A 57,671-nucleotide genomic window follows, 5' to 3' on the forward strand; every position below is an offset into this window, starting at 1 on the left:
CGCTTCTTTCTGATCGTAAAGCGATTCCTCCCGAGCTTCGCGGACAGACCGTAAATCGGATTCATCCTCGAGTCGGTCCATCAGAGATTCAAAGTCTTTTACCGGTAGAACTACAAATTTAACTTTACCTTTTTCTTTAATGGTTTGGTATTCCATAAATTCACCTTTTATAGACATCCCCCCTGGGATTGATAGATACATCGCTAAATTATGTCTTTTAAGGCGATATCGTCAATGCCTAAAAAATGGTAGGTAGCTTCGGCTATGCTAAACTTTTGTTTTTGGATTAGAGGGTGATCGGAGGTCAGGGGGCAGAAGTCAGAAGTCGGAGAGTGGGAGAGCGGTTCGTTGTAAATAAAGGTAAATTAAGGATGACTCCTTTTTTTCGCCTACCGCCTTCCGCGCTTACGACTCACGGGTTACGAAATAAAAAGGCTGTTGAACAAGGGAGAATGATCGGTCATCTGCCCTTCAACCTTCAACCTTCAACCTTCAACCTTCAACCTTCAACCTTCAACCATTTCCCGCATTTCCCGCGCGTCTCGCTCTACCCATAACCCATAACCCATCACCTACTACTGAGCCCCCATGGAAATAAGAAAACACACGCGACTTGCGGTTAGCAGTGACTGCGTTGCCATGCTGAAAGGTGAAGCGGTTCGTATCGGAAAAATTTCTGATATCAGTCCTTGCGGATTGTCCATTGCCTATCTGGCGGACAAAAAGGAAGAAAATGATTTCAAGCATGTGGATATCCAGCTGAAGCAGGCTGAATTTCAAATGGAAGGCCTGCCCTGCAAAGTGGTCCACAACGGCATTGATTTATCCATGTGTACCAAGGGGCAGATCTGCCATCGCTGCGGCCTGCAGTTTGGTGAGATGAACGATGCGCACAAGGACCAGCTCAACTTCTTTTTGAGTAATTTTACCACGGGCGTTAAAAAAGGGCGTCAGATTCCGTCCATTGTGATGGACAAGCTTAAAATTGCCCGCATCTTCCTTATTCCATTGTTTGTCGACTTCCTGCTGCTGACCACTGCGATTCTGGGCATGCAATTTTTAAAGCGGCAGGTTTTCATGGTTCCGCCGCGCTACCTGGTGCTGTTCGGGGTGTTTTATCTGGCTTGGCTTTGCATCAGCGTGGCAACGGAAAAATACCGTCATATCCTGACCCGTTCCTGGCGGCATGGCCTCGCCATGATCGTCAAGGCCAATGTGTTGCTGCTGTATGCGGTGTCTTTCAGTGTGCTGGTTTCCGAAACATTGTCTGCGGTATCGCGGCTGCAGGTGTTCGGCACCTGCGCCGTGTATTTCATGCTCGAAATACTTGCCCTGGGCATCGTCCAAAAGGTCAGAAAAAGGCCGTCCGCGCGGCCGGCGGGCGCAAGCCTGTCAACGGCCGAGGTCAGCGGGAAGTATTCCACCGGGATGGTGATTGTTGACGCGCTGTTGTTATTCATCGCTTTCCTGCTTTTAAACTATCTGAAGCGGGGCAGCCTGATATTTCAACCGCGTTATGATCTGGCCCTGATGATGATGGTTGCCATGTGGGCCTTCAGCATGCTCTACAGCCGCAAGTTTAATTTCGCCACATACAATGCTTCATTTACAACGGTGTTCAACCACTGCGTGCGCGCGGTGTTGATCATGGGTGCGGGCATGGCGGTCATCATCTTTTTCGGCCGCTGGCATTACTACTCGCGTTTGCAGATTTTCGGCACGCCCGCGGCCCTGCTGGCAATGGAGACAGTCACCTTTTACCTGTTCTGGCTGTACCGCAGACGAGGTCGCATCGGAAACGACATTGAAACCGCCGATGAAGTCACGCAGACCCTGACTGCCAAGGAAAACGGATTCGACCTTCCCGCCGACCGGCAGGACGCACTGTTGTCCGATCCGGTGGAAACCAAACTGAAATACGCTCTGGAGTTTTTCGATCCCCGGCTTTACGCGTTTATCGAAGGTGCCATCGACCTGTCGAAAATCGATCGCAGTGCAACGGCCCTGATGAAAACCGATGCGATCGACGCGCTCCATCCCTTGGCCAACAACAGTTACAACCTGCTGGTCAACCTGCATAAAACCAATGATGTGCGCTGGTTCAACCGCTATTTTCTAGAGGTTCACCGCAAGCTTAAAAATCAGGGCGTGTTTATCGGCAAGGTCCATACGGTGGCCACCCACCGCAAACACTACGTTGAAAAATACCCGGCTTTGCTGGCCAACCTTTTTTACGGGATCAATTTTATCTGGTGCCGCGTCTTTCCCAAGCTGCCGGTGCTCAAAAAACTGTACTTTACCATCACCCAGGGCCGCAACCGCATGGTCTCCAAGGCTGAAATTTTCGGTCGGCTCTATTTTTGCGGGTTCAAGGTGCTGGACAGCATGGAAATCGACAACCGGCTTTATTTCATCGCCCGGAAGGTGCGCATCCCCGCTTACCAGACCAATCCCACATATGGCCCCCTGGTGCAGCTCAAACGCATCGGTTTTAACGGCGAGATGATCAACGTGTATAAATTCCGGACCATGTTTCCCTATTCGGAATTTTTGCAGGAGTACATTTACGCCACCAACAGCCTTCAGGAGGGGGGAAAATTCAAGGACGATTTCAGGATCACCGGGTGGGGCAAATTCATGCGCGCACTTTGGCTGGATGAACTGCCCATGCTTTACAACTGGCTGAAAGGCGATCTCAAGGTTTTCGGCGTCCGGCCCCTGAGCCGCCACTATCTGAGCCTTTACACCGATGAGGTCCGCCAAATGAGAATCCAGGTGCTTCCGGGTCTGATCCCGCCGTTTTATGCCGACATGCCCAAGACCCTGGACGAGATCATCGAGTCTGAATACCGTTATCTTCAGGCTTACCTGCACTCGCCGATGCGCACGCAGCTCAGCTACATGTGGCGGTCCTCGGTTAATATTCTGGTTCATGGGGCTCGGAGTGGGTGAATAGAATGGAGAATGGAAAATTGATAATTGAGAATTGAGGTGGGAGCAGGGGGCGTTAGGGCGTGAGAGCGTGAGATGGGGAGATGGCTAACAGCCGGTAGTCGAGAGAGCGTTAGGGCGAGAGTCGGAGGTCGGAGGTCGGAGGTCGGAGGTCGAGGTCGGAGGTCGGAGGTCAGAGGTCAGAGGGCAGAGGGCAGAGGGCAGAGAGCAGAGGGCGGAGGGCGGAGAGCGGAGGTCAGATTTCAGCGGGGAGAGCCACGGACGAAAAAAAATATTCGCTACCGGCGATTCATTTTGTCCGTGTGCGTCTGTGTATTCTGTGGCAAATAATCTACCCATATTCCAGAGTCAAACTTATAAAAAAGCGGATTCCTTTATTCCAAATACCTCTGCCAGTTTATGTCTTGTGCTTTTTCGATACACAGCGCCGTCCTTTTCCCATTTTGCCACAGTCGATTGTTTAACACCTAAACGTTCTGCCAGATCCTGTTGAGTCCAGCCGCGATCGAGGCGTTCACGTTTAACGGGATTCATGAAGATGTATTCTTCCGCTTCTTTCTGATCGTAAAGCGATTCCTCCCGAGCTTCGCGGACAGACCGTAAATCGGATTCATCCTCGAGTCGGTCCATCAGAGATTCAAAGTCTTTTACCGGTAGAACTACAAATTTAACTTTACCTTTTTCTTTAATGGTTTGGTATTCCATAAATTCACCTTTTATAGACATCCCCCCTGGGATTGATAGATACATCGCTAAATTATGTCTTTTAAGGCGATATCGTCAATGCCTAAAAAATGGTAGGTAGCTTCGGCTATGCTAAACTTTTGTTTTTGGATTAGAGGGTGATCGGAGGTCGGAGAGTGGGAGAGGTTTCAGAAGTCAGAAGTCAGAGGTCGGAGGTCAGAGGTCAGAGGGCGAATAGTGATGGGTTATGAGTGATCTGTTATGGGTGAAGGAATAAAAACACATAAAGATTTGCAGGTTTGGCAGGGTAATAAAAATAAGCCACAGACCCACACGGGAAAGACACGGACGTAAAATAATATTCGCTACCGGCGCTTCATTTTGTCCGTGTGAGCCTGTGTGTGTCTGTGGCAAAAAATAAGAATTAGCCGCGGACCCACACGGGAAAGACACAGACGTAAAAAAAGCCTGTTGAATAAGGGCGAATGACCGGTTATCCGCCCGTCAACCGTCAACCGTCAACCGTCAACCGTCAACCGTCAGCGATTTCTCGCGTTTCCCGCATTTCCCGCGCGTCTCGCTCTATCATCATCTATATCCAACCAACAATGACCAAAAAATTCCCAAACGCCATTAAAAAAGAAATGCAGCTTTTGCTGCTGGCAGCGAGACGTCCGCTGGATCGGCAAACGTGCGAGGCGATTCGCGCAATCGCAAGCGAGCCGATCAACTGGACACGCCTGGTCAATATGGCCATTGCCCACAAAACGCCCTATTTGTTGTTTCAAAGCCTAAAAAAGGCTTTCCCGGACGCTATGCCGGCGCATCCGGCACTGAAAGACCTGGAAAAACGCTATTTTCTGCACTTGCGCTACAGCCTGCGCACGACAACCTATCTGCTAACGATTCTCAACCAGTTGGCTGAAAAGGGTATTCTCGCTGTACCTTTTAAGGGGCCAACACTGTCGGCTTTGGCATACGGCGAACCCACCCTCAGACCGATCGGTGACCTGGACGTTCTTGTTGCCAGATCTGATGCCGTTGAAACCGTAGATTTTTTAAAAGCCGGTGGATACCAACCCGAAGTTGAGCTGAATGCTGTGCAGTTCAACGCTTATGTTTCCAAGAAGAACGGACTGGCCCTTTATAATCCAATTCAGCAACTGAGCATTGATTTGCATTGGGAAATGAGCGCCAATTATTCCTTTGTCCCCCTGACCGTGGAACAGTTCAAAGATGAATTGATTGGTTTAGATTTGGGTGGGCAAACGGTTTCCCAACCCCGGATGGAAACCATCCTGGTATATCAATGCCTGCATGGGATGCGTGAGGGGTGGCCGTATGTCGAATCTTTGGCCACGATTGCCGGGCTGATTAGCAGGCATCAACTTTCGATGGATTGGGCTGAGGTGACTCGAATCGCTCAACAATGGCGTTGTCAGCGGATTATGCATTTAGCGTTTTCGTTGGCCGGTGATCTCTTTGATGTCCCCTTGCCGATAAACGTTTCAAAGATGCTATATGATGATCCTGTTGCCAGGCAACTGGCCGATGAAATCAAAAAAGATCTGCTCGGTAGTGTCCATCCTGGAAAAATCAATTCGATGCCCTTTAAATTTTCTTCCCTGCATTTCAGGGTTCGGGAGCGATGGTCGGAAAAAATACGCTACGTGCGTAATGTTCTATTTGGAACAACTGCTGAGGATTGGCGAAAATTTACGCTGGCCGGCAAATTGAGCTTCTTGCATGTTATCCTCAGACCTTTGCGGTTGGGAATGAAGTATTTTTGGGGAATGGGGAGATAATTGAGGTCAGAGGTCAGAGGTCGGAGATCAGGGATCAGAGATCAGAGATCTAACGTCCGTGAAGTCGGAAGACGGGAGTGGGCTAACAGCCGGCAGTTGAGAGGGCGGGAGGGCGAGAGGGCCGGAGAGCGGTTCGTTGCAAATTAAGGATTTTCCGTCTTTTTTCGCCTTCCGCCTACCGCGCTCACGAATTACGGATTCCGCCTAACGCACTCATAGTGTGACCACATGCGCAGGACATGCACCACATGTCGTTCAACGTCGACAGAATAGACGAGCCGATGCTGAATATTAATCCTACGGGAGTAAAATCCCTGGAGATTACCGACCAACTTTTCGTAGCGTGGCGGTGTGGCGAATGGATTCTCGGCCAGCAGCTCAAGCAATTGCCTGGCCGAGTCGGAAAGCCCGGCGCGTTTCAGCCTCTTGATATCCTTGACAGCGTGCTTGGATAAAATGACGGACCAATTCACCAGTCGATCTCACCCAGCGGTGTGCCCTCATCCAGCGGTTCTTTGTCGGCTTTGTGGATGCTTTCTGCCAGACCCGGGATGCGGTTCAGATACAGCGTCTCTTCTATGGCTCGCCAATCGCTTTCAGCAAGAACGACAAAATCACCACCATTTTTGCGTTTGACTTTCAGAACTTCATGATTGCTAATGCAGGCATCCACTTTTTGCTTCAGTGTTTTCCTGAATTCATTGGCTGTTGTCTCGATCATGGTCCCCTCCTCAAGGGTTTGTAGAAACAGTACTGTTTTGCGGTACCGTTTGTCAAGGGGGCCGTGAGCGGTGAAGGGATATTTTTTTAAATCAGCCACGGACCCACACGCACAGACACAGGCGTGAAAAAGATTAGCCACTGATATTGCGTTTTGTCCGTGGCAAAGAAGATTGCATATACTGAGAGACCGTCAGATCGTCAGATCGTAAGGCGGGAGGTCGGAGGTCGGAAAATTGTAAGGCGAGAGGGCGTTAGGGCGTGAGAGCGTGAGAGCAGTTCGTTATAAATGAGGGCAAATTAAGGATGACTCCTTTTTTTCGCCTTCCGACTTTCGCTCTTACGACTCACGGATTACAAAAAAAGGCTGTTGAACAAGGGAGAAGGATCGGTTATCTGCCCTAACGCCTAACGCCTAACGCCTAACGCCTAACGCCTAACGCCATTCAAAAAAATGAATCGAAAGATATTTCAAATCGGGGGCATGACCATCCAGGTGACTGCGGATCTGCCCATGCATGAGCAAACCTTTCATCCCAAGTTCCGCGCGTTTGCAGTAGATGAAGCCGACGAGGCGATGGTTTGTCTGCATCACTGCTTCGGGTCGCCGGATGATTGTGCATGGCTTCCTGGCCGAACGATATACGAACGCTCTCCCTGGCGCATCGATGCCACGGCCGATGGGTTCCACTACACATGGACCTCGGCGTTGCAGGATGATGGCGTATTTCAGCGTCAGGCCCGTTTCAGTCATGATCATAACCGGGGCGTGATCTACAACGATGCCTTGCGCCGGCAGATGTTCCTGGCTGGTGATCTGGGCTCCCTGACCCTTTTTCCCACGGACCAGATCCTGCTGGCCCGGCTAATGGCTGACCGGGATGGGTGCATGGTGCACTCATCAGCCGTGATCCTGAACGGTAAAGGCTATTTATTCGTCGGTCACAGTGATGCCGGAAAATCCACCATAGCCGCATTGCTCGGCAACAGCGGCGAGATTCTGTGTGACGACCGGAACATCATCCGGTGCCTGAATGGGCATTTCCGGCTTTACGGAACCTGGAGCCATGGCGATCTGCCCGATGTCTCCGGTGCATCGGCACCGCTGGCGGGGATCTTTTTTCTCAACCAGGATGATCACAATCACCTGGTCAGAATTCAGGATCTGAAAACCGCTTTCCCGCGGCTGCTGGCTTGTCTGGTCAAACCCCTGGTGACCAATGATTGGTGGGAGAAGAGTCTGGATTTTGTTGCCCGTCTGGTCAAAGCGGTGGCTTTTTACGATCTTTATTTTGATCGTCAAGGTGATGGGTTGCTTGAGTTGTTGGAGTAAGAAGGTTGAAGCTGGGAGCAGAGGGCGTGAGGTCGGAGGACGGACCAGATAGATGGACGATGGACGACCGCTTCGCTGGGATGAGGGACGATATTGGTGAACAGTGAAGGGTGATCCGTGATGGGTGAACAGGGGCGGAAAGATGGTGATCGGTGATCTGTCATCGGTGAGCAGAGAAAGAGTCGGTGGTCGGAGAGCGGGAGAGTGGGAGAGCGGGAGAGTGGGAGAGCGGGAGAGCGGGAGAGCGGGAGTCGGAGGTCAGAGGTCAGCGGGGAGAGCCACGGACGTAAAAAAGACTATTGAATAAGGGAGAAAGATCGGTCATTTGTCCGTCAACCGTCAACCGTCAACCGTCAACCGTCAACCGTCAACCGTCAACCGTCAACCGTCAACCGTCAACCGTCAACCGTCAACCGTCAACCGTCAACCGTCAACCGTCAACCGTCAACCGTCAACCGTCAACCGTCAACTGTCAACCGTCAACCATTTCTCGCGTTTCCCGCATTTCCCGCGCGTCTCGCTCCACCTTACAATCTCACGAACCACGATACCGTAAAGGAAAAAACAAGGACGTAACTTATGAAAACCATACCCGATGAAGGGACCGTTTATGCCATCAGCGACCAGGTCGTCGCCCGAGAAATAGAAGGCGAAATGATTATCGTCCCGATCACCGGCGGTGTTGGCGACATGGAAGATGCCCTTTACACCCTCAATGAAACCGGGCGGGAGATATGGCGCCGAATCGACGGACGGGTTGCATTTGGAGAACTGGTAGCATCCCTGTCAGAACAATATGATGCGCCGATTCAACGCATCCGTGAAGATGTTGCTGCACTGGTTGACACGTTGGTCGCCCAGGGCATGCTGGTGGCGGTTACGGTTGGCTGATACCCGGGCATCGGTCAATGCCCGGCTGGAACTGAGCATGACCAGCAGTATGCTCGCCGGTGTTCTGCAGATGTTGACCCGTCAGGGAAAATCCATTCGTTTCCGTGTTCGTGGGCCCAGCATGCACCCCTTTATCATGGATGGCGATAGGGTAACCGTCTCACCCGCAGATAGCCATGATCTGGCTGCCGGAGATGTTGTTGCCTTGATCCATCCGGGTTCAAAAAAACTGATCCTTCACCGGATTGTCAGGAAAATAGGATCCGACAGATTGATGATCAAGGCGGATATGCAGGCCGCTGCCGATGGCGTGTTCTCAGTCGAGCATGTCGCCGGAAAAGTAATTGCTGTTGAACGGGATGGATGCCGTTTGCGACTTGGCCTCGGCCCCGAGCGCCGCTGTATTGCCTGGCTCAGCCGGATAGGGTTGCTTTCGCCCGTCGCCTGCCGAATCCACCGACTGCTCATACGATAAAAAGCGCCCTAAAGGACCTTGCGCCTCGCAAGAAAAAAGATTACGGCCTTCAACCGTCAGCGATTTCTCGCGTTTCCCGCATCTCCCGCGCGTCTCGCTCTTTCATAAACCGTCTACCGATCACCGATCACCGCCATGCCCCCCCAAGCCCAACCACTCAAACAAATTTCATTTCCCCATTTCAGGTTATGGAGCCGGCCCGAACGGCTGGTCCGGAAACTGTTGACGTTGAATATAGAACTTACCGCTCGGTGCAACAACAACTGCCGGCATTGCTACATCAACCGGCCAGCCAATGACAAAGCGGCTCAGGATGCCGAGCTGAGTGCACGAGAGATATTGGATATCGCCGATCAGGCCGTGCGCATGGGGTGCCTGTGGTGTTTGCTGACCGGTGGTGAACCCCTGCTTCGGGATGATTTCGAACGGATTTATCGCGGATTGAAACAACGCGGATTGTTGGTGTCGGTGTTTACCAATGCCACTTTGATTTCCGATGCCCATGTCGATCTATGGCGGCAGTACCCGCCGCGCAACCTTGAGATATCGGTTTATGGCGTAACACAGGCCGGGTATGAACGGGTGACTCGGCAACCAGGATCGTTTGCAAGATTTCAAGCCGGCCTCAAACGGCTTTGGGATGCTGGATTGAAGCCGAATTTAAAAAGCGTGGTCATGAAATCCAACCTGGTCGAATTTCCTCAGATCGAAAAGTTTTGCCAAAAATACAGCTATGCTCCATTTCGGTTTGATATGCAGCTCCATTTACGCTATGATGGGAACTCCTTAAGAAATTCACAAATAAAAGCTGAGCGACTGGAGCCTCGGACCATTGCGTTGCTGAGTAGTAATCATGCCTTTCCACCCGATAACGGACAGCGAACGTGCTGGCCTATACCGGGTGAACCGCGAAACGGATTGTTTCAATGCGGATGCGGGCTAAATGAGTGCACGATTGGGAGCGACGGACAGGCTCGCTTGTGTTCTTCTCTGGTTGCGCCGGTTGCCACAACAGATCTTAGACGGCATACGCTCGAGTATTTTTGGGAAAATTTAGTTCCACTAGTGCGTCGCATTGATTCCGATAATGGCGCTGTCTGCAGCCATTGCAAGTTTTTACCGTTATGTCAGCAATGTCCCGCACTGACTTATCTTGAGACTGGTCGATTCACCGGCCCCGTCGATCGTTTTTGCCAGGAGGCAAAAGCGCGAGCGGGAAAAGTGGACAATCTTTAATTAATTGAATGGAGGTGATACCCAATGAAAAAACCGTGGAAGAGACCAGAACTGATCGTTTTGGTTCGAGGTAAACTGGAAGAAAATGTGCTGGCCGTGTGTAAAACCGCCAATACAAATGCGTGTCCGTTTATTTCCTGTAATTCATTGAATGGACGGTGTGACGGGCTGGGCAGCAGTTGAACCGATGGTAAGAACAGGCAGAGATGATTGGAAACAGACACTGAGAAAGAAGGAGGAGGAAAAGCGATGAGGCGCTTTTTTTTGATGGTTGCCAGCGCAGCCGTGCTGTTATGGGCAGCTGGCGGCGCAGTAAATGCTGCAACCTATACGTTTGATGACGTTTACACAGAATGGCCTGGATACGAGACGGATCTCAATGGTGAGGATATATACGGTAACCCGGATATCTTGAGTTTGACCGTGGTCACAGACGACTCCGGTTACCTGGAAACAATCACCGTTAATTTTGATGCTGACTACGGATTTGGGCTGTCCAACCAGGGGGATTACAATTCCCTTTTTATCAACTGCCAATGGCAATCCACGGAACAGTATGATAACTGGGACTACTATTTTGATATTGGCAATAGTGGAAGTCTCTTCCCTGCTGTCAGCGGATATGACCTGACCTGGCAAAGCTGGTCGTATACCTATGCTGAAGAAGATGGACAGCGTATCGGACATCCCAACGGCATCGACACCGACTCAATCCTTGTCGATAATGATCTGTGGGAAACGATTATGTGGGGCATCAACAGCGATGGTAGCGAACTTCTGCTTTCATTGAGCTTTACTGAAGAGGCGATTCGATTGGGGGATGAATTTGTCGTTGGGTATAACGAATACTGCGCCAATGACAATTTCTTGGTCACCGCGCAAGTTCCGCTGCCGACCACGATCCTGCTGCTGGGATCGGGACTGGTTTGCATGGCCGGCGTGAGAAAACGCCGTCACGTCTAAATTATAACCCGCGACGTTCTTTATCAATAGACTAAACAATGAAAGCCTTGCGTGCATGCCTGCGCCTGGACCGGGCCGGTCGCTTTGTCTGGCAGGCCGGTCCAGGTTGGTGCCTGGCCAATGCGGTGCTGGTGATTGTCCAGGGACTGCTGCCCCTGGCGGCACTTTATTTGTTAAAGCGAATTGTGGATACCACCGCGGCCATGGTCGCAGGGTCGGGCCAGTTACAATGGGGCAATCTTGGCACCCTGCTCGTTCTGGCCGCTTGCGTTGCCTTGGCGGTCGATATCGGCCGCCAGGTTGGCGATCACGTGAGCAAGGCTCAGGCTGCTGTCGTGGCTGACCACGTGTTTGACCGGATTCACCAGCAATCCATTCTGCTTGATCTCGCCTATTACGAAAATCCGGCTTACTTCGATACCTTGCATCGTGCGCAGGCAGAGGGTCCCTATCGGCCCACCCAGATCGTTAACGGGCTGGTCGGAGTGATCCAAGGGGCCATTTCCCTGTTGGCCATTAGCGGGCTGCTGGTCACCTTTCATCCCATCCTGCCGGTGATGCTTTGCGGCGCGGCCCTGCCTGCCGTGGCCGTCCGCTACCATTTTGCCGGCCAGCACTACGCTTGGCAGCAGCGCCGAAACCGCGAGGAAAGACAGGCCCGCTACTATAACTGGATGCTCACCGGCGAAACCCATGCCGAAGAGATTCGCCTGTTCAATCTGGGGCCCCGGTTTGCCGATCGCTTCAGACAATTGCGGCATCTGTTGCGTAGCGAGTCCCTGATACTGTCCCAAAAACGCAGCTTGGCCGAGGCTGGCGCTCGGGCCATATCAACGGCTGTTCTTTTCAGTCTGATGGCCTGGGTTTGTGTCCGTACCGTCAGCGGGGCCATCACCATCGGCGCCATGGTGATGTTTGTCCAGGCATTTCAGAAAGGCGCCGGTTTCCTGGGGCAGCTATTGGGCGGGCTGTCTGATTTGTATGAGAATCAGCTTTTTCTAACTCAGTTTTTCCGATTCATGACGCTGGCACCAGCCATTGATACGCCTCTTAACCCCTTGCCGGTTCCCACGCCTGTTCAGGCGGGCCTGACTGTCGAGCATTTGAATTTTCGATACCCGGCAGGCGAACAGGTGGTTCTAAAAGATATCAGCTTCACGCTGGCGCCAGGAGAAGTGGTGGCCCTGGTGGGAGATAATGGTACCGGCAAGACAACCCTTGTGAAACTGCTCTGCCGTCTTTATGATCCCAACTCGGGCAGCATTACGCTTGATGGCCAGGACATTCGCGGATTTGATCCTGTCGACTACCGTCGGCGATTCAGTGTGATCTTTCAAGACTTTATCCAATACCAACTCACTGCCCGGGACAATATTCAATTTGGAAATACAGCGCTAGCGGCGGGCACAGAAGCGATCAAAAAGGCGGCAACCAAGGCCGGTGTGGCCAAAACCATCGACGCCTTGCCTTTGGGCTACGACACGGTACTGGGAAAACTGTTCGACAATGGCCGGGAATTGAGTGTCGGGCAGTGGCAGAAACTGGCCCTGGCGCGGGCATTTTACCGCGATGCCGACATCGTTGTCCTGGATGAGCCAACATCCGCATTGGACGTGAAAAGTGAGTACGCCCTGTTTCAGGCGTTTCGCGAGTTGCTCGACGGCCGATCGGCACTGATCATCAGCCATCGTTTTTCCACCGTGCGTCTGGCCGACAGGATCCTGGTTTTGGAAAACGGCTGCATCGTCGAAAGCGGATCCCATGAACAGCTGATGGCGCTTGAAGGACGGTATGCGGAGATGGTTTGTACACAGGCGGACAGGGATTGAGAATTGATAATGGAGAATGGAGAATGGAGAATGTAGCTGGAGTCAGAGGTTAGAGGTTAGAGGTCGGAGGTCAGAGGTCAGAGAGTCAGAGAGTCAGAGAGTGGGAGAGTGGGAGAGTGGGAGAGTGGGAGAGTGGGAGAGTGAGAGAGTGAGAGAGTGAGAGAGTGAGAGAGTGAGAGAGTGAGAGAGTGAGAGAGTGAGAGAGTGAGAGAGTGAGAGAGTGAGAGAGTGAGAGAGTGAGAGAGTGAGAGAGTGAGAGAGTGAGAGAGCGGAAAGATGGTGATCGGTGATCAGTACTCGGTTAACAGAGAGAGGGAGAGGTCTGACAGCCGGCAGTCGAGAGGGCGTTAGGGCGGGAGAGGGAAAAGATGGTGATCGGTGATCAGTGATCCGTGATCGGAGAACAGAGAAAAGAGTGGGTGTGGGTTTCGGAGGTCGGAGGTCGGAGAGCGGGAGGACGACAAAAAAAAAGGCTGTTGAACAAGGTAGCAGGATCGGCTATCTGCCCTCACGCCTCACGCCTCACGCCTCACGCCTTACGCCTTACGCCTTACGCCTTACGCCAACCGTCAACTATTTCTCGCGTTTCCCGCATTTCCCGCGCGTCTCGCTCTATCACCAACTGTCAACTTGCTGAAAGCTAATCGCGAATTCCGGAAAAGAAAAAGAAATCAATGCTTTTAAAATCGTTTTGCACCATTTGGGTTGTCTTTTTTTTGATTATTGCTCCTGTGTGGCCGGTTGCCGCAATGGATGAAACCGATGATGGGGCGCCGCCTTCCATTGGTGGTGAGATATTCGGGAAACGAGGCGGGTATATTCACGGTTATCTGTCCGTGGCGGAGCGGTGGACCGATAATCTTTTTTATACCTCTGATGATACGGACAGTGACTTTGTAACCCATGTCACCCCTGGTATTCGCCTTTCCCTGCCGGGCACCAAGGAGGATCTGTTGGCGATCTCGACCGCCACCACGTCTCCCGGCGGCTTGACCTTTGATCGCCTGGCCGACCCTGAGAACCGGCAATTCCAGGCCTACCTGTCCTATTCTCCGGAGATGGAGTTCTACCATGACCATTCAGACGAGAACACCACCACCCATTCGGCAAATGGTTTGGTCCGCTATCGCGTGCGCAGCAAGTTGACCCTGGAGGCCTATGACCGTTATATTAACGGTTACGAGGACTACAACAGCGGGCGGCGGAGTGTCCGGGACGACTACCAGTACAACCTTCTGGGAATGGCCGCTGATTACGATTTGTCCTCAAAACTGTCACTGCGCGGCAATTACAGGCACTTCATGGTCGATTATGATTCCGCCGAGAGCGACAATCGGAACCGGACGGACAACAGCCTGGCAACGTCTGTGTACTTCCGCTTGCTGTCCAAGACTGCCTTGCTTGCCCAGGTTGTGTACACGGATCTGGGATACGACACACAGTATTCCTACCAGAAAGATTCCACTGATTGGCGTTACTACGGAGGCCTGTGGTGGAACATCACGGCCAAATCCCGGGGACAGATCAAGATCGGTATGGGCCGGCGGGATTACGATGACGGCAGCCTGTCGGCAGAGGATCGGCTGATTTACGAAGTCCTGATCGACCATCATTTTACGCCCAAGACTTCCATTCGGGTCAATGCTTACAGGCGCCAGAATGAAAGTTCGATCTACAGCTACGACAGTGTCCTGACGCATTTTATTCATCTGGGTTACCTGCAGAAGATGACCGCGCGTATCCAGGCATCCCTTGATCTTGAATATGAAAATGAGGCTTATGAAGGGAGAGCAGATGCAGCCAGTGCCGGCTATTATGATGACCTGGACTACGATACCTATGCAGTGATTCCGGCAGTCAAGTACGCTCTTAATGGCTGGCTATCCATTGGGCTCGAGTATTGTTATGAAAAGCGTGAGGCCAACATTGACTACTGGAATTACACCAAGAATCAGATTGTGGTTCGGTTGACCGGCGCAATTTGAGGGATGGGTGATGGGTGAACGGTCAATGATGATCAGACAGGGTGTGCGCATTACCTATCAACGGATAACGATAGAAAAAAGGTTATGAGCCAAATGAAAAAGGTAAGCTGGATAACAACGGTCGTTACCCTGATCTTTCTGGCAGGCATCGCGAGTGCACAGGATTATGTCATCGGTCAGGGTGATGTGTTGACGATTACGGTCTATGACAACGACGATCTGGCCACCACGGCGCGGGTAAGTACCCAAGGGAGTATTCGGATGCCCCTGATCGGGCAGGTCGAGGTGGCCGGACTACAGGTCTATGAGGCCACCAAAAAAATCAGCGATCTTTATGCAGACGGCTATCTGATTGAACCTCAGGTAGCCGTTTTTATCAAGGAATTCAGGAGTCGCAAGGCAACCATTTTGGGGGCGGTGAAAAATCCGGGCCTGCATGAGCTGCGGGGGCACATCACCTTTTTAGAAGTGGTTTCCACCGCCGGCGGATTCACTGAGAGTGCCGGAGACGTGGCGATTGTCAAACGCCAGAAGAACGGTGATGGTTTTGATCAGGATGTGATCGTGATCGACCTTAAAAAGCTTGTGGAACAAGGCGATTTATCCAAGGATATTCCCATTCAAAACGGTGACCGGATCTACGTCAAAAAAGCGCCGGTGTTCTATGTAAGCGGTGAAGTCAAAAAGCCTGATGCGTACAAGTACGAGCAGGGCACCACGATTATCAAAGCCGTTACCCTTGCCGGTGGGTTCAGCGACAAGGCCTCGCCCGGCAAAGTTCGCATCGTGCGTAAGGAGGCGGGGCAGGAAAAAGTGTTTAATGCCGTTAAGATGGATGCGCCGGTACTCCCGGATGATGTGATTGTTGTGCCGGAGAGTTTCTTCTAAATATCGTGAACGGTGAAAGGGGGATGATGAATAAGCATAGGCCGATTATCCATCGCCCATCACCCATGACTCATCACTCATAAAAGAGACAGCCATGATCAATGAATACGAACCGATTGAGGAAAAAGAGATCAATCTGCGGGATTATATTCAGGTGGTTCGCAAACGAAAAAAAGTGGCCATTGCATTTTTTATTATCACCAATGTTATCGTTGCCTTGTATGTCTTCACAGCCACGCCCCTTTACCAGGCTTCAGCCAAATTGCTCATTGAAAAGAATGAACCCAACCCCTTGAGCAATTACGGCTATGTGGCCTACGACCCTGATTTTCTGGAAACCCAGACGCAGATCATCACCAGCTCTGCGGTGGGACGCAAAGTGGTTCGTCTGCTGAATCTGGAACAAAGCTATGATGCTTTTTTTACCACCACCAAAGATCGCTTTTCACCGGTAAGCGCCATTTACAGCCTAATCCGCGGTGTGGGTAAAATGGTGGCCGGCCTGTTTTCTTCGGAGACCGGCACGGCTACTGCGATGATGGCCGGTGACAATGGGTCGAGATTGACACGCGAGGACGAGCTCGCCATGGTGGTCAGCGGTGGCATCAGTGTTTCACCGGTGCCCGAGAGCCGTGTCGTCAATGTCAACTACACCTCGCCCAACCCGGTCCTGTCCCGCATGATTGCCAATGCCGTATCCAAGGCCTACATCGAGAAGATTCTTGACATGCGCATGCAGTCGGCGAGTTATGAAATCGAATGGATGACCGGCAAGGCCGAGGAGGAACGCATCAAGCTCGAGCAGGCCGAGGCCGAGTTGCAGCAGTATATCAAAGACAAGGATATCGTTACCATTGAGAACCGGCTGGCCGTTACCCCTCAAAAACTCTCTGCTCTGACCAGCCAGTTCACCCAGGCGGAGACCCAGCGCAAACAACTGGAGGCGGTTTATCAGAAAGTCATTCAAATGAATGATCGGCCGGAAGCAGCCCTGACCATCCCGGTGGTAGCCGACAACCCGACGGTTCAGTCGATTCGTACCCAGATGCTTGCCACCGAACAGAAAATCAGCGAATTAACGAAAAAATACGGCCCCAAACACCCGGTGATGAAACGAACCCAGGCCGAGCTGGAGTCGCTTCAGGCAAAACAGGAACGCGAGATCCGGCATGTGATCGATACGGTCAAAATCCAGTATGAACTGGCCCAAAAAAATGAAGCGGACATGGCCCAATTGCTGGCCAGCACAAAAAGCTCGACCATGAACATCAACGAGCACTTCACTCAGTACGAGCACTTGAAGCGCAAAGTGGAAAACGGCCGTCAGCTCTACGATGCGCTGGTAAAAAAAATCAGTGAGCAGCGGGTGACGGATCGCGCTCAAACCACCGACGTTTGGGTGGTGGAGGAAGCGCCCACACCCGAGGTGCCGGTGTCCCCGAACAAAAAACGCAGTCTCCTGCTCGGCCTGTTACTGGGGACCATGGGGGGGATCGGCCTGGCCTTTTTTATCGAATACCTGGACAACACGGTGAAATCACCGGACGATGCCCAGGAACGTTTCGGTCTGCCGGTTTTGGGCACGGTGCCCCGACTGGAGCCGAAAGAGGGAGATATCGAGAAGATCCTGCTTTCAGCGGAACGGTCAAATTACGCCGAGAGCTTTAAAACGTTGCGCACGGCGATTATGCTTTCCTCGGCCGATGCGCCACCCAAAGGGATTCTCGTAACCAGCATGCTGCCGGAGGAAGGCAAGACCACCTCGGCCGTTAATCTGGCCATTTCTTTTGCCATGACCGGCAAGCATGTTTTGCTTGTCGATGGTGATCTGCGCAAGCCGCGCATCCACAACGTTTTTTCCCTGGATAATTCGCGCGGGTTGAGTACTTATCTGGCCGGCGCCTCGGAATCGTCGATCTTTCAAAAAGGACCGCTTGAAACGCTGACCATTCTCACGGCCGGTCCCTTTCCTCCCAATCCATCCGAATTGCTTACTTCGGAGAAACTGCCGCGTTTGATTAAGGCCGCCCAGGAGAAATTCGAATTTGTGATTTTTGATTCGGCGCCTATCATGACCGTTACCGATGCATTGATTCTCAGCCGTCTGCTGACATCCACCCTGGTTGTCATCCGCTCTTCGGCAACCCCTTACGAAGTTGTCAACAAGGGGCTGGAACGGCTGAAGGATGTAAATGCGCCGTTGCCCGGGTTGGTGATCAATGATTTCAATTTTAGCAATGCTGCATCACATTACTACCATTACTATCGTTATGATTACTATACCCAGGACCCGGATTAGCCCAAGACGCCTTCGGCCGGCGATGTGATGATTGATCTGCACTGTCATTTACTCCCCCGATTGGATGATGGGCCCACGACGTTGGCCGAGACGTTGGCCATGGCCCGGTGCGCTGTGGCTGATGGTCTGCATACCATTGTGTGTACGCCCCATGTGCCTTGTGCCTTGGCGGGGCAGGCAACGGTGTGCGCCTTTAGTACCCGCATCAAAAAAGGGCTGGCGGCGTTGCACCACCGACTGGAGCAGCTCGGTATCCAGCTTCGGGTGGTGGCCGGTGGAGAGGTCCCTTTGGGAATGCCACCGGCACTCTGCCAGCGCTTCACCATCAATGGCGGGCGGTATGTGCTGATCGAACCGCCCCCCATGGATTTGCCGGCCGATGCCCACCAAACCGTTTTCGGTCTGGTCATGGCCGGCCTGATTCCCATCATTGCCCATCCGGAAAGAAATCCCGCCGTTATTGAAAAACCCAGCCGGCTTACCGACCTGATTCGGTCCGGTGCCTTGGTCCAGATCACTGGTGGTAGCCTGCTGGGCGCATTTGGCGGGTATGCCCAGGCATGCGCCAAATATCTGCTGAAAACCGGTTGGGTCAGTTTCCTGGCTTCGGATGCGCACGCCTCTGATCATCGGCGGCCAATGCTGTCCAAGGCCCTTGACGCTGCCGCGCGTATTGTCGGCGAGTCGGCCGCCGGCCGTTTGGTCCGCCACAACCCCCAGGCCGTGCTGGATGAGAAACCCTTGGCACCACCGATTTGATATTCAACCATGACTTCAACCGTCTTTTATCTATATCTTTTTTTGCTGGTTTTCTCGCCGCCAGCCTTGGGCAGGGTTCAGTTCTGGTCTCTGTCCATGTTTGAAATCGTTTCTTTTACAGCCCTGTGCCTGCTGATGCTCAACCGTCATCGGCACGGTGCTCCGTTGGTTCGTGTGCCCGGTTTGTTGCCGCTACTTTTATTCGCCGCCTATGGATTGTTTCAACTGATTCCATTGCCCACCGCCATGGTGGCGCTGATTTCGCCTATGAACTATCAGTTCCACCAGCAGACCTTGGGACTCGTTCAGCCAATGGCGTGGATCCCACTGAGTTTAAGTACCCGGGCCAGCCAGTCCGAACTGCTTCGACAATGCGCATATATCGCATTTTACGTGGTTTCCGTTCAGCTGTTGGCCAACAAACGATACTTGAAAATCGTGCTGGTCACATCAACTGTTTTCATCGCGCTGCTGGCTTTATTTACCATTGTCGGCCGATTCAACGATAACGGGTTGCTGCCATGGATAGAAAGTGCAGGCGCCACCGGTCTTTTTGGGCCTTGGGTCCACCATAGCCATATGACCGGCCTGCTGATTATGATGCTGCCGGTGATTTGCGCCCTGTATTTTATTGGCCGACCGCCCATCCGATACCAGACATGGCTAAGGTCGTTCACCGAAATGATAAAAGCCCCCTGGCGCCGTACCGATGCCCTTTTGGGCCTGGCCGCCGGGCTGACCTGGACGGCCATTTTACTGACTCGTTCGTGGCCGGGAATGATTGCCGGATGCCTTTCCATGGGCCTGCTGGGCAAGCTGTTGTGCATGAGAAACGGCATGCGTCAGCGGATCATGCCGCTGGCGTTGGCGGTCGGCACAGGGCTGTTTTTCATGCTCGCGGGATGGTATGGGGGGGAACCGATTGTCGATGAACAAGGCTGTTTGCAAGATCGGCAATCGCTTATCTGGCGCGACAGCTTGAAGATCGTTGGTGATTTCCCGGTTACCGGAACCGGGATCGGTACATTTGGCGATATTTATCCCGCCTATCAAACATTTTCCGGGACGCTGAACAACAAATTTGCGTACAACGATTACCTTGCCTTGGTAGCCACCGGCGGGCCGATTGCCGTGATGCTTATGGTGTGGTTCATGGTCAGCGTGATACGTTCAACCTACGCGGCCTTCCGGCAGCGCCGGGACAAGACCTGTCGTTTTCTATACCTGGGCGCCACCGCCGGCGTGGTGGGCATCGGCACCTTCAGTCTGTTGGACATGGGGCCGCCGATTGGCGTGAATGGGCTTTACTTTTTCTTTTTGTTCAGTTTGCTGGTTTCGGCGGCACACACACGGCTTCAGGTACCGCACCAGGCGAGCACAAGCACGTTGGAAAAAATATCCGTTACCGATTTCAGGCCGTTTTTGCTGCTCGCAGTCGGTGTCTTCGCCCTTTGCCTGTTGAATGTCGTCAGTATCATTGCCGCCGATAGACACTTTCGAGCCGTGGCGCCCCGGGTCCTATCCGAGCACCCAATTCTCCAAGAGCGAAAGATGGCTATCAAGGCGCATCTTGACGCTGCCGCCGGTTGGGATCCCTTGGAAAGCCGCTATCCATTAATGCTTGCCCGCATGGCCGAACATGACAAAGATGATAGCTTGGCCGAGCATTACTACTTCAAGGCGTTGCGGTTTTTCCCCATATCCAGCGATGTTCTAACGGCGTATGGTTCCTTTTTGGGACAGACCGGTCAATTGGAAATGGCCGAGCAGATGATGCTATCCGCTATCCGTTTTGCCCGGCAACGCCCAAGGGGGTATCAGGCTTATGCGAAGTGGCTGGTGAAGAATAACCGCACGGATGAAGCCATGCAAAAGATGCGTGAAGCCATTACCCGTTCACCGACAGACGTCAGCTGGCTCATCCATGACATGGCAGCCTGGGGCCTTTCCGATAATGTCATGCGAGCGGGTATTCCGGATCTGGCCGGTCCCTGCCTGGCTTTTGCTGAACATCTGGTGGCACGCGGTAACACCGATCTGGCAATATTTTATTATCGAAAAGCGGTGGCAGCCGAAGCAGGGGCCAAACGGCCCACTGCCGACCCATTTGTTCAGGCGCATCGTTTTTATGTGAGCCAGAACCGCTGGCTTGAAGCGCTGCAGGTATTACAGCAGGGCGTCGACATCCTGCCCCAAAACGTTACGCTGCGCCTGGCCCTGGCCAACGCCTATGAACACCAGGGGATCACCTACCGGGCCGAAGAAGAATATCGCCAAGCCTTGATCATCAACCCCAAAAGCTTTCAGATCAAGGCCGCCATCGATCGATTGGCGGGCAGTTGAGGCGTTGGTGAGTTGGTAAGCTGTTAGGCGGTCATTTTTTATTACCTCACCAACTCAATAGCTCACCAGCTTAAGGCTCTGTTCACCCCCATCACCCATCACCCATCACCCATCACCCATCACCCATCACCCATCACCCATCACCCATCACCCATTACCCATTACCCATCACCCATCACCGATCCTCCCCCCAACCTTCCGATTCTCTCCACTCCATCCACCGTCAGTGTCACCACCGTCCAGTTTTCATCCACGATGCCGGAGAGCAGGTAGGGCCGATGGCGGTCCAGTATATGGCAGAAACGTCGGTAGGCGTCGGGAAAAAACGTGGTTTCCACGATACCGGTGTCATCCTCGAAAGTGAGAAATTGCATGGGATCTTTGTTGCGGGTGTGGACCACCTTGCCGGTGACCAGCCAGCCGGCAAAGCTTACCCGCTGGCCTTTCCGCCGGGCCAGTTGATTGGCCTTGACCGTGTGCCGATGACCGATGGCCTTACTGAACAGGGTGATGGGATGCTGGTGGCATAAAAAACCCAGTACCGCATACTCCCGGCGCAGGCGAGCCATGGGGTCTTCGGGCGGAAAAACAGGGGCGGGGGGATGGCTTGCCGGGACCGGCCGAAAGGAGAAAAGATCGGCCTGGCCCTGAATTTGCTTTTGATGCGCCTGCCAGCGGGCCAGGGCCCACTGCAGGCGTGTGCGGGACTGATCCGTATCCAGGCTGTCCAGGGCACCGCAGTGGATCAGGGCCCGGGCCTCGTCATGGTCGGGGCAGACCCGTTTCAGAAAATCAGTCATGGTCGTGAACGGACCGGTCTGCCGGCAGGCGATGATGGCCTTGCAGGTGGTATTGCTCAGCCCGCCCACAGCCATCAGCCCCACCCGCAGGCGCTGTTCCTTGCCCTCCCACTGGATCTGGCTGACATTGATGTCCGGCGGATCGATAACCAGTCCCAGACGCCGGGCCTCGGAGACATAGGCGAAGGTACTGTAAAATCCGCCCTGGTTGCTGATCACCCCGGCCATGAATTCCGCCGGGAAATGGGTTTTAAGAAAGGCAGCCTGGAAGGAGACCCGGGCGTAGGAGGCGCTGTGGGGTTTGCAAAACGAGTAGCCGGAAAAGCTCATCATCATCTGCCACACCGCGGTGGCCTGCGCCGCCGACACGTCCCGGGCGGCGGCACCAGCCATGAACCGGTCGTGGTAATCGTCCAGTTGCCGCTGCCGATCTTTTTTGGCGATGATTTTACGCAAGCCGTCGGCCTCGGCGTCGGAGAATCCGGCCAGGGCCACGGCAGCCCGGGAGACATCTTCCTGGTAGACCATGATACCGAAAGTTTCGTCCAGTACGTCGGCTAAAAGGGGATGGATGGGATCCCACGGGGCGCCGTGCAGGCGTTTGAGGTATGCCTGGATATACGTGTTGGCGGCCGGGCGGATGATGGAGGAGTGGATTACCAGGTGCTCGAAGTCGCCGTTGCCGGCTTTCTGGTGCAACAGGCGCATGGCCGGGCTTTCAATGTAAAAGCAGCCCATGGTCTTCCCGCGCGCTACCGTTCGGCGGGTGTCCGGATCATCTTCGGGCGTCCAGTGGGCCTCGTCAAAGGCGATGCCGTTGGCCCGCATACCGGAAAGGGTGTCACGGATCACGCCCAGGCTGCGGTTGCCCAGAAGATCGATTTTTACCAGGCCGGCATCTTCGGCGCCGTCCTTGTCCCACTGCATGACCGGGACGCCCTTGGGCGCGTTTTCGATGGGCACGTAGCGGTCGATGGCCCTTGGTGTGATCACCACCCCGCCGGGATGCACGGACAGGTAACGCGGGATACCGATGATCCGCTGGGCCAGGGCCATGATTTGGGGCCAGGGCTGGGCGAAATCCAGGTGGCGGGTTTCCGGGCGCTGGCGCAGGTTGCCTATCAGGCCGGCATCCAGTTCTCCCTGACGCCAGAACCAGGGCAGCCGCCGGGTAATCTTTCCGATCTCGGCTTCGGGCATGCCGAATACTTTGGCGGTTTCCCGCAAGGCCATGCGCGGCTGGAACAGGATGTGGCTGGCCACCATGGCCGCGCGGCCGGCGAACCGATCCAGCACACCGTCGATAACCGCATCGCGTTCATTCCAGGCAAAATCCACGTCAATGTCCGGCGGATCACTGCGTCCGGGATTGAGAAAACGGCCGAAGTAAAGGTTGTGCTTGACCGGACAGACATTGGTGATGCCCAGGCAATACGCCACCAGTGAGGCGGCAGCCGACCCCCGACCGCAGGTGCGCGGGCTTTGGGCGACAATCTTTTTGACCACCAGGAAATAGGCTGAAAATCCCATGCGGGCGATCGTGGCCAACTCGTGCTCCAGCCGATCGACCACGGCTTCGCCCAGTTCCGGTCCGTATCGCCTGCGGGCACCGGCAACGGCGGCCCGGCGCAGGCAATCGTCGGCGCTGCGGCCGCTTGCATCTTCCCAGGGCGGCATGACCAGCCCGAACTCAGGGCCGCTGAAGGTCAGCTCGCCGGCCAGACGATGGGTCTGGTCCAGTGCTTCCGGCATGGTGGCAAACCGCCTTTGGTATGCTTGCGGCGGGGCCAGCCAGGCATCGACCGGGGCTGTGTCGCCGGAGGACAGCCGGGAAAGGGCCGTGTTGCCGGCGATGGCCCGTAGCAATCGGTGGACGTTGTATCCGTCCGGGTGCAGAAAAAAATTGCCGGGTGTGGCCACCAGCGGCAGACTTAATTGACGGGCCGTTCGTACCAGGGGATGGAAGGGCGAGGGCGCCCGGCGCGGCAGGGCGGCCATGGGCTGGATGCCGGCCCGGTGCCAGGCGGCCAGCAGATCGCTATGACCGGTGAGGACTTGCAGACCATCTGCCAGGGGCGGCAGGCCGGCCGTCAGGTCAAAGGCCGGGTCCTGGTGACGCCGGGTGATCAAACGGCACAGGTTGGCATAACCGTCGGCATTCTTGACCAGGCAGACAGCCCGTCGGCTGGCCTTGGGATCGGTGATTTCGGCCCCTACGATGGGGGTGAGTCCTTCCTCCCGGCAGGCATACAGAAACGGCCACAGGCCGTAGAGGTTGTCCGTGTCGGTCAGGGCCAGCCGGTTGTAGCCCATTTGCCTGGCCGCCCGGCAGATGGCCGCCGGCGAGTCGGTGCCCCACATGAGAGAATAGTGGGAGCGGAGGGTGAGGGGAATCATGGTTGCAGGATGACGGACGAGGGACGAGGGGCGAGAGATGAGGGGACGAGGGACGAAGCACGAAGGACGAATACGACAAGGGCAGGGGTACGAAACATATTTTGCGCCTGACGTGCTGACGCCTCACGGTCATCCATCGTCCGAGCGAAGCGGTCGTCTATCTTCCTTCGTCCCTCGATCTTTTTCATTTCCCAATCCACGCCGCCCCAATAACACCGGCCGAGTCGCCCAGCTGATGTTTTAAAATCGGTGTTTGGATGCGTTCATGAAAGGCGTAGCGGCGCACCTGTTCCACGCCCAGGGTGTAGAGTTCATCGATGTTGGAGACCCCGCCGCCCAATACCACTGCATCCGGGTCCAGCACCGAGATCAAACCGCCCAGGCAGCGGCCGAAATCGTCCAGGAACTGTTCGAAGGCCGAGCGGCATTGGGGATCACCCTGGCGGTAGCCCTCGGTGATCTCTTCGAGGGTGAGCCGCTGGCCGGTACGCTCGAAAAAGGACTGCGCCACACCGCCGCCGCTGATTTTGGTTTCCACGCAGCCCCGGTTGCCGCAGTAGCAGCGCGCGCCTTCAGGATCCACGGAGAAGTGGCCCCACTCGCCGGCAATAAGATGCCGACCGCTGTGGATCTTTCCATTGATGCTGATGCCTCCCCCGCATCCCGTTCCCAAAATAATGCCGAACACCAGATCATAGCCCTTGGCGGCCCCTTGCCGGGCCTCGGCGAGGGTAAAGCAGTTGGCATCATTTTCCATGGCAATGGGCCGGCCCAAACGTGTCTCCAGATCCTGCTGGAAAGGGTGGCCGATCAGACCGGTGGTGTTGGCGTTTTGCACCCGTCCGGTTTGGGCGTTGATGGTGCCGGGAATCCCGATACCGATGGTGCAGGCGTGTCCATGGGGAACCTTGCCCAGGGCCGCTTCGATCAGGGTATGGACCCGGTCGCGAATCCGGGCGTACTCGGTGGGACCGTCCGGATCACGCGGGGTGGCCGTGCGTTCCCGTCCGAGGCTGCCGCCTTCCGGATCCAGCAAGATCGTCTCGATTTTGGTGCCGCCCAGGTCGACGCCCAGGCGGTAGGGGTGTTTTGTTTTCATGGTTTGTCCGTTGTTGGTGTCTGGTGGTTGCTTTCATTGGGGAACCGCAAAACCGAAAGGACGATGGACGACCGCTTCGCTAAGATGATGGACGATTGAGTCCGTTTCTCGTCCTTCGTCCCTCTTCCTTCTTTTTTCAACTTTTCCCGCCTTTCCCGCTTTCAGCCTCAACCGCATACCTACGCCGCCACCATCCGTCCCACATTCACGGCCTGGGATCCGAAACGCCGCCGGATACGGTCCATGGCAGCTATCAGCTGTTCCTGTTTTTCCAGGCGCCGGCGCTCTGAGGCGAACAAGAGGCGCTGGGCCGGCGGATAGGTCAGGCGGTCACAGATCAGGGTCATGCGCCGCAACCGTACCCGGCGGGTCCAGGCCAGATCGAGTACCCGCAGGGCATGGGTGAAAAGGGTAAAATCGTTGGCCGTGGCCGGTCGGGCCGCTGTTTGTCGGATGCGGCGAACACCGTCGGTATGTTCCATGATCAGGCCCATGCGCCGGGCCGCCAGGGATTGTTGCCGCAGCTGCCGGCCGATCCGTTCCACCAGCCGGTACAGGCACCGTTCCAATTGCGGACGGTGGTTGGTATCGTCGCCAAACTCCACGGATTCGACAATTTTCGGTAGCGGCCGGTCCACCGGACGAACCGGCGATGGATCAACCCCCTGAAGCCGATCATGGATAAACGCCGCCCGATGGCCAAAGATGGTTTGCAACTGGTCGGCGGTCAGCCGGCCGGCCTCGAACACCCGGTGGATATTGAAATCGCTCAACCGCGTCCGGTCATCAGCCTCGATACCGGGAATCAGAAAAAGGGGCAGGGGGGCCAGAAACGCTGCTTCGTCACCGGGCTCGACGATATACTCGCCCAGGGGTTTGACCAGGCGGGAGGCGGTTTTGGCAATGAGCTTGTTGGCGGCCAGGGACCAGATCGGCGCCAGGTCCATGTCCTTTTGAATATGGCGACCCAGCCGCCAGGCCACATCCACCGGCGGCCCCAACAGACGGCTGGTGCCGCTGATGTCGATGAACAGATGGCCGTCGGCATCCCCCGGTTCGATGAGCGGTGAACAGGGCAGGGCGGTTTTCAGCATCCGGGCCATGGCCTGACGATAGCGTTCCGGCCGGGGGAGGAGCACCCGGGCGTCCCGGCACCGGCGCAGGGCCCGGCCCAAGGGCATGTGTTTGCGTATTCCGGCTTGAAACGCCTCCTCGCTCATGTCGTACACAACGGCCCGGGCAGCGCCTTGCGGGGCGATGATCACCGGCCGGCCGTCAAGCCGGCGGTCCAGCACCCGTTCTACGGCTACGGCGAAATCGGCGACATTGATATGGATGATGGATCGGTCCATGGGTTTTTTGGGGTTGTCCCCCCCCTCAACTGTTGTTGGTATTATTCATCCATGATTGGCTACGGATATGTGAGGGATAGATGGACGAAGGAAGACCGCTTCGCTAGGATGATGGACGACAGAACGAATCGGCTTTTTTCTCCATTGCGTTTAACATTGCAAAAATATGCTCGTAACTTTCATCGAGCTTGTGAAATGTCTCTTCGTCCAAATACTTACAGTGAAATGCAAACTCCAACCATGTCTGGGCTTCGGCCGCTTCCTGTTGGGCATCGGTTAGCTTGTTCAAGAAAACAGCCTTATAGCGACGCTTTCGCCATCCCTCTGACAAATTAGAACAAACTGATCGTGATGCCCGCCTTATTTGGTCGGTCAATGAATAGGTTTCCGTTTTGGGAAATTTCTTGCTAATCACGAATATTTCCATCGCACTGTCGAAAGCCTTGCGATAAACTTTTAGGTCTCTGACCGATCGAATTATCTTTTTTTGTTTTGCGTCCCTCATCCTTCGCCTCTCGTCCTTCGGATCCCATCCAAGCCCAACTGCTCCATCAACATCTGCGCATTCCGCGGTGCCTGACCGCGGACATGATTGTTGAAAAAAATAATCCCGGTGCTGGCCTGCCGGGCCATATCCGGAATACGCTTTTTGCTCCACTGATCCAGCTCAGCCTCGCTGTAATCGTAGTCGAATTGTTTTTGCATGTTTCCCGACCGCCAACCGGCTGCGTTGCGACCATGAAAACGAAGGTAAAACAGCTCCGGGTGAGTGACCACGGCCAGGGGCGGGAACAGTCCCGGCAGGTCCGGAACGTCCACACAGGCCAGCGCCACCCGTCGCTCTTCCAGGGCGGCGAAGACCCGGTCCGTGGCCCAGGAAACATGGCGGAACTCCACGGCCAGCGGCAGTCCGGCAAGGGCGTCCAAAAGGCTGGCCAGGTAGCGACGGTTCTGCGGATTGCGCCGGAAAAAGGGCGGCAATTGAACGAGTACGGTCAGCAATTGGCCGGCCTGCATCAGGGGGGCGATTCCCTCCCGGTAAAGGGCAACCTGGGCCGGCCATCCGTCGGGATCCACCTCGTGGGTCAGGGTCCGGGTCAGTTTGACGGCAAAGCCAAATCCTTCCGGAACCTTGCGGCGCATGCGGTCCATGGCCGGCGCCTTGGGCATCTGGTACCAGGTGTAGTTGATCTCGGTAACGGGAAAAAACCGCGCATAATGCGGCAGCATCCTTGCCGAACCGGTCCCCGGCGGGTAGAAACCGGCATCCACCCACTCACTGTAGGCATAACCACTGGTTCCGATTAGAATGCGTGATGGCGTATGAACCTTGTCTTCTTGCATGCTCGGTGATGGTTGATGGGCTTAAGTCGTTATATTGGACGAGTGTAAAGTGTTAAGTTTTAAGTGTTAAGCGAAGGTATCCTGCCGATTTAAATATAAAATCATACCCGATCCACCTCTTCAAACTTAAAACTTTATACTTAAAACGATGCGATCTTTCGTTGGATACCGATGACTTTCCCCTGAACCAACACCTCGTCGAACCCATATCGCATGACCGGATAATTCGGATTTTCCGGTCGCAGTTCCACATGGTCGCGGTGAAGAAAAAACCGTTTGACCGTGGCCTCCTGTTCATGGATCAGGGCCACGATGATCTCGCCGTTTTGGGCATACTGGCGCGGGGTGCATATGGCCAGATCTCCGTCCAGAATTCCCGCCCCCCGCATGGAGTCGCCCTGCACCCGCAAGGCAAACAGGTTGCGGCCGCGGTACAGGTCACTGTCCAGCACCAGACTGCCTTCCCACTCCTGCTGGGCGTACAGGGGCAGGCCGGCGGTAATGCGGCCTACCACGGGAACCTCTCGCCAGCGCTGAAGGGCGGCCTTGTCACCGGTGGGGCCGATCAGGTGAATGGTCCGACTGTAACGGCCCTGGCGTTTGAGCACCCCTTTTTGTTCCAGCATTTTGAGGCCCTGGGAAACAGCGGCATGACTGATCCCCAGGTCGCCGGCGGCCTGTCGTAGACTGGGCGTGCTGCCGGTGCCTTCGATGGTTTTTTTTAAATAATCAAAAAGACGCTGCTGGCCGGGCGTCAATTCGGGTGCCATACCGCCTCTCCATTCGCCAATGACGCTCAGTTCAAGGAATTATGTTTCATTATACGATGATCAATAAAAATGTCAATTTAAATGTAAAGACTTTGCATATAAATTATCTTTACATTTTGAGCGGCACCGGGATTTCCGTAGGGGCAACCCCCCGTGGTTGCCCTGTTGCCCTGTGCCGCATGATTTCCCAAAACAAATGGATTTTATGATAGGGCGGGGTTGGCACCGAGGCAGGCGGGACCGGTCGGGTACCGGAGCACCAGGGCAGGCACAGGGGGCTTTAGGGCAGGCACAGGGGCCTGCCCCTACAGAGAGGGAATGGAATAATTTATTATTGTGATTGGGGGTTTACCGGGACGGCCGGTCAGTGTATGGATAGAATTTCAATTTTGATCAATTTATAAAATTCCCGGTCCTTACCATGCCCAAAAAGAACACCTTTGATATCGATCGCTTTGTTGAGGCCATCGAGGCCAACTACCGCAAGTGGAATCCGCCCATCATCACCTTTATCGCCAATCGCGGGGCCACCCCGTTTGAGGTGCTGGTATCGACCCTGCTTTCCCTGCGAACCAAGGACGAGGTGACCGGTGAGGCGGCCAAACGCTTGTTTGCCGTGGCCCGTACGCCCCAGGCGATGATGGAACTTGCCCCCGAAACCATCGAAAAGTTGATTTATCCGGTGGGGTTCTATCCGACCAAGGCCAAACGCTTGCTTGAGATCAGCCGGATTTTGCTGGACCGTTACGATGGAAAAGTACCGGATGACCTGGATGCGCTTACCGCCTTGCCCGGCGTGGGCCGCAAGACCGCCAATCTGGTGCTGGTGGAAGGATTCAAGATTCCGGCCATTTGTGTGGACACCCATGTCCATCGCATCAGTAACCGCATTGGTTACGTAAAGACCAAGACGCCGGACCAGACCGAGATGGCCTTACGCAAAAAACTGCCCAAGCGGCATTGGGTACGCTACAATGAATTGCTCGTAGCTTTCGGCCAGACGCTCTGCCGGCCTGTGTCCCCCTTTTGCAGCCGCTGTCCGGTGAGTGAGATGTGTCCAAGAATAGCAGTAGACCGTCACCGCTAACCACAAGCCTGCTGGAAAATGCCGTCTAAGACCCGCTACCGGCGTTGGAAAACGGTTCAAAATGCTCACATACTAACGTGTATGCTCCACTTTTGAACCGTTTTCCGCCTTGTTATCGGGCCTGATCCGACATTTTCCAGCAGGCTTGGGAGGAAAAGCGTCAAATGCTCCAATATCAACCACACGCACCCCCAAGGCACTTCCTTCGGGTGCCTGCGGTAGAATTTCCCGGACACACACCAAATCTGAGCGCACACTAAGTAGAAATGGAATAATTCAATAGTCAGTATCCATCCAGGAATAGGCAAATTGGCCATTTCTGGAGGGCACTATAAAGGAGGTGTTTTGCATGCCTGAAGCTCAAACCATCAAGCTAGTTTCCTGGAACGTCAACGGCTACCGGGCGGTCATGAAAAAGGGGTTTTTGGAGTCGATCGCCAGTCTGGATGCGGATATTTTCGGGCTCCAGGAGACCAAACTGCAGGAGGACCAACTGACCCGGGCCATGAAAAACATCGACGGTTATGCGCCTGCGTTTTCTTTTTGCACGGTGAAAAAAGGGTACAGCGGGGTGGCCGCCTATTCCCGCATGACGCCCAAGGCGGTTCGCTATGGCATCGGCATCGACCGTTTCGATGACGAAGGCCGTATCGTGGAAATGGAATTCGATGCGTTTACCCTGTTTAACGTCTATTTTCCCAACGGCCAGATGAGTGACGAGCGCCTGCAGTACAAACTGGATTTTTACCAGGCCTTTTTCGATTATGCTGAAACCTTGCGTAAGGCTGGCAAAAGCCTGATCATCACCGGTGATTTCAACACGGCGCACAATGAGATCGACCTGAAGAACCCCGGCCCCAATTCCACCCGTTCCGGCTTTTTGCCCATCGAGCGCGAGTGGATCGACCGCATTATCGACATGGGTTATGTGGATACATTTCGCACCCTTTATCCGGATGCGGTTAAATATTCATGGTGGACCTACCGTTTCAATGCCCGCAAAAACAACGCGGGATGGCGCATCGACTATTTTTTCGTTTCCGATGACATCGTCCGTAAAGGATGGGTCAAGGACGCCTTCATCGATAATGATATTTTTGGTTCGGACCACTGCCCGGTGGGTCTCATTCTTGAGATCAACCCGTAACAGCGATAGCGGCCTTCCCCCGCAGCCGTGAAAAACTAGTTGACGCAGATGGAGGTAGGTGTCACTTTCAAATAGGAGGCAGAAAAGGGTTTGGATTGGATGGAATCGGGGGGGAGCCACAAATGAAAAGCAATTATATTGACGATCTGATTCGTGCGGTCGCGCGGGTCGTGACGCCGAACGTTCCATTGCTCAAGGAAGTGCTTGTCATCGGCGGTATGCCTGAAAAAACACAGAACCTGAAATACCTCAGTTACAACCGCAACACCACCATTGCCAAGGGGCGGTCGCTTGATTTTTCCGCCGTGGCGGTGATCAATAACCGGCGGATTGATGAATGGCGGCTGACCGGGTACTCAGAAAAGATCAGCCGCTGGGTTTTCAGCAACCGATGGACACGCAATCCACTGGACCTGTTTTTAAACAACCTCAGATGCAATCAGGCGATCATGGCGGTGCTTGACCGTGCCCACAGCAACTACACCCTGCTGGGTATTCTGACTGTGACTGACCTTCAACGTTCGGGGCTGATTCACCGGCGGGGGCAATACATCTGCCCGGTCGTGGCAATACCCGATGTCGATGCCGACGACTTAAGAACCATACAGGCCTTTGAAACGGCCAATCAGATAAAAAAGACCGGCCTGATGGGCTTGCGCGTGTATCATAAGAACGGCGATCAGATGGGGGTTGTTTAGAACAACGCCTCCACGAACTGCTCCGGATCAAACTCCTGCAGATCCTCGACCCCTTCGCCCACACCGATATATTTGAGTGGGATGTTCAGGCTGCTACAGATGCTGACCACGATACCGCCCTTGGCCGTACCGTCCAGCTTGGTCAGCGCGATACCGGTGACGCCCAGCGACTCGTTGAACATTTTGGCCTGGGACAGGGCGTTCTGGCCGGTGGTGGCGTCCAGTACCAGCAGGACTTCATGGGGGGCATCGGGAATCCGTTTGGCCAGGGTCCGCTGAATTTTCTTGATCTCTTCCATCAGGTTGACCTTGGTGTGCAGGCGGCCGGCCGTATCGACAAAAACAATGTCCGATCCCCGCGCAATGGCGGCTTCCATGCTGTCAAACGCCACGGCGGCCGGGTCGGTGTTGTCTTTGTGGCGAACGATGTCCGCACCGGCCCGTTCGGCCCAGATCGAGATCTGTTCGATGGCGGCGGCACGGAACGTGTCGGCGGCCGCTACCAGCACCTTTTTGCCTTTTCGGGATTCGTGGGCGGCCAGTTTGCCGATGGTGGTGGTTTTACCCACGCCATTGACCCCCACGACCATGACCACATGGGGGTTGGTGGCCGCCAAGGGTGCCGGTTCGGGAAGGGCTTCGAAATAGGATAGAATCTCTTCTCTCAGAACCGCTTTCAGATCTTTGGCCCCTGCGATGCGCGAGCGTTTATTAGAGATTCTTTCCATGATGTCCATGGTGGTTTGAACCCCCATATCCGCGGTGATCAAGCGTTCCTCAAGCTCTTCGAGCATATCGTCGTCAACGATTTTTTTACCCAGAAACAGATCGTCGATGTCCGTAGTCAGAATTTTGCGGGTTTTGGAGAGACCGGATTTCAGGCGGGCAAACAGACCGCCGTTTTTTTCTTCCCCAGGTGCCTCGGTCAATGGTTCGTCTGGCTCTTCAGCGGTATGCGGCGGTTCCTCGTCCAAGGCAGCGGTGTCCAATGGATCGGCTTCGGGCACAGGTGCGTTCGTGTCATCTTCCAGCACGGGTGATTCAACAGATTCAACAGCCGTGGTCGCTTCAGCTTGGGCGTCGGTGGATTCGGCTTTGTCTTTCTTTTTTTTAAACCATTTCAGAGCCATGGATTTTCCTTGTTAGTGCCCATCCAGAAATGGCCAATTTGCCCGTTTCTGGATGGACACTTGTTAATGGCGATTTGTCAGTTAGTTTCCGTTTACGAGACCCCACATAACAAATCCCGGCCCGGTGGGCCAGGATTCTTTGCAAGGCTTATTGCCTATACACTAAAACATTTCAGGCCGTTTTCAAGCAGCGGTCAGTTCCTTGGGGTCGTCTCCTTCATTCAGGTTGACCGATACCACCTTGGACAGTCCCTTTTTCTCCATGGTGATGCCGAAAAGGGTGTCGGCAAACTCCATGCTGCTTTTATTGTGGGTGATCATGATGATCTGGGACTGCTCACCGATTACCTTCATCAGATTGTTGAACCGATGCACATTGGCGTCGTCCAGGGGCGCATCAATCTCATCCATGAGGCAAAAGGAGGCCGGCTTGAGCAGGAAGATGGCGAAAATAAAGCTGATGGCCGACAAGGCTTTCTCGCCACCGGACAAAAGGCTCATGCGGGTCAGTTTTTTACCTGGCGGGTGGACCATGAATTCCACCCCGGTCTCCAGGGGTTCATTGGGATTGGTCATTTCCAGACGCGCCGTCCCCCCCTCGAACAGGCGCGGGAATACCTCCTGCAGTTTTTCATTGATCTGGTTGAGGGTTTCCAGAAACTTCTGCTGGGTGATGCGATTGATTTTGCGGATCACCTTGTGCAGTCCATCAATGGCTTTGAACAGATCATCGCGTTGTTCGCACAGGAAATCGTAGCGATTCTTCTGTTCATCGTATTCCCGAATGGCTTCCAGGTTGACATCGCCGATATTGGCGATTTTCTGGCGGATGGTGGTCAGCACCTTTTCCAGAATTGAAGGGCTGCGCGAGTCTTCTTCCTTTGCGGACGCATTGCCCTCGGCCAGTCGGGCAATGCTGCAATGGTAGTATTCCTGGCTTCGGTTTTCCAAATTTTCCAGTTTGATACGCTTTTCAGCCAGGTCCATTTCCAACATACGGATTTTTTTGTGCAGGGACTCGCGGCGGGACTGGATTTCGGAGACCTGCGTGTCATTTTCCTTCAACCGGGCATCGATTTCGCCAAATTCTCTTTCGTCGGCGCCCAGCCGGCTCTCCAGTTCCTTGAGGGCATCGTAGTGCGCGGCCAGGTCACGGCTCAGGAACTCGTTGCGCTTGCCGGTACCCTCCAGCTTTTCCGTTTTGGTCGCGATGTCCCGGGTGAGCTGCTCGAGGCGACGGATGCCGTCGGACTGGAAATCCTTTAATCGACGCAGGGTACTGGCGCAGTTGTCCAGATTGGCTGTGGCGGAAGTCAGGTTTAGTTTCAAGTCCACGATGCGCTGGTTGTAGGCCTCCAGCTGGGCGGCGGTGTCATCGATTTGGACCGATGTCCGGGCCACGTTTTCCTGGGCATCGGCAACATTTTTGGCAATGGTATCGAGAAGCGTGTTGGTGCGATCGATTTCTTCCTCCAGGTCCATCTCCTCGCCCATCAACTGCTCCTGTTCCAGACGCACGATTTCCAGGTGGCGCCGGGCGTTTTTCAGATCTTCATTGGCCTTGTAGAGAGTTTTTTCCGCCTCCATGGCATCCTGGGCGGCAATGCTGCGCTCAGAAATGGTTTCCTGCAGCTGTTTTTCCAGAGCACGAACCCGGGACTCCATCTCGGCCTGGGTGGTGTGGGCCGTTTCCACCTGGGTGTCCAGTTGTTCACATTGGGCGGCCAGGGCTTTGATCTCCTGTTTTTTGGCCAGAATGCCCAACAGTTTATCGGGGCTGCCGCCGACCATTACCCCCTGGTGAGACAACAGATCGCCGCCGCGGGTCACTACGGTCTGCACCCGTCCGTTTTGATTGAACAACTCACGGGCCGCATCAAGGGTGTCGGCGACCACCACGTGACCGAGCAGGGCCGCGGCCACGGCTTCGTAGCCGTCCCTGACCGTGATATGGTTGAGCAAACGCCCATCGGGCAACGGCCGTTTGTCCGGACGATCGTCCACAGCCCGTACCCCGCCGATGGGAATGAACCCGCAGCGGCCCTCCTGGCTTTGTTGAAGATAGTCGATGGCTGCTGTGCCGGCCGACTGATCCTGGACCAGGATGTACTGCAACGATTCTCCCAGGGCCGCTTCTACCGCGGTTTCGTAAGACGGGGCCGGTTCAACCACGTCGGCCAGCAGACCGACGATACCGTCCAGGCAAGCGGCGTCGGCAGGCGGTGATTCCTGATGGGCCGCCTTGAGTACGGCCTTGACGCCGTCCTTGTACCAGTCCAGGTTGGCTTCCATTTTTTTCAGGGTGGCCAGGCTGCTGCGTGCCTTGTTCCGCTCCACCTCCAGTGTCTGGGTGGTTTTGACCTGGGCCGACAGATCGGCAATGGCCTGGTCCAGCTCCTTTTTGAAAGATGCGATCTGCTCATCCAGGTCACGAATTTCATTTTTAATCTGGGTCAGTTCGGCATCGGCGGCATCACGACGCACCGAAATCTCGTGTACGGCTTTATCGGCCAGGGCCACTTCTTCGTCGGTGCGTCTTAGGCGCCGCTTGAGATTTTCACGATTGTTGGCCGCGTTTTGGTGGGAGCTTTTCACGCGGGCCTCTTCGGCCACCATTTTCATCAAGTCGTTTTTACCGGTTTCAAGGGATCGGTTCAAGCCGTCGATGCGATCGCGCAGGCTGGAAGAATCGTTTTTTTCCTGTGCGATGGTGGTCTTGATATCGTTGATGCTGGCCTGCAGGTCAACGTGCTGCTTTTGAACCTGATCGATTTCCGTGATCATCGATTGGTTTTTTTCTTCCAAATTGGTTTTGGACGCCTCCAGTTCGGCAACTTCGCGAGTCAACCGTTCACGGTCGGTTTTCATATGCGCCAGATCAGCCTCCATGCGGTCGATCTTGCGATGAATTTCGAATTTGCGCGACTTTTGCGTAGCGATGGTACGGTCTTTTTCAAACCGCCGCAGTTTGATGGATTCAATGACGGCGTCGATTTTTTTCAACTGGGTGCTCTGGCTGAGATCTTCGTTTTTAAGTGAGCCGAGCAGTTCGCTGGCCTCCTGCATTTGATGCTTCAGCTCGGCGCCCCGATGGCAAAGCAGTTGGATATCGATCTGGCGGGCTTCGGCTTTAAGGGCCTTGTACCGCTCGGCTTTTTGAGCCTGCCGTTTGAGTCCGGCCATCTGGCGGTCAATTTCAGTGATGATGTCCTTGACCCGCAAAAGGTTCTGGTTGGTGGCCTTGACTTTGCGCAAGGCCTCGGTTTTGCGCATCTTGTAGCGGGTGACGCCGGCGGCTTCTTCGATAAATACGCGGCGTTCATCGGGTCCGGCGTCGGTAATGGCGCCGATATTGCCCTGCTGAATGACGGCATAGGTACGCGCCCCAACCCCGCTGCCCATGAAAATATTGTGGATATCCTTGAGCCGGCAGGGTTGTTTGTTGATCAGATATGCGGTCTCCCCGCTGCGGTAAAGGCGGCGGGTAACCATCACCTCACTGAAATCGCGGTATTCCTCGGGCATGCTGCCATTGTCATTGACCAGGGTCAGGGAGACTTCGGCCATGTTCAGCGGGGGCTTATCGTTGGCGCCGGAAAAGATGATATCTTCCTTGTCTTTGCCCCGCAGCTGTTTGATGCTCTGTTCCCCCATGACCCATCTCAGGGCATCCACGACATTGCTTTTGCCGCAACCATTGGGGCCGACAACAGCACTGATCCCCGAAGGGAAGTTAATACTGGCTTTTTCGAAAAAGGACTTGAAACCGACAATGTCCAGTTTTTTTAGTTTCATCGCTGCAAATGTTCTCCTTGAGCGAAGGTCACTGAAAACAATTTTGTTACTGCTATATTTTATTGCCCGAAGGCGTCGGGGTGATGGATCGAGACGATCTATATTGTATTACGGCCGAATCCCGAAAGCGCGGTTCTTTGTGATGATCGTTGACCAATATTTATCACCAAGGCTGATTCTTGTAAAGGGGAAAACACAACTTGAGGGATAATAAAAGGATAATTAATACCACATATGGTAGTGTGGGGTGCGGTAGCGGAAATCGTCGTCGTTGTCAGCAAAGCGAGAGTTGATAGCTCATAGCTTCCAGCTCCAAGCTCCAAGCCCACACCTTCCACCTTATACCTTAAAGCTTAAACCTTCTACCTTACAGGCCCACCATCATCTTTATTCAGCAACAGATAGAGCAGTGCCATGCGGATATACAGCCCGTTCTGGGCCTGCTCAAAATACCGGGCACGGGGGTTGTCATCAACGGATTTGGGGATTTCGTCCACCCGGGGCAAGGGGTGCATGATGATGGCCTCGGGCTTCATCCGGTTGGCCCGCTCCTGCGTGAGAATGTATTTTCCGGCGGCGATCCGGTAATCCTCGGGATCATGAAATCGCTCTTTCTGAATCCGGGTCATGTAAATGCAGTCAACCTCCGGGACAATGCTGTCCAGGTCGGTCTCTTCATGCCAGGGAACGTTATATTTATCCAGATAGGCCTTGATGTCTCCCTCCATTTTGCATACCGGCGGACTCACAAAAATGATTTCAGTGTCCTCATACTTGGTGAGCAGGTAAGACAGAGAACGCACGGTGCGACCATAGCGCAGGTCCCCGACCATGGCAATTTTAAGGCCGGTGATGCCTGAAAAGGCATCGGCAATGGTATACATATCCAAAAGGGCCTGGGTGGGATGCTGGCCGGCACCATCGCCGGCGTTGATCACCGGTATGCCGGAAATTTCAGCGGCCCGCGCCGCACTGCCGGCTTCATTGTGGCGCATGACAATCACGTCGGCATACCCGTTCATGATGCGCGTGGAATCGGCCAGGCTTTCCCCCTTGGCCGCGCTGGAAAACTCGCGGGCGTTTTCCGTGGTGATTACCGTACCGCCCAGACGCAGCATGGCACTTTCAAAGGAAAACCGGGTTCGGGTGGATGGTTCATAAAACAGCGAGGCCATAATCTTGCCGTTCAGGGCCTTGGAGAAGCGGCGTGGACCGGACAGGTCGGCCTTCAGGGTGTCGGCGGTCTGAAAAACCAAGTCCAACAGATCCCGATCAAACTGCTGGGACTCAATTACATGCGCTAAGGGAAAAGCGGCCATTGGTGATGCTCCTGATTGTTTGGTTAGTTTGTTTCGTTGGTTAGTTAGTTTAATTGGTTGTATTGGTTTGATTACCAACTAATTCAACCAATCAAACAAAATTTGTTCCCGCCTTGCCGGCGACCGCCTTGACAATACGATCGAGGCCAACGATTACGGCGCGCTTGCCGCCGCCTTTGATAAACTGCACGGCTGCCTGGACTTTGGGCAGCATGCCGCCGGCCGAGAAATGCCCTTCCCGGATATACCGGTTTACCTCATCGCAGGTCAACGTAGTCAGATAACGCTCACCCGGTCGGCCAAAATCAAGGGCAACCCCCTTGACATCCGTGGCAATGACAAACAGATCCACACCGACCTCTTCAGCTAGGCGAGCGCTGGCCAGGTCCTTATCGATCACCGCGTCTACACCGTCGAAGGTCCGTCCGGCGCGCACCACCGGGATCCCGCCGCCGCCGCAGCAGATCACGATAAATCCCGCTTGAATCAGCTTTTTAATTTCCCGTTTCTCGACAATGGTCACAGGCTTCGGAGACACCACGACACGCCGATACCCTTTGGCTGTTTTGACCGTGGGGTAGGGAAGGGACAGGGCCTTTTGTCTGCTGAAGGCCGGACCTACCGGTTTGGACGGCGAATCAAATGCCGAATCGTTTTTATCCACCACCACATAGCTGATCAGACTGACCAAGGGCTGACTGTTGATCCCGATGGCCATCAGTGCTTCATCAAGGGTCGATTCGATCATATAGCCAACCTGACCCTGGGTCTGGGCAACGAGAATTTCGAGCGGTAGCCGGGGGACCGCATCACAACACTCCTGCTGAAGCAGCAGGTTTCCGACCTGGGGGCCGTTGCCGTGGGTGATGATGATGCGATACGTTCGGGATAGCCGGGCGATCTGAGCCATCGGCACTTTGAGATTCTCGAACTGCTCGTCGACCGTCCCGGTCTGTCCCTTTTGAATCAGGGCGTTACCGCCCAGGGCGACCAGCAGCACTGGTTTGTTGTCGGCTATTTTCTTGGCCATGCCCGGAATTGGTTTTATGATTGTTTCTGCCTTCAGGCGCTGTAAAACGAGGGGCGATGGACGACCGCTTCGCTCGGATGAGGGAAGAAAAAGGCGTCCCTCGTCCTTCTTCCCTCATCCTTCAAATCTACCGAAATTTAGCTGTTCGTATAATACTTTAGGCCTAAACAGCTACAACGGATTACGCTGGTGAATTGAAGCTCCGGGGGAACAGACCACCGATCACCGATAACTGATCACCGAAGACTGATCACCAATAACCGTCAATCCTAAGCCTTGCCGCAAATCTTCAACAAAATGGCGTTCTGGGCGTGCATACGATTTTCCGCCTCATCGAAAATGATCGATGTTTTGGATTCGAGCACGCCGTCCGTGGTCTCCACGCCGCGTTCAGCCGGCAGGCAGTGCATGAACAGGCTTTCTTTGCCGGTGGCAGCCATGAGTGCCTCGTTGACCTGGAATCCCTGGAAGCGCTTTTTACGCTCCTCGGCCTGGTCCTTCTGGCCCATGGATGCCCAGACATCCGTATAGACAATATCGGCATCCTTGACTGACCTCTGGGGATCATGGCTGATCTCGATTTGCGACAGTCCGGCCTGCTTGGCATCGGCAATGGTTTGCGCATCCGGAGAATAGCCCTCCGGACAGGCACAAACAAAATGAAAGGGCAGGCGCTGAGCCAGACGCAGCCAGGAATGGACGATGTTGTTGCCGTCACCCACGTAAACCACCTTGAGATCGTCAAGGTGGCCACGATGTTCGAGGATGGTGAACATATCGGCCATGATCTGGCAGGGATGATTGTAATCGGTCAGGCCGTTGATCACCGGCACCGATGCGAATTCGGCCAACTCCAATACATGTGCATGCTCGAAAAGGCGGGCCATGATCACGTCGTTGTAGCGAGAGATGACCCTGGCGATATCCTTGACCGCTTCGCGCTTGCCGATGGAGATGTCCGATGGGCCCAGATAAAGGGCGTGGCCACCCATGCGGAAAAAACCGGTTTCAAATGAGATCCGTGTTCGCGCGGACGGCTTGGCAAAGATCATGGCCATGCTGTGGTCCTTGAATGGTTTGTAGTCCTCGCGACGTTTGAAGCGTGCTTTGACTTCTTTGGCCAGTTCAAAGGTGGCATTGATTTCATCAGCGGTAAAATCGGTAACGTGCAAAAAGTCGCGTTTCAAAGGAGGCCTCCCTAAAAATATAAAGCAAGCGGAGCTTAAAATGAACCTGCGTTGTTGGGTCTCACCGGATCGGATCAGGCGGTCATGACAGCGTTGATCTGTTCCAGGGCCCAGTCCACTTCCTTTTTAGTAATTACCAGCGGTGGCGCAAAGCGGATGGTGTGCTCGTGGGTTTCTTTACACAATATGCCTTTGTCCGCAAGACGGTAGCAGAACGGACGCGCTCCACCGGCTGCCGGAAAAAGTTCCATGGCGATCATCAGCCCGCGGCCGCGCACCGCCTTGACGTGTGGACTTTGAATTTTTCGTAGACCGCTGAGAAAATAGTCGCCTGTATCCTGAGCGTTTTCGATCATTTTTTCTTCAATCAATACCCGTATGGCCGTCCGTGCAATGGCACAGGCCAGTGGATTGCCACCAAAGGTGGAACCATGTTCGCCAGGCTGCAGCACATCCATGACCTGTTTGTTGGAAAGTACGGCTGAAACCGGGTAAAACCCACCGGACAGGGCTTTGCCAACCAGGGTCAGATCCGCCTCGATGCCTTCATGTTCTTCAGCCAAAAGGCGCCCGGTGCGACCCAAGCCGGTCTGGATTTCGTCCAGGATCAGCACAATATTATGTTGATCGCAGATCCGACGCACGTTTTTTAGATAGCCGTCGGGCGGGATAATAACGCCTGCCTCTCCCTGAATCGGTTCCACCAGAAAACCCACCGTGTTCGGCCCAATGGCTGCCTCCAGGGCATCGGCATCGCCAAACGGAATCACTTTGAACCCTGGTGTAAACGGACCAAAACCGGTGCGGGCCGTGGGATCAGTGGAAAATCCGACGATGGTAATCGTGCGGCCGTGGAAGTTGTTGGCGCAGACAATGATCTCGGCCTGATTTTCAGCAACGCCCTTGACCTGATAGCCCCATTTTCTCACCGTTTTGATGGCCGTTTCAACCGCTTCGGCACCGCTGTTCATGGGGAGCACTTTGTGAGAACGAGTCAGCTCACAAAGTTCCTTGTAGAAGGGGCCCAGCTGGTCATTGCGAAATGCCCTGGAGGTGAGAGTCAGTTGTCGGGCCTGAGACAACATGGCCTGCATGATTTTCGGATGGCAGTGGCCCTGGTTGACCGCACTATAAGCAGACAGGCAATCCAGGTATTTTTTACCGTCCACATCCCAGACCCAGACACCTTCGCCTTTGTTTAATACAACGTCAAGCGGTTTATAGTTATGGGCGCCATACTGGGTCTCAAGATCAAGATAGCCCTGGGTGTTCATCTAACGTGCCTCCTTATTTTACTTGCGCGAAGCATTGGACCCAAAAGGCGATATAAACTCCAAGAGTTCCTGAGATGTATCACGAAGATGATTACTTAAAAGGCGGGCAATGGCCATGAGAATTTTTACACCGATTTGCGGACGCGTTTCACAAATATGATTGAGGCTACGCCTGGAGAGCGTTAAAAGGGTCGCATCACTGCATGCCTTTACCGTGGCTGTACGCGAAAATCCGCCGATTACCGCCATCTCCCCAATCGATCCACCCGGTGCCTGAACAGCGATCTTTTTTTCCGCCGGGCCATCGACGGCTTTCAATACGTCAAGGGTTCCGTCGACGATAAAATACATTTTATCACCGGGATCGCCTTCGTTGAAAACAATATCGCCGGCCTCTATCCGGGATACATGCATATGCTCACTGATGATATTGAGCTCCTTTGTGTCCAGGTCCGCGAAAATGGTAATACCAGAAAGACAGCCGATGATGGCTTCCTGAAGAATGTTGTGGGCGTTTGAAGTCTTCAATCCTTGCCTATCCTTAAAAAAAATGAAATGGAACAGCCTTAAAAAAGGTTACAACCACCTGAAGCCAAAACCTATTTATTGGTATCCCAAGAGATACGGATCTGTCAAATAGGTATTGCGTGAGCACTGGTAACCGATCCTGATATTGAACTTGTTTCTATAGGGGGATTGCAGTAAAATATGAATAGATAAACGTTAGGCAGCCCATTAAAACGGTTCGTGCTGTATTTCCTATTCGCTGCACTTTTGCAATGCCCATTGCACCTTAAGCCACGTGATTCAAGTTCAAGGCCGCCGTTTTCCAAAAGCCAAAAAAACGATTTGGACGTTAAAAAAACGTGGGAGGTGTTCCATGGAAAAAGTCCTCAGAACCATCGATTTAACGGACAATGGTGGTAGACGACGTGTCAAGGACCGCCGTTTTCTGGTAACCGTGCCATACGAAAATGAAAGGCGAACCAACTGGGAACGCCGCAGTGGTTATGATCGCCGACTGAGGCGTGTGACGGGAAGCGTGGAAGATCGACGCTTGGTTGAAAAACGTCCCAGTGGTTCTGTCTAACCAACCAACATCCGGCATGTCGTCTGGCGGCAGACTCCTGAAATTTCTCCCCCGCTGCTTTGATGGTCCCGTCGCAGATGAAAATTCAGCCAGGACGATGTATTGTTCAACTCCCACATGCGTGGCGGCACACAGCCGTGGCAAAGTTGGGACACCATGCCATGGGCGGCCAGGCGATTGTGGGCCCGAAACCAGACACACCGTCGGTCCGGGTTGACTTCACACATGCCATGGCAGCTGCCTCCACAGGCACCGTTACGGGTATGTTTGGGACATCCCGATTCCGGACACAAAAATCCCACATGCTGTATGGCGCAGTCGCCGCATTGCTGGCAGCCAAGCAGCATGCGCTTGACCGGATGTTCGGCCAGGTGCAGAAACAGGCGATTGAAAATCGTGCTGTCAATCATTTGGCAGGTGGTTCTGAAAAAAGGCGCCATGGGTGAATCAAAAGTAAAAAAAAGGTTGTGCATGTAGCGCATCAGGGGATACAGGACGCGATCTGCAACCGGTACCGGCTCCGGGTGTTGACCAAAAACAGGCGTTGATACAGGCGCCGGTGGCTTCTCGCGAAAAGCGTAAAAGCCGCCGGGCTGCTGGGGGTAGTCAAACTGGGGAAGAAATGTCTGCCAGTCATCTTTGATTTCTTCCATGCGGTCCAGAATCATACCCACCGTTGAAAAGTCATGGTGAATGCCTCCGATATGGATTCCCCGATATCCCACCCCTCGCAGAACCGCCCCCAGGCGTGCCGCCCGTTCAATGGCAGCCAACCGGCCATTTTTTCTGTCCTTCCATTCATTTTGAACGGTCATCAGCAACGGATCGGTGACCACGGCACCGGGTACCCGGCCTTGATTCATGATTTGAGCCGCCTTGGGCGTCAATACGTAGACCGAACCCAGGGTAGGCACAGAAATTTCCATATGGCGCTGAATGCCGATCAGCTCGATAAATTTGCGCGCGTCATATCCCAGCTGGGTGATGACAAATTGGGCGCCGGCGGCCACTTTGCGGCTGAGCTTGGCGTACTGGGCCACACACTCGCCTTCGCTGCGTTTGAACGGAGAAACAGCGCAGCCCGTAAAAAAAGCGTCCGGATCACCGGCGGCATTGATGCGCTGGCCGATCATCATGAGCATGATCTGCAGATTCACTGAATCCAGATCGAATACCGGCGCCCCCTGACCGCCAAATCCCTTGCCCGCGTAGTCACCGGTCAAGGCCAGAATATTTTTCATGCCCATCATGGCCAGTTGCAGGGCGCGGCTTTCCATTCCCACCCGGTTCATGTCGCGACAGGTAAAATGGACGATCACATCCATGCCAATGGAAAAAATGCGGTAACCGATGGCATCGGGGCTCAGCGATGGATTCCCACCGGGGTTGTCGGTGATGGATACGGCACTGATCCGGCCATCGGCAAATGCCTCCTTGGCGATGCCCATCACCGTATCCACGGATCGCCCGGTGGATTCACGGCCTGGCACCAGCTCCAGGGTGATCACAAACTGCTTCGGGTCCAGAATATCGTTTTGAAAAACACGCAGCATGAAAAAAAGCCCTTCCTTTTTATTGGCCCACCGGGATGCATTCCAGAATGCACGCTGGTAAACGGCCTGTGATCTTTATGCAGACCGGATGCTATCCTTTTCATCATGATTTTGCTTGAAAAAGAGCGTCATGAAAAATAAGGTAATACCTTTATTTTTAATATAGGCTGAACTTGAACGTTGCATTGAAGCGAAAGGTGCTCACCGTGAATGATGATCGAGAAAGTAAATGGCCCGCCATCGTGTTCTTCGTTACCTCCGGTCTCTTTTTTTTCGGATGTGTCTGGTACTTGTACGCAGGTACGGTCAACCCTGAATATTATTGGCAGACGCCACCCGGGCAGCGCATGAATCAAACCGAGTCTTGCCTGAAAAAAAATAACAGATTCCTTTTGAAGAAAAACCAAGCCGTGCTGGTCGATGATGCTCGTATTGTCTATCGGGGAACGCAAAATGGGATGTTTGTCATGGATTTATTTGTCCTCGCGCTGGAGCCCCATTATGGGTATGTGCATCGCATCGATCAAAAGCAGGCCCATCAGGGATTCTCGATCGGGGAATATCATTTTCAGGCGCTGGTTGCCAGCGATGAAAAAATCAGTTTAAAACGACTTTTTTAAATGCTAGGCTGATGATAGTCGTTGTCGATCACGTCACGGATGGCGTGGGAGAGCTTTTCCATGTTAAACGGCTTTTGGATGAATCCATTGCATCCTTTGTTGATGGTGGTCGCTGCATCTCCCCGGCTATCTCCACTGGCCAACAGCACCTTGATGTCCGATTTGACATCTTTGAGTCGATCGTAGACCTCATGCCCGCTGATATCGGGCATGATCATGTCCAGAATTACCAGATCGATGGTTTGATGAACATCGGTAAATATGCGCACGGCCTCCTCACCGCAAGCGGCCCGGATGACGGTATATCCCATTTTTCTGAGCATTTTTTCACCCACATCCAAAATGTAGGATTCGTCATCCACCAGTAAAATGGTCTCCGGGCCGCTGATAATGCCGACCGAACGGTGAGGGATTTCGGTTTCCGTTGCCTTGCAGACCGGTAAATAGACGTTGAATGTGGTCCCCTTGCCCGGCTGGGTTTCAAAATCGACTATTCCATCATGGTTTTTGATGATGCCGAATACAGACGCCAATCCGAGGCCTGAACCGCTGCCAAATTCTTTGGTGGTAAAAAAAGGGTCGAAAATACGATGAGAGATCGTCGGGTCGATTCCTTGGCCGCTATCGGTCACTGAAACGCGGATATAATCGCCAAAACAGACTTCAAACGGTTTTATGAAATCTTTATCGATTTTGACACGTTTTGTCTCCAGGTAAAGATCGCCCTGTTTGGACATGGCCTGCCAGCCGTTCAGGTAAAGATTGATCAGGACCTGTTCGATCTGACCGCGATCGGCCAAAACCGTACAGGTGGTGGGATCGTAAGTTTCGTGAATACGTATGGATTTGCGCGTTCTGCCAAATAATGCCGCTGTTTTGGCGACTACTTCATTCAGATTCACCGGTTTGACCACATACTTGCCGCCTCGTGCAAATCCCAGTAATTGACGAGTCAATTTGGCGCCGCTGTCCACCAGTTGTTCGATACTGCGTAAATTTTCGTATAGGGGGTGGTTTTCGTCGAGATCGAGATACATCAAGGAAATATTACCCTGGATTCCCATGAGAAGGTTGTTAAAATCATGGGCAATGCCGCCGGCCAGGGTGCCGATGGCCTCCATTTTCTGCGCCTGCTGAAGCTTGCTTTCAAATTCTTTCTTTTTGGTAATGTCGATGCCGATGCTTTGGTACTCCATGGCATTGCCAATCTCGTCGAACAGGGCACGGTCCGTCCATTGGTGCCATCGCGGCTCACCCTTTTCCGTTGGGCTGAATTGCTCGTAGGTCACCATGGGTTTTGCAGGGCTCAGGTCTTTCAACCGTTGCTGTTTGCGCTGACGGCCGACCCCGCCGCAAAAATCAAAAATATTGGTTTTTTCAGTCTGCCGTTTGCCAACTTGGAAGTATTGCCTGAACTTAAAATTGGCAAAGGTAAGGGTGCCATCCGGAAGATAACGGCACACCATTGCCGGCATATCGCGCGAAACCGAACGATATCGATTGTCGCTTTCACGAAGCGCTTTTTCCATTCGTTTGCGTTCTTCAATCTCATTGCGCAGCTGCTCATTTGCTTGCAATAGTGCTTCCGTGCGCATGGTCACCCGTCGCTCCAGGCGATCGTGGGCGCTTTGCAGAGCGGCTTCGGCGCGTTTCATGGCAGTGATGTCATGGGTGACGACAACGGCATGGGTCACTTGGCCGGCATTGTCGTAGTAGGGATTATAGGTGACCTGATAACAGCGAAGAGCCTGACCGTCAAACTTGAACCAGTGCTCGGAACTGGTCAGCTGCCCGGTAAAGCAGTGATCGAGTTTGGGTTTGATAATGGACTGGAACTGTTCATCACCCCAAACCGCGGCGACGGATTTACCCACAACATTATTGCGGCGTTGGCCCCTGGCTCGACAGTAAGCCTCATTGACGCTTTCGTAGGTATAATTCCGATCAATCATGGTCAGCAGTTGATCCGCTGCATTGGTGATAAACTGCGCTCTTCGCCATGATTCCTTCTCTTCTTCAAGGCGTCGCACTTTTTCCCGAAGCTTTTTGTTTTCCGCGGTTAGATCATTCATGCTGAAAAGCTGTGGTTTATACCTTATCGGGCCTTTTGGGCGATTTGTTGGGCAAATACTATAGCCCAATAAAAAAAATATTTTAAAAAACTCTTAACAATAAACTGTATCCAGCCCTCTCGTCAACAAATGGATAGAGATTGAACAGGCATTTGTGATTGCCCACATGACCAAAAATGCTTTGAATCAATTAAAAAACTAACGTCTTTCGGGCGTGCTGCCGATAATAAATTGTTACATCATCGTAACAGAGGGCTGACAAGCTTGGTGTTAGAAACCGGTTAAGCGAATAAATTTTATTGACATCCATTGTCCAAATACTATATTAGCGCCAACGCTTTTAAGTATCGGTTAACAAAGGTCCCTCATCTGGTGCGATGATTGCCAAATGCGGGATCTTTTTTTATTATCCATTTTGATGAAATGAAGTGATAATCGAGTGCTTTGGCTGATCGTGGCCGCGCTCACAACCAGAGGACATCATGGCAACACGTATAGAAAAAATCAGAAACATCGGCATCAGCGCCCATATCGATTCAGGCAAAACCACGCTTACCGAGCGGATTCTCTTTTATACCAAAAGAATTCACGCGATTCATGATGTGAAAGGCAAGGACGGCGTGGGAGCGACCATGGATTCCATGGAACTCGAGAAAGAGCGCGGTATCACCATTGCCTCCGCCGCCACCTATTGTGAGTGGAACAAACATGAGATCAACATTATCGACACGCCGGGGCATGTGGATTTCACTATCGAGGTGGAACGTAGCCTGCGTGTATTGGACGGGGCCATTCTTGTGCTTTGCTCGGTGGGTGGGGTGCAGAGCCAGTCCATCACCGTGGATCAGCAGATGAAGCGCTATAAGGTACCGTGTATGGCGTTTATCAACAAGTGTGATCGCAGCGGGGCCAATCCGTTTCGGGTGATCGATCAACTCAAGGAAAAACTGGGTCACAATGCCGTGGCCATGCAGGTTCCCATCGGGCTCGAGGCTGATCATGAAGGGATCATCGATCTGGTTTCCATGAAGGCGCTTTATTTTGATGGTGAAAACGGTGAAACCATCCGCGAAGAAGAAATCCCGTCTGACCTCATGGAACTGGCCACTGAGAAAAGGGAGGCATTGATCGATGCCGCCACCATATTTTCCGATGAACTGACTGAAATGGTGCTGGAAGAACTGCCCGTTCCTGAAGAAATGCTCATTGAGGCCCTGCGAAAAGGTACCCTTGAGCGACAAATTACTCCGGTATTCATGGGCTCGGCTTATAAGAACAAGGGGGTCCAGCCGCTATTGAACGCGGTTACCCAGCTGCTTCCCTGTCCGCAGGATGTGGAGAATCAGGCCCTTGACTTAAACCATGACGAAGCTCAGGTTGCCCTGGATTCCGATCCGGAAAAGCCGACGGTGGCCCTGGCCTTTAAGCTGGAGGACGGCCAATATGGTCAGCTGACCTATATTCGTGTGTACCAGGGCAAACTGGCCAAGGGGGATACGGTGGTCAATGTGCGGACCGGTCGCAAGGTGAAAATCGGCCGGCTGGTGCGGATGCACGCCAACCAGATGGAAGACATCAGCGAAATTCCTGCCGGTTATATTGGCGCCCTGTTCGGTATCGACTGTGCCTCAGGCGACACGTTTACCGATCCCGGCGTAAATTTGACCATGACCTCCATGTTCGTTCCTGAACCGGTGATTTCTCTGGCCATTGTTCCCAAGGACAACAAGGCGGAAATCAACATGTCCAAGGCCCTGAACCGGTTCTCAAAAGAAGATCCGACCTTCCGCACCTATGTCAGTGACGAGACCGGTGACACCATCATTTCCGGTATGGGTGAGCTGCATCTGGAAGTCTACATCGAACGCATGCGCCGGGAATACAAAGCCGACGTGACTACCGGCGCCCCCCGGGTGGCCTACCGGGAAACCATCACCCGACGCGCCGAATTCAACTATACCCATAAAAAGCAGACCGGTGGTTCAGGTCAGTTTGGTCGCGTGGCCGGTTACATAGAGCCTCTGGAAGGGGAAGATTTTGCCTTTGTCAACGAGGTGACCGGTGGTTCCATTCCCACTCCGTTTATTCCCGCTTGTGAAAAAGGGTTCAGGAACTGTCTGGAAAAAGGACCCAAAATGGAGTTTCCGGTGACCGGTGTCAAGATTGTGATCAACGACGGTGCCGCCCATAGTGTGGACTCGTCGGACATGGCTTTCCAGGCCGCAGCCCGAGGGGCATTTTTGGAGGGTTACATGAAGGCTGCGCCCGTGATCCACGAGCCGATCATGAAGGTGGCTGTGGAGACCCCCACCGAATATCAGGGGCCGGTCATGGGGTCCTTGAACCAGCGGCGGGGCATGATCGTCGGTTCACAGGAAGAAGGTCCCATGTGTGTAATTGAATCCCAGGTGCCTCTTTCCGAGATGTTCGGGTACTCGACGGTGCTGCGTTCACTGACCCAGGGAAAGGCCCAGTTTACCATGGAGTTTGCCACTTACCGTCAGGTTCCCCAATCCATTGCGGAAGAAATTGCCAAAAAGCAACAGGAAGAGAAAAAAAGCGTTGCCTGATCACGGAATCCTTACAACGCCTGATTAAAAAAGGAGTCGTATGGGTTCGGTGATTCATACGGAAGATACGGATGAGTGGAAGATGGCCCGGAAACGGGCCGGTAACCAATCAACTGCACCTGTAGCCGTTTCAATCTCCCACAAATGCGTTTCCATGGGCGCATGTCGGATCGTGGGACCGATATCCCGGGCTAAGGTGATCAAGTTAAAGGAGAGGAACCTGAATATGCTTAAAAACGACCTGATCCTTCGCAACCCGTTGCGGTTGATGGGCCGGGAAAATGAAGCCATTGTCCCGGAAGGTGGCTTTGGCGCCGTATTGGCGCGCGCCGGTGTGGGAAAAACGGCCCTGATCGTTCAGGTGGCCCTCAATACCATGCTGCAAAATAAAAATGTGTTACACGTAAGCCTGGATGATCCGGTGGAAAAAGTGAGCCTCTGGTACCAGGAAGTCCTGGGCGCTTTGGCGCATCAGTACCACGTCCGGCAGCTCAGGGAGCTTTGGGAATCGATCCAGATGAATCGATTTATCATGACCTTCAAGGTGGAAGGCTTCAGTGTGCCCAAACTGGAAGAGCGCGTAAAGGATCTGACCGAACAGCAGATTTTCAATCCGCACATGGTGATTATTGACGGCCTGCCCTTTGATGACCAGTTAAGGACCCCGCTGGAGGGGTTGAAGGCCTTTTCACAAAACCATCGCCTTCATTTGTGGTTCACCGTGACCACCCATCGGCATGAAGCACCAGGCCCCGGCGGCTTGCCGATTCAGCTGGAACCCGTCGCCGATCTGTTTGATGCCGCCATCCAGCTTCAGCCGGACGGCAAGAAAATCCATATCCGCTCGTTAAAAGGCGGAACCGGGGATACGGAACAAAGTGATCAGGTGCTTGATCCGTCGACGATGTTGATTATGCAACCTTAAAATAATAAAACCGCCAGCTGTGAGGGTTGACTGCCTCGCAGCCGGCGGTTTTAGGTATTTTTAAGGTATACGGTATAAGGTGTAAGGCGATAGGCCAGAGGCTATCGGCGATGGGTTATGCCCAACCAACCAATCCAACAAACTCAACCAACCCAACCAACTCAACCAACCCAATCACCCCAAACCCGTCTTCTCAATCGCTGCAATCCGATTCAGTACCGGCGGGTGGGAATAATTCAGGAACACATAAAACGGATGCGGCGTAAGGTTCGACAAGTTGTGGACGCTGAGTTTCTTCAATGCGCTGATCATCGGTTTGCGATGGCCGGTGGTGGTAACGGCGAAATGATCCGCCGCATACTCGTGCGCGCGCGATATGTTTTGGACAATCAGTCCGATGAAAAAATCGATGGGGGCATAAAGCATGCTGAAAAAAATCAGGCCCGCGTGAATTGATGGTTGCTCCACATAAAATGCCTTGAACAGAGCAGGGGTGTGGATGATCAAGGACATGAGGTAAAACAGCAGGCCGGTCTGAAGGATGCTGATCAGCATCATCTTGATAATGTGCCGCAACTGGTAATGTCCCATTTCATGGGCCAGCACCGCAACCAGTTCATCGGTGGTGTGATTTTCGATCAGCGTATCGAACAGAACGATACGGCGATGCCGGCCAAACCCCGTAAAAAAGGCATTGGATTTGGACGAGCGCCGGGAGCCGTCCATGACAAAAATGTTGGCAAGGGAGAATCCGATGGAACGCGCGTAGGTCATGATGGCATCTTTCAACTCGCCTTCTTCAAGCGGGTCGAATCGATTGAAAAGGGGCATGATCCATGTGGGGGCAATGAACTGAACAAACACCATGAAAATGGTAACCATGGCCCAGCACCAGAGCCAGGCAGCGGCTGCACTATAGTGAAAAAAGGCCAGCACGCCGGCAATTAGCGGAACGCCCAGGACAAGTGCCAGGATGAGGCCTTTGAACCGGTCTTTGAGCCAGGTGGCCACGGTTGTTTTGTTGAATCCAAATTCCTGCTCGATCACGAATGTGGCATACAGACCGAATAGTTGGTCAATGACGGCTTTCACGCCCGCCAGTGTTAATATGTAAACAATTCCCGTGGCCAGCAGGCCCCAGCCCAATGACCGGGTCCATCGGTCGATGAAGGCAAACCCACCGGAAAACCAGAAAATGAGCAGGATCAAAAGGTCGATCGTGCTGACCACCTGCCCAAACCGAGTGTTGGCGCGCAGATATAACTGGGACTGGCGGTATTTTTGCGGGTCAAAAACATCTTTAAATGATGTTGGAATGCGATCGCTGACCGATTTGAGGTTAAGATGGGTGGATGTCTGGTTGAGAAAATACTCGGCCAACAGAAAAAAAAGAATAATATAGGTAATCCAGTTCATGGGAATTATGATTGTCATACGCTGATTGTTGTGTGTTGTTCGATTAATTATTTGAGCAAATGATGGAAGGTACTATGCATGGGGGGAGTATTTGATAAAATTTTTGCACATACAACCCGCGACCCACAACCTACGACCAACCACCTACAATTCTCGTTCCTCTTTTTCGTCGCTTACATTCTTTCTCCTGTCCTCTCTCCTTTGTCTTCTGTCTCCCCGACCCCACCGTCTGTCTTTTGTTTTCCGTCTTCCGTCCTTCGTCTTTTTGTCTGGGAGTTCCTTGTCCCCCTCCGCTAAACCGGTTGTCGGAGGCATCGCCGACGGGGGGCGCCGACGGATATGATCCAGGAAATCACCGACCGCCCGGTACACCCGATGAGCGCCTTCGCCAAGCAATATGCCGTGGCGCTGAAAGCTGAACATGACCATCTGTTTATCGGCAGAGCCCAGGGCCTTGAATATCATTTCCGTCCCTTTGGGGTTCACCACCGGATCCTCCCGGGATTGAATGACCAGGGCCGGCACCGTGATGTCGGGAATTCTGGGTTCCAGCGATGCCATGAGACGCTCCAATTCATTAACACCCGAGATGGGATTTTGAAAATAATTAATCCACGGATTTTCCGGATGATTGTCAATAAAGGTTTTTTTGGCATCTTCCAAGTGAATTCGATCCATAAAGCGGTTCCATGCATCCACGGCCGGAACGAACCGCGCGACCATGTCCTGCAGACGCAAAGGGGCCGAAATGGCAAATACGCCTTCTATGGTGGGGATCCGCTGGGCCAGATCCAGGGCCAGCCCCGCCCCGGTGGAAAATCCGCCGGCGACCACACGCCGGCATAAATGACTGATGATGGCATAGCCGACCTCCATGGATTCGATCCAGTCCTGATAGGTACAACCGGCCAGGTCTTCCGGTGCCGTGCCATGCCCTTTTAGTCGCGGAGCGTAAACCCAGAACCCCATTTTACCTAAGTACTTGGCCAATCCGCGAACTTCGGCCGGTGCCGCCAGGTAACCATGGGCCAGAACCACACCCATCCGGCGATGATCCCCCTTGATCAGAAACGGACAGCCAATATCGCGGGGTTTTGATATCTTCTGAACAGCAAACCGATCATAGTCTTGCTGAAACGCATTCAGTTCACGTTTGATAAGATGTCTGGCCACCTTGCGTCGCAACCAGAATCCAGGCAGCCAGGAAAGCCTTGAAATGCATCGCTGTAGCTGCGAAAGGGGCTCCACTTCATTGGCCATCACACTGATGGGATTGTCGATGCGGGACCGGTGAAAGTCAAACATCGTTCCCAATCGGGCAGCATCCCTGACCAATACGGTTCCATCCACGGCCAACGCATTTTTTTGCACGGCAAAATCAACAAACTCGCTGAACTTCTGGTAGCGGTCATCGGTAAGCAGATGAATCTGGCTTTGGTCAAAGCTATTGTGAAAAGGGACCTTGCCGGTTTTCCCGCACGCCTGTGACGCCAAAAATGCCCGTCGTTTCAAGTTGATCGGTTTGATGCGATTGACCAATGATTTTTTTAAACATGAGGCAAATAGATGATCATGGTTGACCGTGGTCATGTGATAAATGGCAGCCATATAGCGCTGCATGATTTTAAGCGCTTCCCGGTGCATATATTTACGTGAGGGAATATGATCATCAAAACCGATCGGGGCGGTGGATCGGATGTCATGCAAAATCGCACGGCAGGACCGGCAGGCCGTGATTTCAATAGGTTCCCCAAAACGGATGTCAATGTCCACGCCGGAAAGCAGCATGGCGCCCTCGGTCATGATTTCCTCTGTCACCCGTTCCGGCAGGTCCTCGACCATGCGTTCGGCCAACCGGCTGAGTACGTTTTCCCTGGCTCTGAGTGGGTAATAGGTCAGATTTACGGGAACGATAACGGTGTGTTTGAGGCTGATGCTGTCTACAGACGGGAGATTGAACAGATTGATGAGCCGATTTGCCTCATCCGGGGCGGTGGTGACCATTTCGGCGATGCGTTGACGGTAAAATTCGGTCCTCAGGGCCAGCGAGGCTGCACCGGTGTGCGGCGGGTGTTTGCCACCGGCGTAAGAGATCATGAACCGGCCCTTTTCCATGATTTTTTTGCTTTTTACCATCCGGCCTTCGGGAAAGATTACCCAGGATGTTTCTCCGGTAAGCAGCGTTTTGACCATCAGCAGGTCACGGTCCGGTGCCCGGGTGGAAACAGCCCCGATATCCTCCAGGTAACGGCCGAACCGGCCCACGAACAGTTCGGCGGCGGCCAGCGACCACACCGGCCTCCCGGTTAATCGATGCAAATGATAAGGGAAAAAAAACGTTTCGATACGCGTAAAATGGTTGACCACAAAGATGGTGGGGCCTTCGGGGATATTTTCCGTTCCATGAAGATAAAGGCGGGCACGGGAGATGCTGGAAAGGGTCTTGATTGCCAGACTGGTGGTACGGTATGCAAATCTGTTCATCGCTTAATTTAAATTATCGCATGTGAAATAGAAGACCGTCCTTGCATGATGGTCGCGGGTTTTGGTTGACACCCACTCATCTAACTATTAGATTACACACCTTATGATTTAAAATAAAGGGAATTTACGGAGGCAATGCGTGTACTCAAAAATCCTTAAACTGCGTTTTCCAGTTACTGAAGTGCAAAAACCCCTGGTGTGCAACCTGGCTTTAGAATACGGTTTGGTCTTTAACATCCTCAATGCCGGCATTCTTCCCCGTAAGGAAGGGTTCATGGTCCTGGAAGTCACCGGTAGCCGTAAAAATTTCAAAGATGGTGTCAAGTACTTGAAAAGTCAGGGCGTTGGCGTTCAAAATGCATCCCGGGAAATCAAACGTCTTGAAAATAAATGCACCCACTGCGGTTCATGTACCGCTGTTTGTCCCACAGGGGCCCTTTACATCAAACGCCCGGAAATGGAAGTGGTTTTTGATCAACAAAAATGCAGTGTTTGTGAATTATGTGTCACCGCATGTCCCCCTCATGCCATGGTGGTACGTCCCACCAATCAGCTTTTTTTTGAATGACCGATTCCATAGCCATTGCCATATCCGGTGGAATCGATTCCCTGGTTTCTGCATATCTGATTAAAAAACAAGGTGTTGATGCCTTTGCGATTCATTTTTTAACCGGTTATGAAAAACCTGATTCCCCGGGACGGGAAGCCCTGAAAGCGCATTGCCAGCAGCTGGCCTTGCCGCTGGTTGTTGTCGATCTTAAGACATCATTTCGATCACTGGTTGTTGATTATTTTTCCAATGCCTACCATAGCGGCGAAACCCCCAATCCCTGCTTGGTTTGCAACCCGTTGATCAAATTCGGCGTGCTTTTCGAAAAGGCGCGCGAATTGGGTGCAAGGAATCTGGCCACAGGGCATTACGCACGGGTGGCGAAAAACAGGCAGGGGCGATATCAGCTTTTCAAAGGCCTTGATCCGCACAAGGATCAATCTTATTTTTTGGCCCGCCTGACCCAGGAGCAGCTGGCGCGGGCTTGCTTTCCACTGGGTCGATGGACCAAACTAGAGACCAAAGCATTGGCGGAGGAAAAAGGACTGCGGCCGATAACCAGGCAGGAAAGCCAGGATGTTTGTTTCATCCACGGGACGTCTTACGCAGATTTTTTAGCACAGACCGGTCGGTTGGATTCCAAACCGGGCGAGATTGTGGATACCACCGGTCGTGTGGTGGGAGCCCATAACGGATTGCATCAATTTACCGTTGGCCAGCGGCGGGGGATCAACTGCCCGGCCAGTCAGGCGTATTATGTGGTGCGCATTGATATCCGTAACAATCGGTTAGTGGTGGGTTTCAGAGAGGATTTGTCCACCGACCGGTGCCGGGTGAGGGATATTAACTGGATCGCCGAGATGCCCCGGGGACCGGTAGCCGTAGCCACCCGCATCCGGTATCGACACCGGGCCGTTGCATCCGTGGTTACCCCGGTGGGGGATGCTGCTGCCGTGGTTCGTTTTGATCTGCCACAGGACGCTGTTACGCCGGGGCAGGGGGCTGTGTTTTATCGAGGGGATGAGGTATTAGGTGGCGGCTGGATTGAGCGATAATGGCTGCTCAGAAGCGGCATTTTTTACTTGATTTCGGTGTTGGGCAGCGGACTCGAATCCTCAAAATATTACATATATTCCTGCGGTTCGATTCCACCGTCCGCCTTGAACTCGAGCAAAAGATACCACTTCTGAGCAGCCATGGATAATCATCAGACGGCATGGAAGCGTTGGTTTGTGTGGTAGATGTTTAAATTTTACAGAAAGCTAAATAATTGATGAAATGCATCTCCAAATCTGACAGTTTCTGGCTTGTCCCTTATACCTTCAACCCTATACCTTCAATCTTATACCATATACCTTAAACCAAATACTTTCTTGAAAATAAATTGAAACGTTTCATAATCAAAACATTGGGTTGCAAGGTCAACCAGTGCGAATCCGAAGGCATTGGCACTGCTCTGACCCAATCGGGCTATGTACAGACTGATGTTGACGATGATACGGCCGATGTTGTAGTCGTCAACACCTGTACGGTGACCAGCAAAGCCGGTATGCAAAGTCGTCAGGCTGTGCGCCAGGCCATCCGTTCCTATCCGGGTGCCCGTATCGTGGTCACCGGATGTCATGCTCAGACGTCATCAGAGGAGCTGGTCGCCATTGATGGCGTGGATTGGGTGGTCGGTAACAGAGATAAACATAAAATTTCCCAGATGCTGTTGGATAATACCAACCCGTTGGAAAATGGCGCGCCACCGATGGTCTGCAGTTCCGACGTTGCCGCCACCAATCGGTTTCAGGTCATGCCCGGCATCGCCCATGGCAGCCGTACCCGACCCTTTTTAAAAATTCAGGATGGGTGTAATGCGTTTTGTACATATTGTATCGTTCCCCATGCCAGGGGCAGAAGTCGTAGCCTGCCCCAGGAACAGGTGCTCGATCAGATTGATCAGCTGGGCCGCCTGGGGTATCGGGAGGTTGTGCTGACAGGCATCCACATTGGCTGTTACGGTCAGGATCTTCATCCCTCCGTTGGTTTGTATGATCTGCTTCGCCGTATCCAGGATGCCGGCGCGATCGACCGGATTCGGGTCAGTTCTATCGAACCTGCCGAGTTGATCGACGATATCGTTAACTTGGCCGCCATCGAGGATACCATTGCCGGACGGCTTTGCAGGCATTTTCATATCCCGTTGCAAAGCGGAGACGATCAGATTTTGCGACGTATGCATCGGCCCTATGACCGTGACTATTTTCGTGCATTGGTCCAAGGCATCCTTGACCGGGTACCCAATGCCGCCATCGGGGTGGACACCCTGATCGGATTTCCCGGCGAGACAGATGAGGCATTTGAAAATACCTTTGACTTGATCAAATCTTTGCCTGTTGCTTATTTGCATGTTTTCCCGTTTTCGGCGCGCAAGGGGACACCGGCCTTTTCCTTCAAGGAGCAGGTCCCTGCACAGGTGATCAAGGCGCGCTGCAGTCGCATGCGCCGATTAGGCGCTGAAAAGAGAAACGCGTTTTACCAACGAAACGTTGGTAAAACGGTCACCGTGCTTGTCGAGGAGACCCGGGATCGGACGGACAACCGGTTAAAAGGCCTGACAGATAATTATATTCCTGTGCATTTTGTTGGACCGGATGATTATTACAATACGTTTCAATCTGTTATGATTGAAGGGCTTTCCCGGGATGGTTTGCCGGAAGGGAGGGGGTGTGGAAGCTCGAATCTCAATAGCTCAATAGCTCATAGGTGATGGGCTATAGGCCATAGGAAGTGTGAAAAATGGGAAAGCGGAAGC

Annotated in this window: 46 protein-coding genes (1 of these 46 only partly in view); 25 read left to right on the plus strand and 21 right to left on the minus strand. The window is 53.5% G+C overall.

Going from position 1 to position 57,671, the window contains the following annotated elements; genetic code table 11:
* Positions 1-156: the start of a helix-turn-helix domain-containing protein gene (locus tag Dvar_RS18760; protein ID WP_419663342.1), read on the minus strand. The gene continues 195 nt to the left of window position 1, outside the view; only the first 156 of its 351 coding nucleotides appear in the window; its start codon is at positions 154-156; its stop codon lies off the left edge, out of view.
* Positions 157-588: 432 nt separating this feature from the next.
* Between Dvar_RS18760 and Dvar_RS18765 the strand changes: the two genes are divergently transcribed.
* Complete coding sequence (locus tag Dvar_RS18765) at positions 589-2,952, plus strand: sugar transferase (RefSeq protein WP_419663343.1); 2,364 nt, start codon at positions 589-591, stop codon at positions 2,950-2,952.
* A gap of 354 nt (positions 2,953-3,306) precedes the next feature.
* Here the strand turns inward: Dvar_RS18765 and Dvar_RS18770 are convergent, their stop codons facing one another.
* The gene (locus Dvar_RS18770; protein WP_419663342.1) at positions 3,307-3,657 is read right to left on the minus strand and encodes a helix-turn-helix domain-containing protein; all 351 of its coding nucleotides are present in this window, start codon (positions 3,655-3,657) and stop codon (positions 3,307-3,309) included.
* Positions 3,658-4,121: 464 nt separating this feature from the next.
* Here Dvar_RS18770 and Dvar_RS18775 point away from each other — a divergent pair, with 464 nt between their 5' ends.
* Positions 4,122-5,441, plus strand: a complete 1,320-nt coding sequence (locus Dvar_RS18775; RefSeq protein ID WP_419663344.1) for a nucleotidyltransferase family protein — start codon at positions 4,122-4,124, stop codon at positions 5,439-5,441.
* A gap of 191 nt (positions 5,442-5,632) precedes the next feature.
* On the opposite strand, the gene Dvar_RS18780 is transcribed toward Dvar_RS18775, so the two are convergent.
* The gene (locus Dvar_RS18780; RefSeq protein WP_419663345.1) at positions 5,633-5,914 is read right to left on the minus strand and encodes a Txe/YoeB family addiction module toxin; all 282 of its coding nucleotides are present in this window, start codon (positions 5,912-5,914) and stop codon (positions 5,633-5,635) included.
* On the minus strand, positions 5,911-6,162 hold the full coding sequence (locus Dvar_RS18785) for a type II toxin-antitoxin system Phd/YefM family antitoxin (RefSeq protein ID WP_419663347.1): 252 nt from the start codon (positions 6,160-6,162) through the stop codon (positions 5,911-5,913). Before Dvar_RS18785 ends, Dvar_RS18780 begins: the two co-directional genes overlap by 4 nt.
* A gap of 453 nt (positions 6,163-6,615) precedes the next feature.
* On the opposite strand from Dvar_RS18785, the gene Dvar_RS18790 reads away from it, so the two are divergent.
* The 13 genes from Dvar_RS18790 to Dvar_RS18850 all read left to right on the plus strand — a co-directional run bounded on the left by Dvar_RS18790 (position 6,616) and on the right by Dvar_RS18850 (position 21,162).
* Complete coding sequence (locus tag Dvar_RS18790) at positions 6,616-7,494, plus strand: hypothetical protein (RefSeq protein ID WP_419663348.1); 879 nt, start codon at positions 6,616-6,618, stop codon at positions 7,492-7,494.
* 325 nt (positions 7,495-7,819) lie between these two features.
* Positions 7,820-8,050 (plus strand): hypothetical protein, encoded by a 231-nt coding sequence (locus tag Dvar_RS18795; RefSeq protein ID WP_419663350.1) that lies wholly within the window; start codon positions 7,820-7,822, stop codon positions 8,048-8,050.
* Between the two features lie 23 nt (positions 8,051-8,073).
* Positions 8,074-8,385 (plus strand): PqqD family protein, encoded by a 312-nt coding sequence (locus Dvar_RS18800; RefSeq protein WP_419663352.1) that lies wholly within the window; start codon positions 8,074-8,076, stop codon positions 8,383-8,385.
* The gene (locus tag Dvar_RS18805; protein ID WP_419663354.1) at positions 8,378-8,860 is read left to right on the plus strand and encodes a S24/S26 family peptidase; all 483 of its coding nucleotides are present in this window, start codon (positions 8,378-8,380) and stop codon (positions 8,858-8,860) included. The genes Dvar_RS18800 and Dvar_RS18805 overlap by 8 nt, the downstream gene beginning before the upstream one ends.
* A gap of 135 nt (positions 8,861-8,995) precedes the next feature.
* Positions 8,996-10,096: a radical SAM protein gene (locus Dvar_RS18810; RefSeq protein ID WP_419663356.1), complete on the plus strand. Its 1,101-nt coding sequence runs from the start codon at positions 8,996-8,998 to the stop codon at positions 10,094-10,096.
* 24 nt (positions 10,097-10,120) lie between these two features.
* A complete protein-coding gene (locus Dvar_RS18815; protein WP_419663357.1) occupies positions 10,121-10,279 on the plus strand; it encodes a hypothetical protein in 159 nt (52 codons plus the stop codon).
* A gap of 66 nt (positions 10,280-10,345) precedes the next feature.
* A complete protein-coding gene (locus Dvar_RS18820) occupies positions 10,346-11,059 on the plus strand; it encodes a PEP-CTERM sorting domain-containing protein (RefSeq protein ID WP_419663358.1) in 714 nt (237 codons plus the stop codon).
* A 38-nt stretch (positions 11,060-11,097) separates the two neighbouring features.
* Entirely contained in the window at positions 11,098-12,888 is a 1,791-nt protein-coding gene (locus Dvar_RS18825) for an ABC transporter ATP-binding protein (RefSeq protein WP_419663360.1), read from the plus strand.
* A 749-nt stretch (positions 12,889-13,637) separates the two neighbouring features.
* Entirely contained in the window at positions 13,638-14,873 is a 1,236-nt protein-coding gene (locus tag Dvar_RS18830; RefSeq protein ID WP_419663362.1) for an outer membrane beta-barrel protein, read from the plus strand.
* Between the two features lie 93 nt (positions 14,874-14,966).
* Positions 14,967-15,761 carry an SLBB domain-containing protein gene (locus Dvar_RS18835; RefSeq protein ID WP_419663364.1) on the plus strand — a complete coding sequence of 265 codons (795 nt, stop codon included), beginning with the start codon at positions 14,967-14,969 and terminating at the stop codon, positions 15,759-15,761.
* Between the two features lie 94 nt (positions 15,762-15,855).
* Positions 15,856-18,060 carry a GumC family protein gene (locus tag Dvar_RS18840; protein WP_419663366.1) on the plus strand — a complete coding sequence of 735 codons (2,205 nt, stop codon included), beginning with the start codon at positions 15,856-15,858 and terminating at the stop codon, positions 18,058-18,060.
* 27 nt (positions 18,061-18,087) lie between these two features.
* Positions 18,088-18,819 carry a tyrosine-protein phosphatase gene (locus tag Dvar_RS18845; protein ID WP_419663368.1) on the plus strand — a complete coding sequence of 244 codons (732 nt, stop codon included), beginning with the start codon at positions 18,088-18,090 and terminating at the stop codon, positions 18,817-18,819.
* A gap of 9 nt (positions 18,820-18,828) precedes the next feature.
* Positions 18,829-21,162, plus strand: a complete 2,334-nt coding sequence (locus tag Dvar_RS18850) for a hypothetical protein (RefSeq protein WP_419663369.1) — start codon at positions 18,829-18,831, stop codon at positions 21,160-21,162.
* 161 nt (positions 21,163-21,323) lie between these two features.
* Here Dvar_RS18850 and Dvar_RS18855 read toward each other — a convergent pair whose 3' ends face one another.
* The 6 genes from Dvar_RS18855 to lexA form a co-directional block, all read right to left on the minus strand.
* A complete protein-coding gene (locus Dvar_RS18855) occupies positions 21,324-24,359 on the minus strand; it encodes a DNA polymerase III subunit alpha (RefSeq protein ID WP_419663371.1) in 3,036 nt (1,011 codons plus the stop codon).
* Positions 24,360-24,543: 184 nt separating this feature from the next.
* Complete coding sequence (locus Dvar_RS18860) at positions 24,544-25,458, minus strand: ROK family protein (RefSeq protein WP_419663373.1); 915 nt, start codon at positions 25,456-25,458, stop codon at positions 24,544-24,546.
* A 179-nt stretch (positions 25,459-25,637) separates the two neighbouring features.
* Positions 25,638-26,810, minus strand: coding sequence for a DNA polymerase Y family protein (locus Dvar_RS18865; protein WP_419663374.1), 1,173 nt, complete (start codon positions 26,808-26,810; stop codon positions 25,638-25,640).
* A 103-nt stretch (positions 26,811-26,913) separates the two neighbouring features.
* Positions 26,914-27,315 carry a four helix bundle protein gene (locus tag Dvar_RS18870; RefSeq protein ID WP_419663376.1) on the minus strand — a complete coding sequence of 134 codons (402 nt, stop codon included), beginning with the start codon at positions 27,313-27,315 and terminating at the stop codon, positions 26,914-26,916.
* Positions 27,312-28,154 carry a DUF72 domain-containing protein gene (locus Dvar_RS18875; protein ID WP_419663378.1) on the minus strand — a complete coding sequence of 281 codons (843 nt, stop codon included), beginning with the start codon at positions 28,152-28,154 and terminating at the stop codon, positions 27,312-27,314. Before Dvar_RS18875 ends, Dvar_RS18870 begins: the two co-directional genes overlap by 4 nt.
* Before the next feature lie 140 nt (positions 28,155-28,294).
* Positions 28,295-28,924, minus strand: coding sequence for a transcriptional repressor LexA (gene lexA, locus Dvar_RS18880; RefSeq protein WP_419663380.1), 630 nt, complete (start codon positions 28,922-28,924; stop codon positions 28,295-28,297).
* A gap of 421 nt (positions 28,925-29,345) precedes the next feature.
* Here lexA and Dvar_RS18885 point away from each other — a divergent pair, with 421 nt between their 5' ends.
* The 3 genes from Dvar_RS18885 (at position 29,346) to Dvar_RS18895 (ending at position 31,856) form a co-directional block, all read left to right on the plus strand.
* Positions 29,346-30,011 carry an endonuclease III domain-containing protein gene (locus Dvar_RS18885; protein ID WP_419663382.1) on the plus strand — a complete coding sequence of 222 codons (666 nt, stop codon included), beginning with the start codon at positions 29,346-29,348 and terminating at the stop codon, positions 30,009-30,011.
* Between the two features lie 349 nt (positions 30,012-30,360).
* Positions 30,361-31,158 carry an exodeoxyribonuclease III gene (locus Dvar_RS18890; protein ID WP_419663384.1) on the plus strand — a complete coding sequence of 266 codons (798 nt, stop codon included), beginning with the start codon at positions 30,361-30,363 and terminating at the stop codon, positions 31,156-31,158.
* A 122-nt stretch (positions 31,159-31,280) separates the two neighbouring features.
* Positions 31,281-31,856 carry a hypothetical protein gene (locus Dvar_RS18895; protein WP_419663385.1) on the plus strand — a complete coding sequence of 192 codons (576 nt, stop codon included), beginning with the start codon at positions 31,281-31,283 and terminating at the stop codon, positions 31,854-31,856.
* On the opposite strand, the gene ftsY is transcribed toward Dvar_RS18895, so the two are convergent.
* The 7 genes from ftsY to Dvar_RS18930 all read right to left on the minus strand — a co-directional run bounded on the left by ftsY (position 31,853) and on the right by Dvar_RS18930 (position 42,119).
* A complete protein-coding gene (gene ftsY / locus Dvar_RS18900) occupies positions 31,853-32,986 on the minus strand; it encodes a signal recognition particle-docking protein FtsY (RefSeq protein WP_419663387.1) in 1,134 nt (377 codons plus the stop codon). The genes Dvar_RS18895 and ftsY overlap by 4 nt on opposite strands.
* 183 nt (positions 32,987-33,169) lie before the next feature.
* Positions 33,170-36,781, minus strand: a complete 3,612-nt coding sequence (gene smc / locus Dvar_RS18905) for a chromosome segregation protein SMC (protein ID WP_419663388.1) — start codon at positions 36,779-36,781, stop codon at positions 33,170-33,172.
* Positions 36,782-37,143: 362 nt separating this feature from the next.
* The gene (gene pyrB / locus Dvar_RS18910; RefSeq protein ID WP_419663390.1) at positions 37,144-38,100 is read right to left on the minus strand and encodes an aspartate carbamoyltransferase; all 957 of its coding nucleotides are present in this window, start codon (positions 38,098-38,100) and stop codon (positions 37,144-37,146) included.
* Positions 38,101-38,191: 91 nt separating this feature from the next.
* On the minus strand, positions 38,192-39,130 hold the full coding sequence (locus Dvar_RS18915) for a carbamate kinase (RefSeq protein ID WP_419663392.1): 939 nt from the start codon (positions 39,128-39,130) through the stop codon (positions 38,192-38,194).
* 269 nt (positions 39,131-39,399) lie between these two features.
* The gene (gene argF / locus Dvar_RS18920; RefSeq protein ID WP_419663394.1) at positions 39,400-40,317 is read right to left on the minus strand and encodes an ornithine carbamoyltransferase; all 918 of its coding nucleotides are present in this window, start codon (positions 40,315-40,317) and stop codon (positions 39,400-39,402) included.
* Positions 40,318-40,391: 74 nt separating this feature from the next.
* Positions 40,392-41,591 carry an ornithine--oxo-acid transaminase gene (gene rocD, locus Dvar_RS18925; RefSeq protein WP_419663395.1) on the minus strand — a complete coding sequence of 400 codons (1,200 nt, stop codon included), beginning with the start codon at positions 41,589-41,591 and terminating at the stop codon, positions 40,392-40,394.
* Positions 41,592-41,609: 18 nt separating this feature from the next.
* Entirely contained in the window at positions 41,610-42,119 is a 510-nt protein-coding gene (locus tag Dvar_RS18930) for a cyclic nucleotide-binding domain-containing protein (RefSeq protein WP_419663397.1), read from the minus strand.
* Positions 42,120-42,471: 352 nt separating this feature from the next.
* Here Dvar_RS18930 and Dvar_RS18935 point away from each other — a divergent pair, with 352 nt between their 5' ends.
* Positions 42,472-42,681 (plus strand): hypothetical protein, encoded by a 210-nt coding sequence (locus tag Dvar_RS18935; RefSeq protein ID WP_419663398.1) that lies wholly within the window; start codon positions 42,472-42,474, stop codon positions 42,679-42,681.
* Here Dvar_RS18935 and Dvar_RS18940 read toward each other — a convergent pair.
* Positions 42,678-44,234 (minus strand): methylenetetrahydrofolate reductase C-terminal domain-containing protein, encoded by a 1,557-nt coding sequence (locus Dvar_RS18940; protein ID WP_419663400.1) that lies wholly within the window; start codon positions 44,232-44,234, stop codon positions 42,678-42,680. The genes Dvar_RS18935 and Dvar_RS18940 overlap by 4 nt on opposite strands.
* A 206-nt stretch (positions 44,235-44,440) precedes the next feature.
* On the opposite strand from Dvar_RS18940, the gene Dvar_RS18945 reads away from it, so the two are divergent.
* The gene (locus Dvar_RS18945; protein WP_419663402.1) at positions 44,441-44,854 is read left to right on the plus strand and encodes a hypothetical protein; all 414 of its coding nucleotides are present in this window, start codon (positions 44,441-44,443) and stop codon (positions 44,852-44,854) included.
* Here the strand turns inward: Dvar_RS18945 and Dvar_RS18950 are convergent.
* Complete coding sequence (locus Dvar_RS18950) at positions 44,851-46,926, minus strand: PAS domain-containing hybrid sensor histidine kinase/response regulator (protein WP_419663404.1); 2,076 nt, start codon at positions 46,924-46,926, stop codon at positions 44,851-44,853. The genes Dvar_RS18945 and Dvar_RS18950 overlap by 4 nt on opposite strands.
* Positions 46,927-47,408: 482 nt before the next feature.
* Here Dvar_RS18950 and fusA point away from each other — a divergent pair, with 482 nt between their 5' ends.
* Both fusA and Dvar_RS18960 read left to right on the plus strand, forming a co-directional pair.
* Complete coding sequence (fusA, locus tag Dvar_RS18955; RefSeq protein WP_419663406.1) at positions 47,409-49,496, plus strand: elongation factor G; 2,088 nt, start codon at positions 47,409-47,411, stop codon at positions 49,494-49,496.
* Between the two features lie 40 nt (positions 49,497-49,536).
* Positions 49,537-50,421 (plus strand): AAA family ATPase, encoded by an 885-nt coding sequence (locus tag Dvar_RS18960; RefSeq protein ID WP_419663408.1) that lies wholly within the window; start codon positions 49,537-49,539, stop codon positions 50,419-50,421.
* A gap of 174 nt (positions 50,422-50,595) precedes the next feature.
* Here the strand turns inward: Dvar_RS18960 and Dvar_RS18965 are convergent, their stop codons facing one another.
* Together Dvar_RS18965 and Dvar_RS18970 are read right to left on the minus strand one after the other, a co-directional pair.
* The gene (locus tag Dvar_RS18965) at positions 50,596-51,837 is read right to left on the minus strand and encodes a M48 family metallopeptidase (RefSeq protein ID WP_419663409.1); all 1,242 of its coding nucleotides are present in this window, start codon (positions 51,835-51,837) and stop codon (positions 50,596-50,598) included.
* 144 nt (positions 51,838-51,981) lie between these two features.
* Positions 51,982-54,321: an alpha/beta fold hydrolase gene (locus tag Dvar_RS18970; RefSeq protein ID WP_419663411.1), complete on the minus strand. Its 2,340-nt coding sequence runs from the start codon at positions 54,319-54,321 to the stop codon at positions 51,982-51,984.
* 139 nt (positions 54,322-54,460) lie between these two features.
* On the opposite strand from Dvar_RS18970, the gene Dvar_RS18975 reads away from it, so the two are divergent.
* The 3 genes from Dvar_RS18975 (at position 54,461) to mtaB (ending at position 57,626) form a co-directional block, all read left to right on the plus strand.
* Positions 54,461-54,889, plus strand: coding sequence for an NIL domain-containing protein (locus Dvar_RS18975; protein ID WP_419663412.1), 429 nt, complete (start codon positions 54,461-54,463; stop codon positions 54,887-54,889).
* A complete protein-coding gene (gene mnmA, locus Dvar_RS18980) occupies positions 54,886-55,926 on the plus strand; it encodes a tRNA 2-thiouridine(34) synthase MnmA (RefSeq protein WP_419663414.1) in 1,041 nt (346 codons plus the stop codon). Before Dvar_RS18975 ends, mnmA begins: the two co-directional genes overlap by 4 nt.
* Positions 55,927-56,255: 329 nt before the next feature.
* Entirely contained in the window at positions 56,256-57,626 is a 1,371-nt protein-coding gene (mtaB, locus tag Dvar_RS18985) for a tRNA (N(6)-L-threonylcarbamoyladenosine(37)-C(2))-methylthiotransferase MtaB (RefSeq protein WP_419663416.1), read from the plus strand.
* Positions 57,627-57,671: the final 45 nt, after the last annotated feature.

This window comes from Desulfosarcina variabilis str. Montpellier, assembly GCF_048565275.1.
GTDB lineage: Bacteria > Desulfobacterota > Desulfobacteria > Desulfobacterales > Desulfosarcinaceae > Desulfosarcina > Desulfosarcina variabilis.

What these genes read in the sequence shown, in the direction of transcription:
- Dvar_RS18935 (WP_419663398.1), top strand. Translation starts at nt 42,472, where the DNA reads ATGGAAAAAGTCCTCAGAACCATCGATTTAACGGACAATGGTGGTAGA.
- Dvar_RS18770 (WP_419663342.1), bottom strand. Translation starts at nt 3,657, where the DNA reads ATGGAATACCAAACCATTAAAGAAAAAGGTAAAGTTAAATTTGTAGTT.
- Dvar_RS18865 (WP_419663374.1), bottom strand. Translation starts at nt 26,810, where the DNA reads ATGGACCGATCCATCATCCATATCAATGTCGCCGATTTCGCCGTAGCC.
- rocD (WP_419663395.1), bottom strand. Translation starts at nt 41,591, where the DNA reads ATGAACACCCAGGGCTATCTTGATCTTGAGACCCAGTATGGCGCCCAT.
- Dvar_RS18785 (WP_419663347.1), bottom strand. Translation starts at nt 6,162, where the DNA reads ATGATCGAGACAACAGCCAATGAATTCAGGAAAACACTGAAGCAAAAA.
- fusA (WP_419663406.1), top strand. Translation starts at nt 47,409, where the DNA reads ATGGCAACACGTATAGAAAAAATCAGAAACATCGGCATCAGCGCCCAT.
- mnmA (WP_419663414.1), top strand. Translation starts at nt 54,886, where the DNA reads ATGACCGATTCCATAGCCATTGCCATATCCGGTGGAATCGATTCCCTG.
- Dvar_RS18820 (WP_419663358.1), top strand. Translation starts at nt 10,346, where the DNA reads ATGAGGCGCTTTTTTTTGATGGTTGCCAGCGCAGCCGTGCTGTTATGG.
- Dvar_RS18855 (WP_419663371.1), bottom strand. Translation starts at nt 24,359, where the DNA reads ATGATTCCCCTCACCCTCCGCTCCCACTATTCTCTCATGTGGGGCACC.
- Dvar_RS18860 (WP_419663373.1), bottom strand. Translation starts at nt 25,458, where the DNA reads ATGAAAACAAAACACCCCTACCGCCTGGGCGTCGACCTGGGCGGCACC.
- Dvar_RS18870 (WP_419663376.1), bottom strand. Translation starts at nt 27,315, where the DNA reads ATGAGGGACGCAAAACAAAAAAAGATAATTCGATCGGTCAGAGACCTA.
- Dvar_RS18810 (WP_419663356.1), top strand. Translation starts at nt 8,996, where the DNA reads ATGCCCCCCCAAGCCCAACCACTCAAACAAATTTCATTTCCCCATTTC.
- Dvar_RS18960 (WP_419663408.1), top strand. Translation starts at nt 49,537, where the DNA reads ATGGGTTCGGTGATTCATACGGAAGATACGGATGAGTGGAAGATGGCC.
- Dvar_RS18970 (WP_419663411.1), bottom strand. Translation starts at nt 54,321, where the DNA reads ATGAACAGATTTGCATACCGTACCACCAGTCTGGCAATCAAGACCCTT.
- Dvar_RS18825 (WP_419663360.1), top strand. Translation starts at nt 11,098, where the DNA reads ATGAAAGCCTTGCGTGCATGCCTGCGCCTGGACCGGGCCGGTCGCTTT.
- Dvar_RS18765 (WP_419663343.1), top strand. Translation starts at nt 589, where the DNA reads ATGGAAATAAGAAAACACACGCGACTTGCGGTTAGCAGTGACTGCGTT.
- Dvar_RS18915 (WP_419663392.1), bottom strand. Translation starts at nt 39,130, where the DNA reads ATGGCCAAGAAAATAGCCGACAACAAACCAGTGCTGCTGGTCGCCCTG.
- Dvar_RS18845 (WP_419663368.1), top strand. Translation starts at nt 18,088, where the DNA reads ATGATTGATCTGCACTGTCATTTACTCCCCCGATTGGATGATGGGCCC.
- Dvar_RS18815 (WP_419663357.1), top strand. Translation starts at nt 10,121, where the DNA reads ATGAAAAAACCGTGGAAGAGACCAGAACTGATCGTTTTGGTTCGAGGT.
- Dvar_RS18850 (WP_419663369.1), top strand. Translation starts at nt 18,829, where the DNA reads ATGACTTCAACCGTCTTTTATCTATATCTTTTTTTGCTGGTTTTCTCG.
- ftsY (WP_419663387.1), bottom strand. Translation starts at nt 32,986, where the DNA reads ATGGCTCTGAAATGGTTTAAAAAAAAGAAAGACAAAGCCGAATCCACC.
- Dvar_RS18890 (WP_419663384.1), top strand. Translation starts at nt 30,361, where the DNA reads ATGCCTGAAGCTCAAACCATCAAGCTAGTTTCCTGGAACGTCAACGGC.
- smc (WP_419663388.1), bottom strand. Translation starts at nt 36,781, where the DNA reads ATGAAACTAAAAAAACTGGACATTGTCGGTTTCAAGTCCTTTTTCGAA.
- Dvar_RS18965 (WP_419663409.1), bottom strand. Translation starts at nt 51,837, where the DNA reads ATGAACTGGATTACCTATATTATTCTTTTTTTTCTGTTGGCCGAGTAT.
- Dvar_RS18950 (WP_419663404.1), bottom strand. Translation starts at nt 46,926, where the DNA reads ATGAATGATCTAACCGCGGAAAACAAAAAGCTTCGGGAAAAAGTGCGA.
- pyrB (WP_419663390.1), bottom strand. Translation starts at nt 38,100, where the DNA reads ATGGCCGCTTTTCCCTTAGCGCATGTAATTGAGTCCCAGCAGTTTGAT.
- lexA (WP_419663380.1), bottom strand. Translation starts at nt 28,924, where the DNA reads ATGGCACCCGAATTGACGCCCGGCCAGCAGCGTCTTTTTGATTATTTA.
- Dvar_RS18835 (WP_419663364.1), top strand. Translation starts at nt 14,967, where the DNA reads ATGAAAAAGGTAAGCTGGATAACAACGGTCGTTACCCTGATCTTTCTG.
- Dvar_RS18800 (WP_419663352.1), top strand. Translation starts at nt 8,074, where the DNA reads ATGAAAACCATACCCGATGAAGGGACCGTTTATGCCATCAGCGACCAG.
- Dvar_RS18895 (WP_419663385.1), top strand. Translation starts at nt 31,281, where the DNA reads ATGAAAAGCAATTATATTGACGATCTGATTCGTGCGGTCGCGCGGGTC.
- Dvar_RS18830 (WP_419663362.1), top strand. Translation starts at nt 13,638, where the DNA reads ATGGATGAAACCGATGATGGGGCGCCGCCTTCCATTGGTGGTGAGATA.
- Dvar_RS18775 (WP_419663344.1), top strand. Translation starts at nt 4,122, where the DNA reads ATGACCGGTTATCCGCCCGTCAACCGTCAACCGTCAACCGTCAACCGT.
- Dvar_RS18885 (WP_419663382.1), top strand. Translation starts at nt 29,346, where the DNA reads ATGCCCAAAAAGAACACCTTTGATATCGATCGCTTTGTTGAGGCCATC.
- Dvar_RS18840 (WP_419663366.1), top strand. Translation starts at nt 15,856, where the DNA reads ATGATCAATGAATACGAACCGATTGAGGAAAAAGAGATCAATCTGCGG.
- Dvar_RS18940 (WP_419663400.1), bottom strand. Translation starts at nt 44,234, where the DNA reads ATGCTGCGTGTTTTTCAAAACGATATTCTGGACCCGAAGCAGTTTGTG.
- Dvar_RS18875 (WP_419663378.1), bottom strand. Translation starts at nt 28,154, where the DNA reads ATGCAAGAAGACAAGGTTCATACGCCATCACGCATTCTAATCGGAACC.
- Dvar_RS18790 (WP_419663348.1), top strand. Translation starts at nt 6,616, where the DNA reads ATGAATCGAAAGATATTTCAAATCGGGGGCATGACCATCCAGGTGACT.